Below are 57671 nucleotides of genomic sequence, written 5' to 3'. Positions count from 1 at the left end.
TGAGCCTGTGCTGGTGGTGTCTGCGGATGCGGGATCTCGTGGTGGAAAAGTCATCCCTTATAAACCGTTGCTGGATGAAGCTATCGAACTGGCGAACCACAAACCCCACCATGTACTGATGGTTAACCGCGGGATGGCTGACATGGTTTGGCTACCGGAAAGAGATGTTGATTTCGCAACATTGCGGCAAGAGTGTCTTGATGCTGACGTTCCTGTGACCTGGCTTGAATCAAATGAAACCTCCTGCGTGCTCTATACCTCCGGCACGACGGGCACCCCAAAAGGCGTTCAGCGTGATGTTGGGGGGTATGCTGTTGCACTGGCAACATCCATGGATATCATTTTTGGCGGTAAAGCGGGTGAAGTGTTTTTTTGTACGTCAGATATTGGTTGGGTCTTGGGGCATTCTTATATTGCTTATGCCCCTTTGATCGCAGGAATGGCGACAATTATGTATGAAGGGCTGCCGATACAGCCGGATGCTGGCATTTGGTGGCAGATAGTGGAAAAATATCAGGTAACACGCATGTTTTCAGCGCCTACAGCGATTCGTGTACTGAAAAAATACCCGGTTGAATCTATTGCACAATACGATATTTCATCACTGAAATCGTTGTATTTGGCGGGAGAACCGCTTGATGAGCACACTGCCCGCTGGATTGCAGAGGCGATCAACACCCCTGTTATTGATAACTACTGGCAGACTGAGACAGGCTGGCCGATTATGGCTATCGCCCGCGCTCTGGATGACAGGCCGAATCGGTTTGGTAGCACTGGCTTCCCGATGTATGGTTTTCATGTCAAGCTGATTAATGAACTGACCGGTGAGGAGTGCGGCGATAACGAAAAAGGCCTGCTCGTTATTGAAGGGCCTTTGCCTCCAGGTTGCATTCAAACTATCTATGGTGACGATACACGTTTCATCAATACCTATTGGTGTCATTTTGACCAGCCTGTTTATTCCACATTCGATTGGGGGATCCGTGACAGTGATGGCTATTATTTTATTTTGGGACGTTCGGATGATGTGATTAATGTTGCGGGACACCGATTGGGAACGCGGGAGATAGAAGAGTGTATTGCAGGCCATGAAGACGTTGCTGAAGTGGCTGTTATTGGTATCAAGGATGCCATCAAGGGGCAAGCCGCAGTTGCCTTTGCCGTTCTCAAGGATGGAAGGGAAATCCAGAATGCTGAACATTTTTCCTCTCTGGAAAAGGCCCTGATGGGCTTGGTGAACAAACAAATTGGCAGCGTGGGCCGCCCAGCACGGGTGTATTTCGTCTCCCAGCTTCCCAAGACGCGTTCAGGAAAAATGTTGCGCCGAACTATGCAGGCAATATGTGAAGGGCGTGAGCCGGGTGATATTTCTCTGATTGAAAACCCTGCTTCACTGGAGGTTATTCGAGAAGCTGTTTTCCGGTGAATAGTTTTCCATGATATTGGGACGCTTTTATTTTTTCCTTGTTGATTTCTTGGAATAAAGAAATTGTTGTGGTCCACTCTATTTTCCGATTAATGAGTGAAATATTTGCATTTGATAATATAAATGGGTTGAAATATCTAGATTGTGAAGTTTATCCGGATGTGATAATAATGATTTTATATGTTAGATAATTAAGGGCTAAAATGTTACCTGATGTAATTGTCACTGTGCTGGTTTTATTTGTTTGTGTGTTTTTAATTAGTAAATTAAGTAAGATGAGGCAGCGTAATAAATCAATTATAATTGCTAGTATAATAATTTTCACAGGAAGTACGAGTGAGATCGTTTATAATATTAGGTCTCGTTGTTCTATTGGGTTAGATTGTAACTGGCTTGATTTTGTTGTTTTTGGCTCAATAATGTTAACAGCGGTAGCAGCTTTATTTATATCATTTTTCAGGCAGAGTAATTAACACGTCAAAGATAGGTTTTTGCACCCTAAAAGGTTGTAAAAGTACGTTAACCATTTGTGTGCCTGTCCCATAGCAATTGGCTGGTAGAGCATACTTATACTCTTTATAGAAAGTTGTTGACATCAATGAAAATTATGAGATTGCTTCGCACATTTGAATGGCGTGTTCTTCCCATTCTGGCGAAGGGCTTGATCGGAAGTGGTTTTCTCGCTTTGTTGTGTAGACAACGGGAAGATCGTTGGCTGGAGCGATGGCTTCCACTTATTCAAGCCCGAGCCATGGGTTTAGCAGTGCTGGAAATTGGTTGTGGAGATGGGCGCGACACTGCCATTATTCATCGTGCTGGGTTAAAAGTGAAGGCGATCGATATATCTTCTGCAATGGTTAAGCGGGCGAGTGTTCGTGTGCCTTCGGCTGTTTTTTTTGTTCAAGATTTACGAGCTCCTTTTCCAATAGATAGGACCGGCGTGGTGATTTCCAGTTTGTCACTGCATTACTTTTCTTGGGACGAGACTCTGGATATTATTCGGCGAATCAGAGCAGTTTTGTGGCCTGGGGGCATATTATTATGTCGACTGAATTCTACAAAAGACGTCAACTTCGGTGCGAAAGGACACGCTAAAATTGATAATGATTTCTACTTGGTCCATGGAACACCAAAACACTTCTTTGATCGTTCCTTAATATTTAAAGCTTTCTCTGGATGGAAAGTGTTGCATATAGAAGAAAAGGAGACACATCGTTTTATTCTACCAAAAACTATCTGGGAGGTGATTTTGGAAGTGGAGACAAAGTAAAGGGATTCCACTGCCATCTTTGATGTTTTTATGGCAGGAGAAGACATTATCTCTGCCTCGTCAGTGGGTAGACGGCTAGCATCAAAACTAAGCATATCAATTCCTTGATATGCTTAACTCGGTTAGTGAAATGGTTATTGCACCAGGTAAAGTGAATGTTTTGTTGGATAGGAATCGTATTCAGCTAACGGTACCATCTTAATGGATGATTTATTATCTCTGATTATTTTTGGTCCACTTACTGACCATTTAGCAGACTCAAGAAGAAACGCTGCTGGTTGTCCAGTGGTGCCAATAACAGGAGCACCGACTTTTAATGAAGCTCCATATGGAATGGCGTGGAAAATCTCAGGTGTGACTTCAATGAAGTTCTTAGTTAAGAACTTCATTGGCCGAATTGAATCAACTTGAAAACGTGTTCCAGATACAACAAATGTTAACGGTAAACCAGCTGCTTTAATTCCATAGCCTTCGTAGATGTTTGCAATCTGACTGGGGAGCATACTTTCACAGTTCATTCCAGCACTGACATCAATACCAATATGTGCCAAGTTTGTAGGCGACATGCGAGGGAAATTACGCGCAGTCGCATTGATAACATCGATTGGTAGTGTACTGCACTGCCCAGTACTTGAGGCAACTGAGTGCTTATCAGGTCTTGATACAATACCAGGGCCTTCTACAGTAGAGGTACTTAATTGGACATCGTTGTAGATTTTCGTAGAGAAGTCTGGAGGATAAAAGCTTAAAGATAGCCTGGAACCATCATTGTGAGCCACGATCCATGCATTGAGTGCATCTGAGAACTGCATATCGACGCTTACCCAGTAGTTTTGACGGTATTCGGTGTGATCCTCTTCCGTTTTTGTGACGAATCCATTGGGGGCAAGTTCTTCAACTTCACTTTGAAAGGTTGGATCGGGAGATCTTAAGACATATTGTCCACCGCCGCCGTAAATTTTATCTAGGGAATTTGCTCCAGTCGTATCGGTATTGTTGGAAATATGAGCATTATGACAGGCTGAAATTTTAGTCGAATTAATGAAAGCAATTGCGCTGGCTTTAGAAAAATATCAAATTTTGTCGTCAAAGCGACATTCCTGCATAAAGTGTTTTAACATTTGACTGTTAAATACGTACAATCCCCTCCCTGAATGTGTTCTCTACAGAATAGGCTTGGTTTGTCACTGATCCAGATTTACACATCGCGGAGCCGCTTGTCAGCCTGGCTTGGTATATTAGCGATATTGATGTTGTTCATTGCACCCGTGATCTCCCGGTCACTGGAACATGCGCGCATTGGTGAGTCTCATTCTGACATTGCTTCTGCATCACAGGGCACTAACCATCATGATGGTATGCAGATGGGTATGCATGCGGGTGGTGGCATGTCGATGCTGGATGATATTGCCTGTGGATACTGCGTCTTTCTTATCCATGTACCGATGCTGGATTTGGCGAATACACCGTTATTCTGGTCAACTTCGCTGACTTCACGGTCACCACCGGTTCAACCTGTAACTCTCTTCCTTGCGCATTTCATCTTTTCGGATTCGCTGCCTCGCGCTCCGCCTGAACAGATCTAATCTCATCGGTTTAAACATAATAAAACGCTTTGTCCTGCTAACTTTTTAGCCAGGAAAAGTTTGCTTATACCAAAAACTGTTTGGTTGGATTCTATAACGTATTCCGCTTTTGATAGCAATATCGCTTCGGAGCGCGGATGCACATTAAGGAAAGATGATGTTTGAAAAAAATGCTTCTTATAAAAAAAATACGCTAGCCCGTTGTATTAGCTCGGCAATGCCGATTTTTCTGCTGGCAGCTTTTAATGGATATGCGGTTGAAATCTCACCAGATTCGCATGATCATGCGAATGACCCAAAAACCAATGACGGCGATGTGATTACCGTCACTGCGCCTTTGTATTCGCCTTTATCAATTGTCACGTCACTAAAAACGCCTCGTCAGCCAGTTCCGGCAAGTGATGGCTCTGACTATCTGAAAACCATACCCGGTTTTTCACAAATCCGTAATGGGGGCACCAATGGTGATCCAGTATTTCGGGGAATGTTTGGTTCAAGGCTTAAGATCCTGACTGATGGCGCAGAAATGCAAGGGGCCTGTCCTGGCAGGATGGATGCGCCTTCATCTTATATTTCACCGGAAAGTTATGATTTGCTGACACTGATTAAAGGGCCTCAAACCGTATTGTGGGGCCCAGGTGCTTCCGCTGGGACCATCAGGTTTGAGCGTGAACATCCTAAATTTAATGAGCCGGGGGTGAAGGTCAATGCCAGTGGGTTGACCGGTTCAAATGGTCGTTGGGATGGCAATGTTGATGCCAGTGTCGGCAATGAATTGGGATATTTACGTTTAATGGGGAATACCTCCCGTTCACATGATTATAAAGATGGTAGTGGGTATCGTGTCCCTTCACGCTGGGATAAGTGGAATAGCGATCTGGCGCTGGGGTGGACGCCGGATAAAGATACACTGCTCGAATTGACCGCCGGGAAAGGTGATGGAGAGGCCCGCTATGCGGGGCGTAATATGGATGGTTCACAATTTAAACGTGAAAGCCTCGGCGTGCGTTTTGAGAAATCTAACATCAGTGAGGTTCTTGATAAGGTTGAAGCCCAAGTTTATTACAACTATACCAACCATATCATGGACAATATAACCTTGCGTTCTCCGAACAGCCCTATGTCTATGGGATCGATGGGGAAGATGGGCATGCCTTCTACGACTTGTAAGCATATGTGTGGTATGCATATGAATATGAACAGTGGTATGTCCATGCAACTGGATCGTCGGATTGTGGGAGGACGGGCGATGGGCACCTGGCTATGGCAAGATTTCAAGCTGGAAAGTGGTGCGGATACTCAAACTAATACCCATCGTAATAAATCAGGCAGCGTGTGGCAAAAGGATGCCCAATTCCGTAATTATGGCTTGTTTGGTGAGTTGACCTGGTATGCCACAGAGCAGAGCGAGTTGATAACCGGTGCCCGTCTTGATCGCAGTCTGGTGAAAAAATTTGCCGGCAATAGCGAGAAAGAACGAAATGATACTTTGCCAAGTGGTTTTATGCGTTTAGAGCATACTCTCACTGATGTTCCGCTGATGTTTTATGCCGGTATTGGTTATACCGAGCGCTTCCCGGACTACTGGGAGCTATTCTCGCCTAAACTCGGTCCGGCAGGCAGTGCCAGCGCTTTTGATGGCGTGAAAAGTGAAAAAACTACCCAGCTTGATATTGGGGCGCAATATACGGGAGAACGCTTTAATAGCTGGGTGTCAGCCTATGTAGGGCGGGTGAATGATTTTATTTTGTTTAGATATAGCCCAACCAATGCTCGCCTCAGCCAGGCTGATAATGTTAATGCCAATGTTATGGGCGGAGAGATGGGCTTTGGCTATCAACTGACAGATCATTGGAAAACGGATGCCAGCCTGGCTTATTCATGGGGTGAAAATACCACAGATAACAAGCCACTGCCTCAGATCCCACCTCTGGAAGCCCGTTTCGGATTGACTTATGAACGTGGTGACTGGAGCAGTACCGGTTTGTGGCGATTGGTTAGCAGCCAGCATCGGATTGCTATCGATCAGGGAAATGTTGTCGGCAAAGATTTTAAAGACAGTCCGGGTTTCGGCGTGCTTTCTGCAAACGTCGCCTATAAGATCAACAAAAATGTCAAAGTTAGCACAGGTATCGACAACATTCTGAATAAAGAATACAGCGAACACCTCAACCTTGCAGGTAATAGTACCTTTGGTTATTCAGCAAACACCTCAGTAAATGAACCCGGCCGAACAATATGGGCTAAAGTTAATGTAACATTCTAATGATAAAATGGCGTCCAGTGATTGGACGCCAATATTTTTCTTACTTGTTTAATATTCAAGGAGAATGATTATCACTGGCTAACCGTATTTATTTTTCCTACGGTCCTAATTTATTGCAGCGAATAATACAGTGTGGATTATTATTTCTGATTACCGACATACGGATAAACTTTCACATAATCAACGTCGAATGTGGCGGTTGTTTTATTTATCGGGCCGTAACCCTGAGCTGGATAACTGCGCGGTACTTCAGAGCTTAAAATAATGTATTGGTTTGCGATTGAAATAGGGACTTGTTCCAGACCAGACAAATATTGAGGAACATCATCAACATAAAATGTGTAGCCATTTGGTGTCCATGCCACCGCAAATTTATGGAATTTACCATCAGCAAGTTTACTCATAGACAATTTCTTTGACCATTGTTTATGAGCGTTGCCATAACCATTCCAGTGAATCGCATGATCATATTGATCTTGTTTAGCCTCAGCTAAGTGTTCAAATACATCAATTTCGACGCCTGATTTTTCTGGATTGGTTAGATCCTTACCCATGGTTGGTGACTGTACCCAGAATGCGACCTGATTACCTTCGGCGCGATTAAATCTGACAGCAGCTTCCCAATAGCCATATGTCTGTAGGAAACTTTTTTGTGTTGAAATCATGCCGCAATAATTTTGTAGCTTGCCGGAAGAACTATCAGAATAGGTTTTTATGGTTAAATATCCATTCCGTACAATAACGGCTGATTGAGTATTAATACAATTATTTCTGACACCTAAACCACGGTAATCCCATTTTTGGCTATTGAGTGTTGTGCCATTAAAATTATCCTCAAATGATGGCGTGGAGCTGAATTCACTTGGGATTTTTGCCGAAGCATACCCACAGAACAATGAGCTTAATAACAACGTATAGGCTAGCTGAACTTTCATCTGTTTTCCTTGTATTTTTTGACGTGAATAGTCGCCATTTGGACGTTATTACACGTTTTCGTAGGGATAGGGGGAGGCCACTTTATCGAATATTAGCGACAGGGTGACCGATTTAATTTGTTATCCCCTGCTTGTTGTTTTAGTAGGTAAAAATAAGGAAATAAAAGTCAGCGACGTTGATTAAGGGAAAATAATTAAAATAGAGACAGTAAAAGAAGCGGTTATAGCAGATAAATAGAACCCCGTTCACCAGAACGGGGTGTATGGCAGTTCTAAATTATTTCGATGCATCCAGAGCTTGGGCAAGATCGGTAATAATATCATCAATATGTTCAATGCCGATTGACAGGCGGATCATATCGTGTGGTACACCTGCTTTAATTAACTCCTCGTCATTTAATTGGCTATGAGTGGTTGAAGCTGGATGGCAGGCGAGTGATTTTGCATCACCAATATTAACCAGGCGCACAATCAGTTTTAACGCGTCAATAAAGCGGGCACCGGATTCCTGCCCGCCTTTAATACCAAAGGAGAGAAGGGCTGATGGTTTCCCATTCATATACTGCTGTGCCAGTTCATGTTCCGGGTGGTCTGGCAATCCTGCATATTTCACCCAACTAACTTGAGGATGATTTTGCAGGTAATGGGCCACTTTCAGGGCATTTTCAGTGTGACGCTCCATTCTTAATGCCAGCGTTTCCAACCCTTGCAAAATAAGGAAAGCATTAAAAGGCGATAGCGCGGCACCCATGTTACGTAACGGTACGACACGGCAATGCCCGATAAACGCGGCTTTACCGAACTGTTCGGTATAGATGACGTTGTGATAAGAGGGATCCGGGTTATTCAGAATGGCGAATCTTTGCTTATGTTTTTCCCAAGGGAAGTTACCGGAATCAACAATGATGCCGCCAATAGTAGAACCGTGTCCTCCCATGTATTTGGTCAGAGAGTGAATAATAATATCGGCGCCGTGCTCAAAGGGCCGGCAAAGCGCAGGCGTGGCGACGGTATTGTCAACGATTAAAGGAACGCCATGACGGTGAGCCACTTCTGCGAACTTTTTCAGATCAACAACATTACCTGCCGGGTTACCAATGGATTCACAGAATACCGCTTTGGTCCGGTCATCAATCAGTGATTCCAATGCTGCAATATCATCATGGTCAGCAAAGCGTGTTTCAATACCGAACCGGGGCAATGTGTGAGTCAGCAGGTTATGGGTGCCGCCATATAACTTGGCAACAGATATAATGTTATCCCCGGCTCCGGCAATGGATTGAATAGCGCAGGTGATAGCAGCCATACCGGATGCGACCGACAATGCGGCTATCCCACCTTCAAGTAAAGCAACCCGCTTTTCCAGTACATCATTAGTCGGGTTCATAATGCGGGAATAGATATTTCCCTCGACCTTTAAATTAAACAGATCGGCACCGTGTTGGGTACTATCAAATGCATAGGATGTTGTTTGATAAATAGGGACAGCAACGGCTTTGGTGGTTGGATCGGGAGAATATCCGCCGTGGATCGCAAGAGTTTCTGGTTTCATTTTCGGTCTCTTCTCTATATCGGTAAGATTACATGTATCTTTGATGAATAGATGTAAGCGGCTTTTATCAAAACTACAGCGCCACTTACTGCCGTTCACAAGGAATTTAACGTGTACATTTGTTTGATTGATGAACCGTCGGAGTAGGTATCTATCAGCTTAAGGGAATTTCCGGTGATAGAAAATGTGATTTTTTCGTCATTTTCATCAATTCTCCAACGACCAATGTTATCGACGTTATTGGAAGCCCATTCGACACGATCGCCCTTTAAACGACATTTAATTTTCCATAGGGAATTATCACTGGGTCGAATGTAGTGCATATACGTCACATCATCGTTATTTTGACAAAATAGGATAGATGCGGTTGCCTGACAAATTTGACTAAGATGAGGATGAATTTGTACAGTCGTTTTGACAGGTTGAGAAGTCGTTTTATCGGTTGAAATTGTGTAAAGCCCCGTCGCCAGTATCGCTAAAACAATAAAGATTTTATTATTAGACATTATATTTCCGCTAATTCTTTATTAATCAAATAAATAATTTAAAAATGTTACTAATTCAGTGATATATCGGGTGTCGCTATTTTTTAATTATGTGGACATTATCACAAAAAGCAGAAGCTATTTAAGTCGAGTAACATTAACTATTAAAATGGAAAATGAGAACAAAAGACTTAAATAAATATCTAATCTTCTAGAAAGATCACAGAATTTCTTGTGAAGTAGTTCGTTTTCGTTAGGTTGCCTGATTTATTTCCTTCTATTTCCTGAACAAAAATAGAGGATATACCCATAATTTTAAATTTTTAAAAATTTTTCCGCATGATTTTAGTGATAATTTATTGTTAGTATGATCAACATTGGAGCTAATCAATAAATTAACGGTATTTTTATGGCTAAATTTTCAAACTGGCAGGAATTAAGACAATTGTTCTTACTTTCTTTTCCCATCATTATTGCGCAGATAGCACGTACCGCAATGGGGGTTGTTGATATAGTGATGTCTGGTCACTATGCTACTGCTGATTTAGCGGCAGTAACGTTAGGAAGTAGTATTTGGTTCCCTATATTTGTGTTGGGATACGGGACTATTATCATGCTTGCGGCAGATGTCGCAAAGCACAAAGCGCAAGGTAATGAAGAAGGGGTCAAAGAGAGCCTTAGGAATTATTTGTTTCTATCGATGATACTTTCGATACCAATAATTTTATTGTTAATGTTAATTAGCAAACTTTTTTCATTTATAGGCTTAGATGATAATATCTTAGATATTACACGGGGCTATGTTATTGCTATGGCATTTAGTGTTCCCGGGGTGATGATATTTAATGTTTTTCGTTCATTTCTGCAAGGCTTAGAAGACACGAAAGTTGCTATGTACCTATCTTCTGGTGCCTTATTACTGAATATACCGTTAAATTACATGCTTATTTACGGGAAATTTGGTTTACCGGAAATGGGCGGCGTTGGTGCGGGTATTACAACGGCAATTATTAATAATCTCAGTGCTGTATGTTTAGTTGTTTATTTTTTGTTGAAAAATGAGTATCGGCGATATCGATTTCGTTTAAAATTCCCAAAATATCAAGATTTACTGAGGACTTTTTATATTAGCATTCCTAGTGGATTGGCTTTTTTTGTTGAAATGGTTTTTCTCGATGTGGTTGCTGTATCCGTTGCGCCTTTAGGCACTCAGACTGTTGCCGCACATAATATTATGCTTAATATCGTCACTATCATTTATACCGTCATTACAGGATTTGCGACTGCGACGACGGTAAGAGTGGGCTCCTATATTGGGCAGAGAGATAGAGCATCATTAATGGGTGTTATAAGAGTTTCGATTTCTTTGGTATTATCTATCTCCGTAATTTTTGGTTTTCTAATATATTTCTTCGCGGGGCCATTGATTTCACTCTATACTAACGATGACTCAGTGATAATAATCGCACTTAGCCTGGCTTTTTTATTCTGTTTCTTCCAGTTCTTCGACTCCTTTCAGGGAACTTTAGCGGGTATTTTGCGTGGTTTTCATGATACCCGATCGGTATTTTACGCGCCTTTATTTGGTTATTGGTTAGTTGGTTTACCACTAGGGTTTATTTTGGCTTTGACAGACTGGGTAACCGATAGCATGGGAATTGTAGGGTTTTGGTATGGTTTGGTTTTAGGTCTTTTTGTGAACTCTGTTTTATTGTCTATCATATTGAAGATTAGGGTGAGAATGGTCGTTTCTCAATTAACTTCTTAATTTAGTGACAAAGTATCACATCCACATCAATTCCCTGCCAAAAGGTAGGGAATTGATGAACTTATGTAAATAACTTATTCAATTCTTTCATATAAGATAAAAGTAGTATCAATATTTTTATTTGAAAATTTACTTCATAAAAAATTTTCATTGTGAATGAAAGTTTACTTTTTAAATGTGTGGTTATTAAATCCATTTAAGAGGGAGATAATGTTGTAATTGTATTTTAATTCGTTTTGGTAATATGTCTATTTTAGTGTTTTTAGTAAATAATATATTAGTGAAAGTTTTCTGAATAATTATATATAAATTCTTTATAATAATTTATCCCTGCTTAAATAAGATAAATTATAGGCTCATCTTTATTGATTTTAGTTTTAAATTGTCAAATATTTTTTGATTAATTTAGAATCAATAATTATCATCTTATTAGTTACCATGAAAATAGTAACATATAAATTAATTACATTATTAAATAATAACTTGGCAATATATTCATGTGTATTGATTTTTTTACACTTATTGTTAGCTTTATCCACCCAAGATTATTTCCATAATTTTACTATGGTTATGGTAAATATTGATTTAATAATTAAATAGTTAGGTGTATTTATTGTCATTTTATACAAGTTCACATAATCATTTCATGATAATGATTATCATTTCATTTTTTATTAAAAGTACGTTAATATGCGCGTCAGTCTTCGGACAGTACTAAAACTATGTAATAAGCAATCTCTAACATTTAATTAGTTAACATAAGGAATATGCTATGAACAAAGTTAAAGTGTTAATTGCAGTATTAGGTACATGTGGATTAGTAACACAAGCAATAGCTACCCCTGGTTTTGGGCAAACTCAAAATTTTGATCAGAATAAACCCAGCATTAGGGTAAATGTGACTGAAAAGGGGGGGACTGGTCATGCAAGCTCTGGGGGAGAACCGGGGATTGGGGTGCAGTCTATAGCCGGAGGTAAAATTGTCAGCTTCTCGGGCCTTACCCGTTATGCCGCAGCGGATGCCAATGGTATTCATAAAATTTCTATGCCTGGATCAGGTAGCCATGGTGGTATGGGGGTCTTTAACTTTAGTAAAGTCGCTAATGCTGATGTCTACTTTGGTGAATGGTCACAAACCGGTCAGATAAACGATAAGACTCATACTGCCTATTATTCCGGTAAAGACATAACGACTAATTTACCTACTGGTGGCATAGCAACCTATACGGTTAAAGGAATTAACCAATATAGTGGCAGCAATGCTCTGCAAGGGACATTCACTGCTGATTTCGGCCAGAAAAGGCTTTCTGGTTCAATAGCAAATAGTGCATTGACTGTTGGTATTGATTCTAGAATTAGAGCAGATGGCTCGTTTGTTGGGACGGCGACAGCAGGAAATGTTGTCGGTACAAACAACGGCCACTTCTTTGGTGATAATGCGTCGAGTTTAGCTGGTGTGGCTAAATTTAATTCGGATCACAGTAAAGATACCGCCTTTGGTGGGACTAAAAATCCATAATATGAATTTGTGTTAACTGAATAAGGCAAAGTTCATATGGGCTTTGTCTTATTTTGTTTATTTATTGGTCCGACTATTAAGCAGTGATATTCCGATGTTAAATGCCCCCATTATCCGTTTTACCATACTGCTCAACTGTTTGTTTTTTTACCCTTCTTTGGCTCTGGCAGATGAAGATACCGGCAGAAGATTGTGGAATAACGTACAGCGAAATTTGCAGGAACAAGAAAAAGAGATCATCACTGATGAAACTGTGAATGAGAATACTGATCATTTATCGATAGTCCTTAATGGTCAGACTTTCAGTGTTGAGAATAATGTGAATGAGGTTGGTCAGGCGCTGTATTTATCTATTAATCATCAACAAGTTAAGGACGTAGAGCGCTTTTTATTGATGTATCAGAAGTTACCTGGGCATGATATGCAATTGGTACATTTTGCTCAGGCGAATCTTGCACGTTCGCAGGGTAATTTAGTGGCGGCAGAACAGCATTATCAGGCTATTTTGCACCAGCAACCTGATTTTACCCGGGCTAAATTGGAGTTAGCCAGGGTCTATTATGAGAACCAGAAAAATAAAGAGGCAGGTTTACTGTTTAATGAGATTTCTGCGGCGAATCACGATAACGAAAATAAATTACCACCAGCAGTCATTAAGAATATAACCAGCTATCAGGATGCGATTGAATTGCGTAATGCCTGGCGTGGGTCTTTTGCCGTAGGATATATTTTTAACGACAATACTAATATGTCACCAAATAAGCCTCCTGTTTGCCAGAAATATGCTGAAAATGGCAGTTGTATAGCTGAACGTGAGTTGCCTTTGGCAAAGAAGGCAAATGGTATCAGTTATGATGCTACGTTACGTAAGATATACCAGCTAAGTGGTCACCACGGTATATCCTTGCGTTCAATGACTTATGGTGAAAGTTATCGTCATCATAGTGAGGAAAATGAAAATACCACTTCCGCTTATTTGGGATATAATTATAAGGCACAGAAAAATGATTTTCTGATAGGTCCAATTATTGAGTTTAATCATGTTGGTAACCATTCCCGTTATCGCACCACAGGAGTGAAAACTGAATGGATGAATATTCTATCAAAAAATCTGGCATTGAATCTTGAAGGTGAATATAAACAGTTTCGTTATCATAAACTTTATAATCATAATGACGGTAATATGACTTCTGTTTATGCCACCTTATCTTATTATTTAACTGATCAGACAATTACCTTTACTGGTGGTGATTGGGTTAATAAAACCAGTGTTGAGAAAGCGGATGATTATCAACAGAAAGGCATACGAGCGGGTATTTCTACCCAGTTGTATCCGGGAATTAATGCGGTGGTATTTACCGCATTACGACAGAGGCAGTTTGGAGATTACAGTATGCCATTAAGTGCACGCCGTAAAGACAATGAACAACTCTATTCGGCAATTCTCAGTATGCCTAAATTTGATGTTTTTGGCTTAACGCCGGTCATCACTTATCGGTATAGAAAAAACAATAGTAATGTCGATTGGCTATACTCATATAGCAAAAACGAAGTGTTAATTAAGTTTGAAAAATATTTTTGATATTGATTGAAGTAATAGGTTATTTAAATCCGTACTATGGCAGATAATCACTATGCATAAATTAAATAATAAATACAGTAAAATAACATTGGTGGTGGTATTAACTTACAACCTGATACCTTACCGTGTTGATGCAGATACACCAATACCCCCTGTTCAATCAGTGAAACAGCCTGCTGGAGATAAGGCCGACTTAGGCAAAATTAACGTTTCAGCAACCAGTGAAAAAGATCAGGCAGGCTATGACGCGGTGTATGATAAAGATATTACCAATATTTACCTGGGTAAGGATTTGGTAGAACGCTATAAGGGTGCTTCACCTGCGGATGTTTTAAAAAGTGCAGTTGGCGTATTCAGTGGTGATTCCAGAAATAGTGGCGCATTAGATCCTAATATCCGCGGCATTCAGGGACAGGGGCGGGTTCCTGTTACCATTGATGGTACTGAACAGGCCATTACGACCTGGCGTGGTTATAACGGTGCTAATAACCGTAATTATATTGATCCTAATCTGATCAGCAGCATTGAAATAGAAAAAGGTCCGTCACTAACTCGGGGGGTAAAAGGTTCCATCGGTGGGGCCGTAATGATTAAAACCTTGGGCATAGATGATGTGGTACCGGCAGATGAGAGTTTCGGAATTAATCTGAAATTGGAGACCAGCAGCAATGCGGTGAAGGAACGTGTACCGAGTCTGCAATGGGGGCAAGATTATCGTGATATTCCTGGTTTTACTAAGGGATTTAACTATGTTGATCCTGCGTTAGAAATTACCCCAAAAAATTCAAAAGATAATAAATTATTTGGTCTGAAAGATAATGCAATACGTCTGGCGATAGGTACTCGGCAGGAATACTTTGATCTCATGGCAGCCTATAGCTATCGTAGTAAGGGAAATTATTTTGCTGGTAAGGGGGGAGCCCATCGCTATGACGCTCCGATCAGTGATAAGGATAAAGTTATACTTGATGGTGGTACCCGGCCGTATGATCCTTATTTACCTTTCGCTGCACGTATATATCGCCCCGGCAATGAAGTGCCGAATACTTCCAGTGAAATGGAATCTTGGTTACTTAAAAATACTTGGCATCTGGCTAATCAACAGACTATCGAGTTTGGTATCCGCGATACCAAGACGACTTACGGTGAAATTATGCCTTCGCGCATTAGTTGGGTTCGAGCTGAGGAGAATATTGTATCGCAATGGCCTTTGGCTAATGTACATCAGCAGGCATTTAATGTGGACTATAAATGGAAGCCTGATGGGAACAAGTGGGTTGATTTTGATATGAAGTTCTGGGTTACCCGTACTATTAGTAATACTAATACAGCTGGGGGGTATCCTCGTGAGCCGCGGGAAAGGGATGAGGTCTGGGATGTGAATGGTAAGGAAAGAGATCCGAATAAAGATGGTAGCTTGGTAGAGACTGCTTCCACTAATGCGCATAATAACCGCTGGGGTGTTGATCTTTCTAATGCTTTCGCGCTGACTGCGAATTTGGATTTAACATTGTCGGCTAATCTGCAACGGGAACGTTTGGGCTCGCATGATGATTATGAAGCAAAGAGTTTCTCCAATTTTCGTGCATTACCAAGAAAAGGGCGTCGTCAGGAAAATAATATTGCCTTTAATTTCGACTGGCGCCCTACTTCATGGCTGGCATTAAGCGCTGGGGCTAAACGGGTGAGCTATTGGTCTAAGGATGATTTTTTAAATGAGCGTTTAGCGGCGCGTGATCATCGTTATAGTAAGGACAAAAAACTGGTTGGTCGGGGGCTGCAATATAAGAGAACACTTACTGAACGTGAAGCTGAATTATTTAAAAAATTTAATGATTGCTCATGGTGTTTGACTGATGATGAATTTGATAAATATTTTGAAAAGAATTTCTCGGAATCAGAAGAGCGAGATTCAATTCTTCGCCCTATGGTACCGGTAGATGTGCTTTGGCAATATCGTGACGATGGTAAGTTATATAAACAAGATAACCCCTATTTCAATGGCGAGCTTGATATGAATGAGCGTGTTATTGATCCTGTCACTAACAAAGAAGTATATAAATATGAATACAGTGATACCCAAGATAATAGCCGTTATAGTGATAGTTCAGGAGAAATATTGAGTAATAGTGATGGAGGTTTAGTTTATAAAGAAAAAAGTGAACAGGAGCGTTGGGCTAAACAACCTAAACGTAAAGATTATGCTTGGGCACCGGTATTTTCCGCAACAGCTTATGTGAGTGATAATGCACGTGTCTATGCACGTTATGCCGAAGCGGTACGTATGCCGAGTATTTTTGAAGATACCGTCGGCTTTTCCTCTGGTTTGACTGATAAACCGGCCCGCTCTTTTAAACCTGAACGTAGCAAAACAGTTGAAGTGGGTTATGTTCATGATTTAAGTCAGTTGTTGGGGGCGGAGCATAATGCGGATATTAAATTCGCTTATTACAATACGGTCATAGAGAATGTTTTTGACCGTGATAGTAACTTTAAATTTACTCAATTAGATAAACAGAAATTATCGGGTTTAGAAGTACAAGGGCGTTATGACAACGGGGGATTCTTTACCCAGTTTGGCTTGTCTTACAATCTTAAAAATAAAGTTTGTGATAAAACCTCCGCAGGTATACTAGATCCGACTAATCGATTTGGTGTTCCAGAATGTATTGATGGCGGTTTTCCCGGTGGTTTTTTAAGAACGACTATTCCTCCCCGTTATTCTCTTAATCTGAATATTGGTGGCCGGTTATTAGATGAAGATTTAGAAATAGGGAGCCGGGTGTTGTATCACAGCAGTGTGGAGAATAAGGATGAAAAATGGTTGATGAAAAAAATGCCGGGCACTTATAAAGGGATAAATAATAACCCGATGCGCTGGAATCCGGTAATGACCGTAGATGCTTATATTAATTATAAGGTTACGCCAAATGTTGTTGTTGAATTATCCGGCACTAACTTAACCGATCGCTATTATCTGGACCCGTTAACCCGCTCCATGATGCCGGCGCCCGGACGGACGTTTAAGCTGAGTGTCACCAGTCAGTTCTGACTCTTGACGGGAGATTAACCTGCCTGTAAGAAGGTTAATCTCCGCAGATAACGAGCGGAAAGGTGGCTTGAATTATGATGAAAAATCGTCTTTATATTGGCTTGTTTGCTTCTTTGCTGCTACATGCAAGTGTCATTGTGATTATGGCATCTCATTTATTACGTGATGACAGCGCAAATAATCAATCAGTGAATTCGCCAATAATCAGTATCTCAATAGAAATGGTTGCTTCAGCGGCACCTGCTGGGCAGGAGCAGCCTACGAAGCAGGAACCTCTCCCGCCTCCGTTACCCCCCGAAGTGGTGGTAGCGGAATCACCGCTTGAGGCGAAAATAGCGCTCAATAAGCCAGCGGACAGGCCACGGAAACGAGAGCCGCGGAAACCGCCGGAAGAACATGCCGATGCCAAACCGAGGAACAAACCACAGAAAGAGTCAGTAGAAGATCCCCGGCCAAAACTGGCAGAGCGTGGGCGTAAACCGGAAACGGAGCAAGCAGCGGACAGTTCCCAGGTGGCAGGGAGAGATGTTGTGGATTCACAGGCCGGCGCACGTCAGGCGATGACCAGTCAACCGATGACGGGTTTGGGTTCCGATGATTTACAAGGTTATCAGTCTGCTTTACGTCGTGAAATTGAAAAACACAAACGCTATCCACGTCGGGCGAAAAAGATGAAACAACAGGGTATTGTACAGGTAAGCTTTAGTTTACTGGACAGTGGTGAGCTGACAAATCCTCAATTAGTACGGAGTTCTGGCGCTGATGAATTGGATCGGGCTGCACTTGCGGCTATCCAACAAGCCCGGTCCGTGGGGGTAAAACCGGCTGGTTTGCCGAGGGATCATACCTTAGCGATAGAGTTTAATTTGCATTGAGGAGGTGACTCCTCATGCTTGTTTTCTCATGTGTAATAACGGAAAAGGATTACCCTGGCCGTCAACTTCTGAACGGTTGAAAACGTTAAATCCCTGATGCAGATAGAAATCAACTGCTTGAATATTTTGTTCATTCACATCCAGTTCATTAATACCTAATTCGGTAATACCAAAATTCAGGAGTGTTTTGCCGATACCTTTACCACGGGAATCAGGGGAGATAAACAGCATCTCAATCCGATGCTGAGCAACACCCATAAAACCCTCAATTTCGTTTTTGTCATCTGTTGCTTTATAAACAGTAAGCATTGGCAGATAGGTATGCAGAATCAGTGGGCGCAATTCATTAATATTTTCGTCAGATAAAAAATCATGGGTTGCCCGTATAGAGGCTTCCCAAATTTCGATCAGATTATTGAAATCTGCTTTTATTGCTCGTTGGATTCTCATATTTATTCTGTTTAATTTCTTATTTTAACCAGTCTCTTAAATTGATGATGAATTGACTCTATCACATTTTTTGTGATGGATCGCTTCAGATGCTCATCAAACTCAGTCGTTATCCTAACCAGAATCTTTGATTGTTAAAATTGTTGCTATTTTGTGATCTATTTCATGAGTCGGAGGAGAGAGTTGAGTCTATTTGGTCTAATATTATTTTTTATAGTTAATTGAATTTTAAACGAATTGGTTAGTTGAACTGCCTGGCGACACTAAATTAAAAATGTAAAAAACAATGCAGTATATCTTCGCTTACTAACTATAATGAGGTATTGGTTAATCAGGGCAAGAATAGCGTCATATTTCATCAACGCAGGTTCTGTTTGGATTGATCATTTCAATTGAACGGATAGTTCAATGATAAATATAAAATTATTTCTTGAGGATAGTTAATGAAAAGATCATTTATATTTGCACCAGGTATATTAGCACTTGCGATAAGTGCAATTTCGAACGCACATGCTTATGACAACCTATATGTTTTTGGCGATAGCTTAAGCGATGGCGGAAATAATGGTCGATTCACGACGGACGGTGAGACAAGTAAATTGTATAACGATTTTATCGCTAAACAATTAGGGATTGAGCTGACCAACTCTAAGAACGGAGGCAACAATTATGCTGCCGGTGGCGCGACTGCTGTTGCCAGTTTAAATAATAAAGACAACACACAGGATCAGGTAACTCGTTATCTGGCAAGTCACGGTGGACATGCTGACCCTAATGGTATGTATGTTCATTGGATTGGTGGCAATGATGTTGACGCTGCATTACGAAATCCAGCTAAAGCGGAAGAAATTATTACTAAGAGTGCGGTGGCGGCTTCATCACAGGTACATGCTCTTCTCAATGCAGGAGCTGGGTTGGTGATAGTGCCTACGGTTCCTGATGTGGGTATGACTCCGAAGATTATGGAGTTTGTTCTCTCTAAGGTGGGAGCTACTCCTGAAGATCTGGCTAAAATTCATGTAGCAGTCAACGGGTATCCCACAATTGATAAAGACACCCGTCTTCAAGTTATCCATGGTGTTTTCAAACAGATTGGAGCCAATGTTTCAGGAGGTGACGCCCAAAAAGCTGAGGAGACCACTAAGCAATTGATTGATGGTTATAAAGAATTAAGTAGTAACGCTTCAAAATTGGTTGATAACTATAATCAATTAGAAGATATGGCTCTTAGCCAAGAAAATGGCAATATTGTTCGCGTTGATGTTAATGTCCTCTTGCATGAAGTTATCGCTAATCCTCTACGCTATGGTTTTCTCAACACCATCGGTTACGCTTGCGCCCAGGGTGTTAAGGCGGATTCCTGTAGTTCTAAAGATGTCGGTTTTGATGCCAGCAAGCCCTTTTTATTCGCTGATGATTTTCATCCAACGCCAGCCGCACAGCATATGGTTGGTGAATACACTGTTTCAGTCCTCAATGCTCCGTATCGGGTTATGCTACTGACGAACGCCAACAATGTGCCTGTGAAAGGGGCACTTGCTTCCCTCGACGGCCGTTTACAGCAATTGCGTAATGTGGGTAACGAGCAGGGTAAACTAGGTGTATTCGGTGGTTATAGTGGTAATCACAACCACACGCTGACATTGGGTAGTGACTATCAGCTCACGGATAATATTCTGTTGGGTGGCATGATTTCGCGTTATCAGGATAATCCTTCTCCAGCCGATAATTTCCGCTATGATGGCCGCGGCAATGTGCTCACCGCTTACGGCTTGTGGCGTTACTACGATAAAGGTTGGATTAGCGGTGATCTTCACTATTTGGATATGAAATATGAGGACATTACTCGTGGTATCGTGCTCAATGAGTGGTTACGCAAAGAAAATGCCTCGACTTCCGGCCATCAATGGGGCGGACGTATTACCGCTGGTTGGGATATTCCGCTGGCATCTGCCGTCACAACCAGCCCGATCATTCAATACGCTTGGGATAAGAGTTATGTCAAAGGGTATCGTGAATCGGGTAATAACAGCACTGCCATGCATTTTGGTGAACAGCGCTATGACTCTCAGGTTGGCACGCTAGGCTGGCGTCTTGACACGAATTTTGGCTATTTTAACCCTTATGCCGAAGTTCGGTTCAACCACCAGTTTGGTGATAAGCGTTATCAGATCCGTAGTGCTATCAACTCAACCCAGACCTCTTTCGTTAGCGAAAGCCAAAAGCAGGATACCCATTGGCGTGAATACACGATTGGTATGAATGCTGTTATTACAAAGGATTGGGGCGCTTTTGCGTCAGTATCACGCAATGACGGTGATGTTCAGAATCATACCTACTCTTTCAGTTTGGGTGTCAACGCCAGCTTTTAATTGTGCGTTGGTCGAAAAATTAATGATAATGCCCGATTAGTAATCGGGCATTTCCTGAACACTTTTCATTATCAATAAATTAATATTAAAACCTTACATTTTGGCGCACTTGTAAATATCTGGTCTATTTTTATCTATGCCAATGATATATTCATATTTCTCCTAACTATGTAATTTTTCATCCTGGATCCCTTTGAGATTAAATAATGTTAATTGGTTTTTATGTCTCTGTGCTTAAATTATTTGTCGAGACTCTTGTAATGAATAAATAATAAATTGAATAATATAAATATAGCAAAAATAATCAGATAGATTATCCAGATGAAAATATGTTTACTATCGTTTGTGTCGGAATCAGTTGGAATATGGTGTATACAAAGTTTCTATTTGAAAGAAATATATAGGGTTGTATATTGTTTTTGTAAATTTAGAATAATGATAGGCCCTACTGCACAGAGTAGGTACCTATTTTTTCAGATTTTTTTGAAAGATAAGTCGTTAGATGGATTTAATTTTATCTTCTGATATATACCATCGAAGAGAATTCTTAACGGGAGACGAAGTTACCATTACTAATCCTTTGTCAGCTAGTTTCAATAGTAGATAACGAGCTTTGTAGATAGTGAAATCACATTGCTCTGCTACATCACGTGTGCTGGGCCATGATTCTGGTGGTGGAGCCATTTGCATTTCCCGAACGGTGCATAATTTGGATATGACATGAAGTACTTGATCCGTCTGGGAAGGCTGAGTCGAATCTTTCCGGTTTTCCATATTAACTCCAGGTTTTATCGAACCCTGTTAGATACCTTGAGTTACTTGGCGTAATCCAACGGTTAATTTCAACATATACGAACTATCTAAATGTCCGTTCATAAAGAATTGCCGGGTATATCCTGTTTTGTCAAGGTTGGTTTTTGTACGATGTAGATTAATTATATCGAAAAATTAAAATCTTAGATCTTTTGATTTGATCAATAAACACAATAAAGAATTTTATTCTTATATATGTATAACTTGCGATATTATAGGTCGCAAGTTATAGTGTTGAAATGTTATGTAAGTGTTTTGTTGTGAAATTATTTGAATTTGTATTTTTTGTTTTTATTTGTTGAATTATTCTGTAATAATTTTAACGTCAATAAGAATATTGCTTATGTATAAATGTTTATGGATGAACTGTGTTTTCATTAACTTGTTTCTAATCATGATAAATCCAGTGGTTAGCCATCAATGACATCGTTTTTACTTTTCTGTGCTTAATGGATTTTTATATGTCGTGAATTGTTCGCGTTTTTCTAACAATCATATCTATGTCAATGTATTTTGGCATCTCAACTATTTTAGTTAATGGATTCCATTCATAAAAAGCAAAAAATACTAATAATCACAAAATCATTCACTTAGAGAGTTACTCTGAAATTAAAGTTGATTTGTATTCTGTGATTTTGTTGCGTGTTATTAGATGCTTTTGTGTTTTATTTTTATCAATATATTGAGGATTAGAAATGAAACTGAATAAGATTATGATGGCAACCACATTAATATTTGTCATTACTATTGTCAGCGGCATCATGATTGATGTATCGTATTCCATCAATTCGAACAATTTAGATCACACTGTAAATCTTAGGAAAACTTCCAAATTAGCGTTGAAAGGTGAGAGGAGCCAAATCCCAAAAAATACCGAAATTTGCTTGGAAAATTGCAGTTTGGAACCGATAGTTCAGCGATTATTATCTCGGGTAACTTTAAAAGTGTTGCTGGTTCTACCCCGGATTATCAATAGGCCAGATAAGCCGCCAAAGTCATAATAGCGGGAGAAACTTCCTATGTTCAGATAATGGTAAGTTTTATTTTTTAGTCGTTATCTTTTGATCAGGGACTCTGATCATGAGATAGAGAAAATTAGTAATTTTTAAGAATAATCTGGTGCTTAAGTTATCCTTCCTATAGATTCTTCATGCTCTATTTTTAGTCATTGTCATATCAGTCTTATAAAACTTTCAGATTAATATAAGGCCAATGAAAATATCGTATTTTCCTTTTTAAGATAGATTCTTGGTTTTTCATTATCAGATTATTTGTAAATAAAATTAAACATTAATAACGTGACTTTATTGTTAAATAATGTTATTAAATGTAAAACTAAGGTTTATATTTTAATATTAATTTTTTCTTATCTGATTGTTATCCAATGGGCTAGGCAGCAAGAATGAATAATAGATTTAACCGTTTAATAACGTTACAAATATCGGCTTACCTTCAGTATTGATTGCTAGTTGCTCTGTTAAGATATTGATTTGTCTTTTCTAACGAAAAAGTATGAAAAACAATAAGAATGTGAAAGAACATGGCAAAACATCGTTTTTCGAACAATATTTTTCTAAGCTGTATATGGGTCATGTGGAGCACTGCTCTGGGGCTCTATCTGGCGGGTAATCTGTTTAGCTGTACAGTGACAGCGATTCTATCTTTTCTGGCTTTAATATTTTGCTTTATTAACATGAGATCGAGATCAAAAACTATGTTTGGAAAAAAAACAGAGGCAATGGCTGTAGAACCAATGTCTCAGGTTGGTGATGATAAAAAGAATGCCACAGAAGCCCGCCGTTGCACCATTGTTGCTAAAAGCTCAGTCTTTAAGGGCGATATTGATGTAGAAGGTGATATACAGATCTGGGGTAAAGTGATTGGGAATATCCGGGTGAAAGAGGGGGCAATTCGCATTATGCATGCCGGGCGGGTTGAAGGTGAACTTAATGCTCCAGAAATCATAATTGACGGTGATGTTGAAGGGACTTGTTGTGCAGCAACACTGGATATTCTTGAACATGGTGAACTGCGAGGTATCAGTCGCTGTGGCAGTATGTCTATCAAGCGTGGTGGTTTATTCTTTGGGCAATCAGAACAGGTTGAAAATAAAGCAAAATTAACATCTGAACGTGTTGTACCAATAAAAGATACCAATAATGACAAATCCAAAGATAAGGCCACGGTAAAAACAAGTGCCTGATAAACCAGGCCCGTGTGATGTGTGATTCTGGTGGTTTCCGGCACGGGCCACTTTTTTGACTTTTAAATTACGTTGTTTTACTCTTCTTTAGTTTTATTCACTATAGCAATTTATTTGTTTAATTATTTTAATTCTCTTGGTTGAAGTATGTGCTTTTGATATAGTTAATATTAAGGAAAATATGATGGTGACACTGGAAACAGAGAGATTAATAATGCGCGCCTGGAAAGAGGAAGATAGGGGGCCGTTCTTTCATTTGAATAGTAACATGGAAGTTATGGAATACTTTCCTGCCACGTTGACGGTTGAACAAAGCAATACAATGGTGGATAGAATTATCCAGAAATCCGAACAGCAGGATGGCTGGGGATTATGGGCTGTGGAGCTGAAAGAGACGGGGGATTTTATTGGTTTTGTCGGTTTGAATATTCCTGTAGCAGAATTGCCATTCTCGCCTTGTACTGAAATTGCATGGCGTCTTGATAAACCATTTTGGGGTAAAGGTTATGCCAGTGAAGCTGCATGTAAGGCATTGGATTTTGCTTTCACTGAATTAAAACTTGAGGAAGTTGTTGCATTTACTACTGTTTCCAATTTTCGATCTCAAAAAGTTATGGAGAAGCTTGGAATGGTAAAAGATGAAAAGACTTTCTTGCACCCTTTATTACCGAATGGGCACCCGCTTCATGAGCATGTGCTTTACAGAGTTCGCCAGTAATAACTCTATATTCTCTTTTCTGGTTTTAGTGACCTTGATGTTTTATACTACTGTTGCATATAGGTACTTTGGGAATTCAAATGAAATATGAATTAGCTGTTATGGCGGCTCTGACTAAATTAAATCATCCCAACACGCGTTCAATTGTGGAAGCAACAGGGATATCTGAGCGTAAGGTACAACAGGTTTTGCAAATACTACAACAAGACTTAGAGGTAAAGATTAACTGTATTAGAAACGGCAAGGCCAGCTATTTTGAAGTTATTTCTTGGGGAATATTTGAAAGTGGTCAGGCGATTAACTGTAAATTGAGCGAAGTGGATCTGGTCAAGTTTAAATATTCCCACCAGCATGAGAAAGACATCAGAAACCAAAGGAATAAAAGAACAATAATGACAACTTATCATGAAAAGAAACATTATTTTGACCGTGTAAAACTAAAGAACTATAGAGACAGTATGCGCCTTGAAGGAATAACTGTTGTTATGAACAGTTTGCCTGAAACCCAAAAAGAGCAAGAAAATCTGAGAGATCAGTTAATTAGAAAATACAGTGTATAGTGAGGTGGTTATGGTGGATAAATATGGCGCAGGGCAAGATCCCTACACATATCCAGATACAGACACTCTTATTAATAAATTGGGTATTCGTGATTCAGTTGTTCTTGAACAGGCAGAAAGAGAACTTACTGAGCTTGCTATACTGAATATTTCATTCCAGGAACCACCTTATAATTTAGCTTTTTGGTGCCACCTCCATAAACAGATATTTTCTGATTTGTATGATTGGGCTGGTCAATTGAGAACAATTGATATATCAAAAGGTAATACTCGCTTTTGTCATGCCAAACGTATTGAAACAGAAGGAAGTAAAATATTTAATATGTTAGGCCGTGAAAATTTTCTCATAGGATTAAATCATCATAAACTCATTAAAAAGCTTGCTGAATATTATGCAGAATTAAATGCGATTCATCCTTTTAGAGAAGGTAATGGAAGAACGCAGCGTTTATTATTTGAGTATATTGTTATAAACTGTGGATATAATATCTCCTTTGAGTCTGTGGATGCTAAACAATGGATTGAGGCTAATATTTCTGCTTATCAATGTAATTATCAGTCATTAATGAAAATTTTCGGAAATTGTGTCTCTTGAATTATATAGGATGGAGATAATATAATAGTTAATAATTTTCCGATATTCTTTTATTTAAGGTTTCAGCTATTATTTTGCTCACTTAAGTTAATGTTATTTAGAGTGAGAAGCTAGTGAAACTAACTAGATCTCACAGATTATAAATCCCTCTGTATTTTTTCTGGCATTCTTTGATAAAATTTTCTGTTGTTTCTGATCAGATTGACATGTATCTTGTCGTGTTACAGTAAAGTGACAAGAAAAAAATTATCCTTGTCACTTTGTTTATTAAATATCTTATTATTAATTAAATTAAAGACAAATTGTTGCCAAAAAAGGACTAAGAAGAATTACCGGCGCACATGATTTAGCACATTTACCCAGAGAATGTTCGGCTTGAAAACATATATTTGCAGACGCAAAGTTAGGTGTGAAAGCAGTAATACTCAATACTAAAAGACAGGCTGATAACTTTTTCATGGTTTGTACCTCATCAGGTGTTGATTGGAGTTATATAATTTATCTGAGTTACTAATTATCGTTCAATAATTAGTGTTGAGTTAATTTTACGCTATTATTTTTGCTGTCTTGTTGAAAATCTGTTGAAGTTACCAAACTTTAAATTTATTTTTTAATTAAATCAAATATATATTTTTGAGCCAGAGATATCTCTATTAATTCAAATTATTTGGGTGAGTGAAAGGATAATTCACATAAGAAATCAATCTGACATTTTTATTCATTTATAGGAATGGTTGTTAATAATTAAGAGTAAGGAATAAGTGCAGATTGGCTACTGTAATATTATATTTAATAACGTCATGTTTTATATGGTTTTGATTGTATAATGATATATTGATCTTCACTTATAACTACTAAAATAGTAATAAAAATTTTTCATTTACATCATTACATTCATAAAAAATATATCACTCTAATGAACTTAAGATAGGAGATAAAAATGAAAAAAAGCTTACCCTATATTGCCTTAATGGCTGGATTGATCGCCACGTCAGTTATAGCAAAGAAGCTTCCTGAGAAAGGTGAGATTGCTGCATTACGGTCTAACTCATGTGCTCAAGGTTACATTGCCCAAATCTATGTAACAGGTGTAACAGGAAGTTGGGGTATTCAAGTGACTCCAGAAACTTATCCAAGTAAGACGACACATTTTGTATCTGATGATTTAGTCACTATAGATAAAGACGCAGGAAAAGCTTTGTTTTCTCTTGCATTAACCGCATTTGAAACACAAAAACGGGTTAATATTATTAACTTCAATGATATGATTAAAGACTGCACTCTACCGAATTCAGAATTCAATCATATTGTTGTATTTAGGTAAAACCGAATGATTCTTTTAAGGCGATTGGGTTATGACGGTAATCTAATAGGAATATATTGAATTGCGATTGGTTAATAAAAACAATGGAATAAGTCGTGAATAAGCCGGAATCAACACCGGTTTAATTATTAACGTTTAATCCTGTTAGTTAAATATTGAAATTTATCAGTGACGTAGAAATAGTAAGGTAAATATAAAAACGGTAAATAGAATCTCTATATCAACAAAAGTTTCTGACATTTGTTAGGTGGTATTTCTTGTATGGAATTATTTTTATATGCAAATATCATTGGTTGGAATTGTTGGGAAAATGAGTGTCATGACTTTATTTATATAAAAAATGAGATTGCTATCAAAGTGGATTAAAAATATAAGTGTTATTGATCATTCTCCAATTAACTAAGGAGAATATTTATGTGTAATTGTTCTGGGTGCGGTGACTCACTGAAAAGAGCTAAATGGGTAAATGGCTATAAATCATGTCCTAATTGTTCAAAAAATAGAGGGTATCATGTTTTTTATGAGGTTGATGATTTCGGAACGAGAAACATGGGGGGCAATCGGGGGATTGAATACCAATCACATTGTAAGGGCTGCCGAGGAGGAGGACGCATTTATCATCCTGTATCTACCTGTAACGCTGACACTGACAGTGATACTGACTAGTACTATAGCCGTACTTACGAAAAGACACTCATAGAAAAGCTTAATTCATGCGGTTTCTCAGCGTTGTGAGCATCAAGGAAAATGCAACTTTCTAGTATCTACGGCTGTAGTACTAGTGGTACTTACTTGATAACAGGGGCAGAACACTATCTTACTTCCTGGCTTGATGGTGGTCAGTGGCATACATCATTTAATGGTACTCTAGTACTACAGCCGTAAAATTTATAAAATCAATGTGTTACTTAATAAGAAATAAACTGAAGATTTGCATAATTTCACTTTCTTATATGGAGCAGATGCCTCATTAGAATGAGCACTACGGCTGTAGTACTAGATAGTGTCGTCATAAATAAATTCATGTCATAATAACCCCATATTATATGAATGGATTACTTAACCATGAGCACACCAGCACACCGCCGTCACGATATTTCTGATCATGTTTGGTGTTTACTTGAGCCTCACCTGCCAGGACGTAAAGGCGCCTGGGGACGCATCGCTTATGATAATCGGTTATTTATTAATGCCGTGTTCTGGATTTTACGGACAGGTGCACCCTGGCGAGATTTACCGCCCGATTATGGTGACTGGAAAAATACGCATCGCCGTTTTTGTCGGTGGCGTGACAAAGGAATATGGGAAGGATTGCTTGAGCAGCTCATCTCTGAACCGGATTTCGAATGGTTGATGATTGATGCCAGTCACATTAAGGTTCATCCCCATGCCACAGGCGTAGAAGGTGGCAATCAGGATATGGGGCGGACAAAAGGGGGCTCAATACCCAGATACATTTGGCCGTGGATGCGCATGGTATGCCGGTCAGAGCGCTTATTACAAGCGGTACCACAGCGGATGGCTCACAAGCTGAGGTCTTGATTGAAGGAATAGATGCGGAACACTTATTAGCGGATCGGGGCTATGACAGCAATACAGTGATTGAACAAGCAGAACACCAGGGCATGGCAGCGCAAATTCCCAGCCGTAAAAATCGCAAGGTCAAACGAGAATATGATCGGGCTCTTTATCGACTCAGGCATTTAGTTGAAAATGCGTTTCTCCCTCTTAAACGCTGGCGTGGGATAGCAACCCGTTATGCTAAAAATAGTGCCTCATTTCTTGCCGCTGTTCAGATCCGCTGTCTTGCTCTTTGGTTAAGTATCTTATGACGATACTATCTAGTAAAAACAGAAGATAAAAATAATGTTGAATTCGACAACAATCCCAACAGACCTAAATAATGAGGTGAATACCCTTGATTTTGTTATGAGGCAATTTCTTAGTCAGCATGTTTTTATCACTTTGGGTCTTATCATTAAATCGAATAGGAAAACCGTAGATGTAAAGCCGATGGTGCATAATATGACGGGGGATGGAGAGAAAATTGAAAACGGAGTCATTTATAATGTTCCAATATTTCGCCTCCAGCGTGGTAACAGTGCTGTCATTATGAATCCAGTGGTTGGTGACATTGGTTTAATTGCTATCTGTGATCGTGATATCAGTAGCGTCAGAGCAACAAAAGCACCGGCATTGCCAGGTTCAAAAAGAACACACAATTATTCAGACGCAATTTATCTGGGGGGCATTTTAAACTCAGAGCCACAACAATATATTGAATTTTCAGATAATCAGATAAATATTGTTTCACCGAATAAAATTAACGTAGTCGCACCGACAACGGAAATTACTTCATCAAATTCAATCACAATGAACTCACCATCTATTATATTAAATGGTGCGGTTATTCAAGGTGGTGGTGGTAACGGTGGAAATGCAACATTCGGTGGAACCGTAACAGCGAAGGGTGAAATTACAGGAAATAGGGTTAAACTTTCATCGCACGTTCATGGCGGTGTAGAATCTGGAGGTTCAAAAACCAGCAAGCCGGAGTGAAGGTGGTGAAAAAAAAATTATTAATCGCAGTTTACACAGCATTGTTTTTATCTGGATTTATTATTATAAATTTTACCAAACTGAGACGTGAACCGCGCGTGATACAAGAAAAAAAGAAGAGAATGAGAAGTGGAGTAAGATAGTTAAAGCTGTAAATAAGGATGATAAATATGTAGAAATGAAGAAATCTTTGTGATACCTAGGTAGATTCTTATTTTTCTCGGTCATTGCTTTAACAGGTCACAATATTATGCTGAACTGTGAAATTGGAAACGGTTATGGTATGTGCGACTCGGAAAAGAGCTTCTTTTGACTGATAAAGAGATAGAAGCAGTTGTTCTGTACTATAAAATTAATCACATTGAAGCCAACATTATTTATTCTAGCTGAAGTTTAGAGAATAAAATAAGGTAAATTGCTTCTTGGTACTAACTCAGAGAGTCCAGACTTAATCACATACCATAGATTAATAGAGAACAGTAAATTATAAACCTTAGTCATACTGGTGGATATAGCTATTCTTGGCTTAGGGTTAATTGTTAACTCACTTGTCATTGTTAAATAGTGCACATTTTAATGACAAGAAGAGTTAAATAGCATATGAAATAATCACAAAAAGCTGTAAGATACATCAACCAATTAAAAATGAGAGATATAAAGAATGTTTAATCTTGAGCAGATCGGGTATGTGGTAAGAAATAGCATGCAGATTATTGTTGATGAGCTTAAGCTTAACTTTGCTGTAGGGGATATCTCTGATGATGATTATAGAATCCTTTCTCGCGGATACGGCGAACTAAATTGGGATGAATGTTTGTCTAGGATAGGAAACAGAGAAGATAAATTTGAATTTTGCTTAAAGCTGGTAGAATGTGGGAATGTGCAAGGGCCTCCTTCTGGGCTAGCTTTATGTACGTATTCCATTGATGAGGAAAGTTTTGAGATTCATATGATAGAGAACTTCTATCGTGATGACGCAGAACACCCTTTAAATGGGAAAATGTTTCAACTTACCCTGATGGCTGCTTACATGTTTTGTAAATCTACACAGGGTAAATATATCCGGATCATTGAGCCTGTTGAAGAAGTAATCTCCTATTACGTTTCCTATGGATTTAACATGATTAAGTGTGGTTACATTATGGAGGCTGATATTGATACGTTTGAAACAATATTCAGGACAATCAAAGATTGATGAAAAAAAGACTAGACACTAGAGCTTATAGTGATAGCATACGGAAACCAACAAGTATTAGTTTGTTTTTTGTGCAAGAGAAAACTTTGTTAATGTGAATACCCCTTATGGGCTCGGAGCTATTGGAGAGAAAATCTCTTAGGAGTCATTATGTCAAAGCAGAAAGCAGCCATTAAAGATATCAAAAAATTTGATACGCAGCAGGTGTATACTGCTGTGGGTGGAGCTATTGACTTGTTGATAAAAGCTGCCCCAAAAATGTTTGAGCATAAGCCAAAAGTTGAGCTTCAAGGAAAGCGTAAGAATCATCGCCAAGCCGCCTAAAATTTTTTGAGTAGTAATCAATAAACCCGCCTACAGTGCGGGTTTTTTCATATCTACACCGCTTAGTTGCGGTTTTTTTATTTCTATAAGGATCGAAAATGCAAACTCGCTCATTTCTTCTTGATATCAAATCATGGGATTTAACGTTAGATGATTCTGGAAATATCGCTATTACTGATAACCCTTATGCTGTGGCTCAGGATGTCGCTTGTGCCTGTAGTACATATCTGGAAGAGTGTTGGTACGACACAACATTAGGTATTCCTTATTATCAGCGCATTCTTGGTCATTGGCCGGGAACTCAGCTAATCAATAGCAAAATGCAACAAGAAGCAATGAAGTTACCTTATGTTCAGTCTGCCACTTGTAAAGTCATAAATGGGAAGGAGAGAACTACTGCGGGCATGATGACAATAACGGACTCGAACAATCAATCAACGGTGGTAAATTTTTGATGACTAATTCTGTAGTGCTGACAACAAGTGTTCCAGGTGTAACCTTTACAAAGACGGGTCTAACTGTGCCCGACGAGGTTGATATTTTAAATGGGCGGCTAAATGATTTGGCTACAGCAATGGGTGGTGCAATGAGTACGAGCTTAACAACACCGCAAGGTCAAATAGCCATGAGTGATGCGGCTATCATTGCTGACAAGAACGATCAGTTACTTGCTATCGTCAATCAAATTAATCCGGATTATGCAACAGGACGTTTTCAAGATGCTATCGGACGAATTTATTTTTTAGATCGAATTCCAGCATCGGGAACAACGGTAACAGCAACATGCACTGGGTTAGTTAATACAGTTATTCCAATTGGTAGTATTGCCCAAGATAAAAAAGGGTATCTTTATCATTCAATAACAGAGGTTAAGATCCCGGACAGCGGCTCTGTTGATGTTGTTTTCCAAAACTCAACATCAGGGCCGTTAGTATGCCAAATTGATGACTTGAACACGATTTATAGCTCGGTGCCCGGCTGGTCTGGTATCAGTAATGCGAGTGCTGGCGTACCTGGCACAGATGAGGAAACCCGCGCTAATTTTGAGTATCGTCGTAAACAATCTGTTGCTAAAAATGCGACAAATTCATTACATGCCATTTATGCAGCAATATTAGAAGTAAATGGGGCAGCAGATTCATACGTTATTTCAAATGATACTTCGGTAGTAAAAACAGTTGGGATATCAAAATACAGAATAGCGCCGAACTCTCTTTATATTGCTGTGTATGGAGGAAAGACTGAGGATGTCGCTAGAGCAATCTGGAAGAAAAAGCCTCCAGGTATTCCTACGAACGGGAATACAACTCACATAATTGTGGATGATGAAAACTATGTTCAGCCTTACCCCAAATATGAAATTAAATATGTGATACCAGCGCCCATTCGTGTTTATGTTGACGTCTCACTTGCTAATAGTGATTACCTTCCTGCTGATATTGAAACACAGGTTAAGTCAGCTATAGCGCAAGCATTTAACGGAGAAGACGGTGGAATGCGAGCAAGAATAGCATCTACATTATTTGCTGGTAGATATTATTCAGGTGTTTATAACATAGATACATCGAGTGTTGATATTTACAGCATTACACTTAGCCGTGACGGTACTGCTTATTCAACATCAATTAGTTTTGGTATTGATGAAATCCCAACGCTTGACACTGATAATATATCCGTAAAATTAGTAGGTTCATAAATGGAAAATGTGGAAGCAACTATTCTTGCTCAGTATGCCGCTAGCCCAAAACTCAACTCACTTATTCGAAGTTTCAATGCCGCTGTTTCCTCTGCTGAATTTATTAATACATTTTACGACCTGATTTGGAATATTGACACAGCAAACACGTATGGGCTGGATGTGTGGGGAAAAATAGTGAATGTTAGCAGATGGTTGACTGTTAATGAAAATGCAAAATATCTGGGATTTGGTGAAGCTTTTCTGAGTATTTCGACAACAACAGATCCAGACCCATTTGGCCAAGCGCCATTTTACGCCGGGGAATCAAAAACAAAAACTATTGAACTATCAGATCAGATGTATCGAAAGCTGATTATGATGAAAGCCATGTCAAATATATCTGATTGCACTATACCAAACATCAACAGAATGCTTGTTTATATGTTTAGCGATAGCGGACGTGCATATATCACTGATGATGGAAATATGACGATGAGTTATGTATTTGAATTTCAGCTATCAACAGCAGAATTAGCAATTGTTCAAACATCAGGAATACTACCATATCCAGCCGGTGTCAGCGTCTCTATTGTTGAAAGAATACCGAAAAATGAAATTAACTGAAAAACCTACTCTTATTACTGTTCCGTTCGCAAAAGATGGAAACTATAACGAAATTGCAACAAAGTCTACTGAAAATAGTTTGGCGAAAGGTATAGCTACGTATCAGAGCGGTTTTCCTCTGTTAACGATGACAGCAATATCTGCTGGTGGAATTCCTCCATCTGGCAAGGATATGAACGGGATATTGAATGATATTACTACCGCAATACGTTACTCAATGTTTGGTGGCCTGTATTCGTATGATGCTGATTTTAGTGCTGCCATTGATGGTTATCCTAAAGGGGCTATTGTTGCCAGTGATGATGGAAGTAAAATTTGGTGGAATGGGGTAGAAGATAACAATACAGATCCGGATAGTACATTAGCTTCCGGTTGGAAAAATCTGTTAGCAGATCCTAACGGGTTATTTCTACAGAAAGCCAATAACTTATCTGATATTAATAACAAAGCGACAGCGCGTAATAATTTAGGACTGGGAGAGCTTGCAACTCAAGATTTTATTCCCGATGCCACATTAGCCCAAAAAGGAATTATTCAGCTTACTGACAAGACAGGCAACAGTAATATACTTGCAGCAACTCAGAAACTTGCTTCCAATGTAAATGATAATGCAAATAGTAAACTCGCTAAAAATCAAAATGGCGCTGACATCTTCAATAAAACTGAATTTGTAAAAAATATCGGTTTATCGGAAACGGTAGAATTGGCGAAAAGTGCCGTGCCGAGTAGTCGGAAAATTAACGGGAAGCCGTTGGCTGGGGATATTAGTTTGAATGCTGAAGATGTGGGAAGTTATGCTAAATCTGAGAGCGATAATACTTTCTTGCGTATTTCTAGCAATAAAACCGCAACTGTTGGCAGTTTACTGATTGACAGTAAAACTCCTTTTCCTAAATTGCGTTTCAAATCGAAAGATGGGTATGTATTGGGAATTAACGGTACTGAAGGGAAATTGTTGCATATCTATTCTAACGATCCCAGGAATCAGCGACGTTACAATATATTAACACCTGAGAGAAGTGGTACTCTTGCATTACAAAATGCAGCCATAAAATCTGAAAATGGTTGGTGGCAATGTGGGGATACGGGGATAATTATTCAATGGGTTAAAGTTCCATCAGGTCAACAATCATGGATAAAAGTAAATTATCCAATTTCTTTTAAAAATAAGCTTTTTGGCTATATTGCAAGCATGTCGAGTATCAATACATCAACTGGTCACACATTAGTACGTAATGTAGCACTATCGACATTTGAATATCAAGCAGGTACTCCCAGCAATGATGAGAATCCAAGCAGAGTTGTACATATATTATTTGGGGGGGTATAAATGGTCTATTTTTCCATAAAAGAATGTGCTTTTTATAATGAAGTTCATGAAGAGTGTGTTGAAATAACAGTAGAAAAACACAATGAATTACTTGACGGTCAATCACGCGGTTTTGCTATCGTCAGTGATAAAGACGGTTATCCAATTCTTAAAAAACAAGCGCCATCTGTTTATCACAAATGGGATAGTGAAAAGTGGATAATATCAGAAAGTGATAAAATAAAGCTTAGACGGGAACAGCAACAACAAGCAGAACATAAGAAACAGCAACTTATGTTCACTGTAAGTAAACAGATCGCTCCGTTACAAGATGCTGTAGATTTGGGGATGTCGAGTGATGAGGAAAAATCGCTGTTAGCAGAGTTAAAAAAATATAGAGTATTATTGAACCGCATTGATGTTAATTCAGCGTCAGATATTAACTGGCCCGAAAAACCCTTAGAATAATGGAATCAGGGCCAATTGAACGTTTAGATAAGTCTAATCAAATATGGCTTTTTTGCACTACTCTGACTGAATCGTCCTCAAAATGTTGGATAACCATCCAACATTTAAAGGTGTAGTCCATTTATGTTTTAGTCTATTAGGTAATCATCAACCCACCAGGATAATACTTAATCCAATCAATAGCAGCATTGGGGTTAAATGGCTCAATACTCAGTCCTTCCAGGCATTGCCAGAGTTCTTGGGTGTTTTGGGCGGTAATAACAATGCAGTCCGGCATCACCCGGATCTTTAGTGGCATTCCGAAGGTAAATCCGGCCTCCTGTAACCATTTTCCTTGTAAAGAAATGCTGTTTTTAGCTACCTTGCCAAAACGTTCAGCTTGGGAAATTCGGCGAATTGTTTTATTATCGCATTTAGCCATAATTAACTACCTCATATAGTTAGTTGTGGTAAGCAGGGTTATCGGGTGCCCGCCCGGTAGCTCTGCGTCAGTGAAAATAGTCTCTCAATGTTGAATTATGAACTATAGGTCACCTTTCTGCAATAAAAATGTGACCTATAGTTTACCTAGACTTTTCGTTTTCAGGTAGTCCATTGAGGGCATCATTCCAGTGTTGATCCCGTTCTATATTATTCACTATTTTGCTGATCCATGTTTCTGATTTGCCCCACCGTATAGCCAGTTCGCGGCGCGTCCAGCCTTTTCGTTTTATTTCAGACTTAAACAATTCTGGCGGTATACGTTTCAAAATTACTCCACAAATATAAACTGTTTATCGGTACATCATAGTATAGCTATTTCGCCGGTAGGGTGACATTGGTAAATAAAATGACCGCTTAAGTGAGACAAACAAGACTCCATGAACATTAGGATATGTCACACCAGAAATACCGATCACTAAGGCGATTGTTATATGAAGTTGAGTTACATGTGTGCATCAAAAGCTGGTGGTATCAGGTGCTGGATTTATAAATAATGCCCTATGAGGCAGAGATCTGATGAGGCATTTTATTTTGCACTACGCATTATGATAGAGGTTAATGAGTATAGTATTAATACCTGACTGTGAGGAATTGGTTGCTGTGCTACGGGTATAAAAAAACCAACCTAATTATGGTTGGTTTTTCCAAAAGCTCGGCGGCTCCTTTGCGTATCCTTTTGTGTCCCTTCATTGTCCGGTCAGTGTCCAATCAACTTTGCTAACTCACTGTTTTTAAAGCTGTTGTCCTGTCACTGTCCTTGCTAAATTGGTGGAGCTGGCGGGAGTTGAACCCGCGTCCGAAATTCCTACAGTTTCCTAGATATATATATAAAACATATAATTATGTTATTTTTCAATGCATTATCGTGCAATAAGGAACAATATAGAACACTGGTTTTTAAACTGAGTGGACACAATATGGATCTTATTGGTTCTCTAACTTCAACTGTGTGAGAGGGTTCTTTGTTATTGCGTCTTCTAAATGATCAGGGGAGAAGTGTGCATAGATCATAGTCATCTTGATGTCTGTATGGCCTAGAATTCGTTGTAATACTAATATGTTGCCTCCATTCATCATAAAATGGCTGGCGAATGTGTGCCGTAGAACGTGAGTACATTGGCCTTCTGGCAAGTCAATTCCAGCACGTTTTACCGCCCGTTCAAAAGATTTACGGCATGGGGTAAATAATTTACCTCGTTTCTTGGGAATCCGATTATATAGTGATTCGGAAATAGGTACGGTTCTGTTACGTTTGCCTTTAGTTTTGATAAATGTAATTCGATGCGGGGTTACTTGATTACCTTCTAATTCTTCCGCTTCGCTCCAACGTGCACCTGTAGCTAAACAGATTTTGGTAATTAAAACTAAGTCTTTGCTTTTGGATTCCTTGCAGGCATCCAGTAACTGAATAATTTCATCAGGATATAAAAAGGCCAGTTCATTTTCTTGAATCTTGAATGCTGGCAAACCTGATAATGGGTTAGGATAGTTAATATGACCAAGTTTTTTTAAAGTACCAAAGACAGACGATAAATTACGGTGTTCAAGGTTTACTGTGATTGGTTTTACTGCCATGATTCTACCTTTTGAATCAGGTAAGAAACCCATTAACCGCTGTTCTCTGTATTTACTAAAGTCAGCGGCAGTAAGCTGATTAGCAGTAGGATCACCTAGCCCATTACAGATGGCCGTCAGTTTTGACAGTAATCTGGCGGGGTCTGCTAATGTTCGGCCATAGAGTGAATGCCAGAGTGAAATTAGCTCAGATAGTTTTCTGTTATCTTCTTTCTCCGCTATCCAAGGTTTATCTTCCATTTCACCCAAGATATAACGCTCATAAGCAACAGCTTCGCCTTTAGTTGCAAATTTCTTACGAATACGTTTGCCCTTCACGCCATTGGGCCGTAGATCACAGAGCCATTCACCAGAATCAATTTTTTTGACAGACATTATAAGACCGTATAAATAGAAATAACTTTTCCTAATACATTGATTTCGTTTATATCACAATCAATTGGATATTTACCACCATCCATACGAATCCTATTACTAGGAAGAAGAAGCAAATCTTTGAATGAATGCTTTCCTGAAAATTCAACTAACCACTTACCGTCATCAATATTTTTGTTGCTTTTATCGACAAAATAAATGTTTTTGCCATCTCTGATAGCGTCAAGGTCATTGTAGTTTTCGGGAAGAATAATTTTGTCAAAAATGAGAGAATTGGAGCGGGCTAGTTTTTCATCAATCAATTTAAATGTTGCTAATTTTACGGTCTCAGTTTGAATTGCACTGTAAACATTTCCCGTACCGAATGAGAGCCATTCGATAGATGCTCCTGTTTCTAACGCGCACCGTAATACCAGGTCAGAGGGGAAATTATCGCGTAACATTCTGTTACCTAGGGAACCTTTGCTTATACCTAAGTAATTTGCTAGCTGACTCTTTGTTGTAAAGCCGTACGCTTCACAAATCCTATCTATGGCAGGTCTTGCACCAGTTTCTAAATTCATTTTTCACCAAAAGCGAACTTTAATATTGACGTTCTTATTTGGCGGCCATATCATGCTTATGGTTAGACATATAAGAACATTAAGGGACAGTGTTATACAATCACGAACAGTTGATAACATAGATCACGAAAAGAGAATTTTGCACTATGCAGATTATTAATTCAATACAAGCTTAGCCTCGCTGGGTTACGTATCAACAATTTTGTGGTTTATCAGGTATTTGCTTGAGAACCGCTAAGTATTACGTTGCTACTGGTAAGGTGAAAATTAGACCTAAGAAAAAACCAAATGAACGAGTTTTCATTGATTGGTGGGATTGGTCCAAAGGTTGATCAATCAATCGTTAGCTCTTGATTTTTGTGTTTACATTATGGGAATTGAAAGGTAAATAAAAATGTTTGATTACCAAGTTTCCAAACAAGCACACTTTAATCGTGCTTGCCGGGCATTCGCCAACGCTCGTAGGGGCAACTTAGCTCAAATTGCGGGAGTTATCGGAATGAATCCGCAAATGCTGTGCAACAAGTTGAACCCTGAACAGTCCCATATGCTGACTTGTGTTGACTTGATGAAGTTAACCGATGCAACGCAAGACGCATCTATTTTGGATGGATTACTGGAGCAATTGCAGTGTCAACCATCGGTGCCGGTGAATGAGATTTGTGATTCCAACATGTCGAGTTATTTGTTAGGTGCAACGGCAGAAGTGGGAAAACTGGCAAGTGCTGTTGTTTCGGGTGGTCATTTCAACCATACCCGTGTGGTTGAGTTTAAGAGATCGGCTAATAATGCGATCAGATTATTAACTTTAGCGGATATCACCATTTCATCAAGATGGCATACTAATCCTGCATCCAGTTCGGCTGTTGATGTTGTTGCAGGTATTGGGAGCATTGTTAGTGTGAGGTCAGCATGAATGCATTAGAGCAGCAAGAACATCAATATAAATTGACTGGTGAGTCATTTAAACCCAAAAAAGATAGATTTATCTATCCCATCGTTCTATGTGCTTTTGCTTATTTTATTCTGTTCCTGATTCGATGAGGTTTATATGAACACGGAATATCAATTTGAATCAAGTGAACAACGCGCATTCTCAATATCTTTTGAAGCGCGGGTTAATGGATTTTCTATATAGCACGGATACCAACTGATAGGCATGAACTGGCATTGAATGAATTAACCGGTGAAGAAATGACTAATTTGATAAGAGCAATCAATCTTATTAAGGCAACGAGTGCATTATTACCGAATAATCTATCACTGCCTAATTAAATAAAAATAACTACCGGTTTAATTTTAATGGCGCTAACACGTCAGGGGTTTTTATTACCTAAAAAAAGGAAATTAATAAATGCAAGCTACAGGTATTGATCAGTTAATAAAAAAGGTGCGGGAGGATGAGCGTAAACATTATGCAGATTTATTTTCATCCCGTTTAGCAAAGTTGTCCGCTCATGTTCTGAAAAATAAAATGGATCACGCGGCCAGTGCAGCGCTTTTGCAACGTGAATCTGAGAGCGTCGAGCGTCAGGCCCAGGAGTGGCACTATGTCTGATGTTATTGACCGTGCTTGTCAACATGTAGATGAAACATTAGAGCGCAGAATATTAAAGCATATAAACCGCCCTGTTGGTGTTTCTGCATTTGAATGTGAGGACTGCGGGGAAGTAATCCCCGTAGAACGTCGGATGAAAATTACAGGAGGAGTATGTGAGATGACTAGATATCATGATCTAACAACTAAAAATTTTGATTGCATTGTGTCAAATCATCAGCTTTGTATTGATATATCGGTATTTATGCCCGTGATTGAGGAAAACGATATTGTTATTTTGCGTGAATATAAAGGTGTTAGGGTTAAAACCTTTATCGTTAATTCTGTGATAAGGGATGATGTTAGCTGTGATTATTCATATGGAAATATCAGATATGAACTTACATTGCTATCACCGAATTTTTTCTTTCGTGAGGGTGAATAATCATGAAAGTGAAAAACAAAACTCATCATTAAAAATAATTTTTGTTATAGCCATTGATAACGGAAAGAAAAAATCAAAATTTAGAGTAAATGATCGAGAATATAAAACAGGTGATTTTCTTGCATTGAATAAAATTGATGATAATGGAAATTTCATAGGAAGATTGATTTCAGGAAAAATAACCCATGTAACGGTAATTAATAAAGATTTGTATCCGCAGATAGCGGAAGAGTTTGTTTTGCTTTTATTTTAATTAATTCCCGTTAATTGTTTGTAACATGAATATTGAAAGAAAAGAAGAAAATAACGGCGATGCGCTGCGTTCAATGTATCGCCAGAGTATAGAATTTCAGCCTGGGTTGCCGAATGATGCAACTCTGGCTGAACGTATTATGTGGGAGGCGAACCCTAACGATTATGCATGGCGGCATCAATATCTTGAGGATGTGCCGCCTTCACTGGCGATCTACCTTGCAACACGTTACGCCAACATTTTCAATCAATCTGGTCGCCGCCGGGCTAATGCGTTTTTACGTCAGTTCTGCGAGAACGTATTACCACGGTTAAAATTGGTCAATGAACAATACCAGTTCCAGCATATTGTATCTGGTGTTATGCCGTTCCCGTTTATTGAATCGCTGGAACAATTGCCAACATTAGGACGTAAAGAAATAAAACAGCTTGCGCATGAGGTTGCGCGGTTTATGGCTGAGAGTTACGACCAATATGTTGAACAGGCCCTACAGAATGAGCAGGACGCTTGCCGTAGATTAATTCATGTCTATACCCGTTTGGCTAAATTGACACAGCAAGCGGGAACGATAGCCCCATATTGGCAGCAATTTGTAAAAGGTCGAATTAAACCGACAGAAGATCAATTATGTGCCGGATTGCTGCGCATGATGTCAGATCAATGGTGGTACATCCGTTTAAAGCGGATACGTGATATGCGTGCCGAACATATTGCAATTGCTGTCGGACAGGTGCAGAAAGCTGTTTCATCCTATGTTTCACGTCAGACTTTGAGCGAATGGGCAGAGCAGAAGCGGCTAAATTGGGAGTTTCTGCAATCGTTCGATTTAGAAAACGAAGATGGAGAGCGAATTTCGTTAAGCGATAAGGTCTTGGGCAGCATTGCGAACCCTGCCGTCCGTCGTTGTGAACTTATGATCCGTCAGCGTGGTTTTGAGGACTTGGCTAACGAAATGGGCTGTGTAGGAGATTTTTATACTATTACAGCACCTTCTAAATATCACTCTGTACATAGTGGTGGCGGTTTTGTGAAAAACTGGAACGGTGCGACCCCAAGGGATACACAGCGGTATTTGTGTAAGGTTTGGGCGAAAATTCGCGCTGCTTATTCTCGTGCGGGGATTAGTGTTTTTGGTTTCCGTGTTGTTGAACCGCATCATGACGGTACACCGCATTGGCATCTGTTGTTATTTATGCTGCCTGAGCACGTCGAAGGAATGCGGGAAATTGTGCAGAAGTACGCAACCCAAGAAGATGCACACGAGTTGAAAAGCGAAGAAGCACAGAACGCTCGATTTTTTGTTAAGCGGATAGATCCAGAAAAGGGCAGTGCAACGGGCTATATCGCCAAATATATTTCAAAAAACATCGACGGGTACGCACTTGACGGTGAAATTGACAGTGAGACAGGGCACAACCTCAAGGATATGTCCCGCTCTGTTTCTGCATGGGCGAGCCGTTGGCGCATCCGTCAGTTTCAGCAGATTGGCGGTGCTCCGGTTTCTGTCTGGCGCGAACTGCGTCGTCTGCGTGGTGATGAGCAAATTTTGCCTGATCAGGATATGGATAACGTGCGCTTTGCCGCAGATGTTGGCAACTGGTCAGCCTATACCGAGTTTCAGGGCGGTGCGCTGGTTGCACGGAAGGATTTAACCGTGCGTCTCTCGTATGAGATCACAGAACAAGGTAATGCCTACGGTGAGGGCGTGCAACGCATTTCAGGTATTTACTCGCCCCGTTTGGGCGAGTCCTCTTCTTTTGTTACCCGTACTGTTAAATGGAACATTGTTCCTAAATTCAGCGCTGTACCTACGGGCGAGGGTTTGGTTTTTTCTTCCTCTTGGAGTTCTGTCAATAACTGTACGGAGGCACGAAGTATGGTCAGAAAAGGGAATGATCTGTGTTTAGAAGAGGTTCATCATAGTTGGTATCAGATGAGTGATGACGAAAAAATACGGCGGGTCTATGAATCAGCTAGCTTGCACGGTTTAGAGATGAGCCATGCTCTGGCTCGTTCATTACTGAGGGGGAGTAGCATAGTCGTAGATGGACAACGTTATTGTTTATCTATGTTCGGTCATCTACATAAAGTTAAAAAAACGCATACTGAAATAACAAAAATGATAATGAGTAGGTTAAGTGAAAATTTGGGTATCAAGATTGATACTAATGAAATAGTTCGTGACCCCAAAGGCCATTATCTGAACATGTTGAAGAAAATGGAATCAGAAACGATAGAAATCACATAACACGCTATTTCATAACAGAATTACTTCACTTGTTAATTATATTTATATATGCTGTATAAAAAAACAGTATTTTGGAGCTAAGAGGATAGTATGGTAGATTTTTTTGCTGGGTCAATTTCACTGGAACGAGTTGATTTGCTGTTACGCTTGGCTACTAATAGAGGTTGCAGTAATGATGAGCGTTATCAAGCTCTTATTTGGTGTTCAGAATTGACTACTCAATTAATTAAGCAATTTGATGAAAATGAAAAAGCCACTAAATAGTGGCTTGGCTCAAAGCTTGAATTAGGCAGTTCTAGTTTGCAATAAATCCAATGCCATTTGACGCTGTTGCGGGTTGAGGTTGTTAATCACAGTCTGCAACAGTTTATCACCCGTTTTTGCGCTGGGACTCAGCGTGTGTGAAAACGTCAAATTCATCACAAATGTATAACCACATTCAACATTGGAACACGCGCAATACAGATCAGCAATTTCACGGTGTTTTCGATTCGTTTTGCGAATAACCGCTTTAGCGCCACATTCAGGGCAGATTATTTTTAATACGCGCATGTTCCTCATTCCCAACGTATCCATTTTCGGTAATTTTACCTATTTTTTGCACATTTTGCACACGAACTTACGCGATCTTGTTTAAAACGGATATGTAATATTTCAGGTATATCATGCGTGTTTATCGCATTCATGAACATATTTTGGACGGGGATAACTTCATCCTGGCGATAGACCTCACGGGCTTTTTCAGGATCACCCAACCCGCCGACATTGGTCGGGATAATGCCAGCCAGTCCCGCCGGGAATCGGTGAGCGGTCAGCACATCTTGCGAGCTGATATTTTTGACGTTGGCAAATTCATCGTTGGCTGAAATATCACCCACCGGAATAAATTTAATGCCGTCAGGGTCGCCGTTGGGAATGTTTACGAACAGGGTTTCAAAGTTGCCAATGCCTTTGCTTTGGTGTAGTTTGCGTATGATCTCCTCTTCGGTCTCATCAGAGATATTCGGGTCGTTGGTGTAAATAATACCGCCAGTGTGGGCGCCATTGTGGTAATAACGACGACGGAAAATGGTGGCTTCAGCGTTGAGCAGGGCGGCATGAATACCGCCAATATAATCCGGCAATCCGTAAACTTGCTGTTGCGGGTCATACTGCTTGATGAAAATCACTTCTTCCGGTGAGTAAACCAAGGGTTCACCCGCCTGTAATACCACAAAATCCCCATCCTTGCGGCGGCGCAGGTATAGCGAGGGCAAGACCTCCAGTGCGACCACATCACCCCAGAAGTTACGGACTTTCAGGATCGCTACGTCACCGAAAATTAGGAAGTTAATTACAGCGGACTTGAATTGCTCATGGCTTACTCCGCCTCGAACGCCGAAATAGTCCGAGGCAATCATATTGTGACGAGCATAGAGTACACCGCCGTGTTGACCGTTCATGTTGGTCAGTTGTGCCAGGGCCAACCGGTCAATCGGTAGTGTGTAATGGTCATAGTCATTGTCATACCCGATATTTTGATAATCCGTCCTGGTGGTGAGTATCGGTTCAGGTTTGCCTAACGTGATTAAGCTCATTTGCCGTTGACGGTGGTTTGTGCGTGGGGAATGTGCACGGGTTTTCCTTAATTTTTTCTTCATTATGCAGCCTTGGCAAATGTGTATTTAGAGGTGCGTTTCTTGTCGTAATTTAACGGCTCATTTATCAGGGCATGAGCGATTGCCCAGAACACGTCAGCGTGTCCGGTTTCCCGCGAACGGTCAGCGACAAAGGTCATGCTGCCGCCTTTTTTCGTCGTGGTGTGTCGAATAGCCAGAAATGAGGCCAGAATTTCTTTTTGTTCTACATCCCATTCGATACGCTCCTCACTGACCACATCAATCATTTTCATGACCAGTTGGTTTTTGCTTTGCGGGTTGTAGTGGATAGCGTGGGTTTGTCGGGGGGCGAAGTCCTGCACCATTTCATAGATACCGTGACCAATCCCCGTGGTATCAATACCGATATGAGTAAATTTGTAGCGCTTGCAGAGATCTTCAATCAGTTTCGCTTGGTGTTTCCAGTTCATGCCTTGCCAGTAGAACGTTGCCAATACCCGAAAAACTTCGGGCGCCATCATGGGCGGGGCAACAATGACAAAGGTTGAAGTATCGCCAGAACGGGCCGGGTCGAAGCCGCCCCAGACTTCGCGATCCCCGAAGGGACGCCGTGCGTTGGGATCGTGGTCTTCCCAGAGATGGATATCAGCGCCGCATTTTTCCAGTTGGTGATATTTGAAAACAGCGGCGCCGCTATCAACAAACACACACATATACAGCATGTTAAAGGTGTCTGGGTTATAGCGGTTCCGCAGTTTTTCAATGGATGCCAGGTTGAATCCGCCCTTAATGGCATCTTCCAGGGTAATGACGTAGCGCCATTGACCATCCGGGCAATCACGACCCCCGTCACGGAGTTCATTAAAAGAGGGAAATTCAATGTTCTTACGTTTGGGATCATTGCCGCGCCATTCGTCACCCATCCAAAATGGATAGGCGGGATGCGTTTTGGCGCTGGGGGTTGAAAAATAGGTGGTACGCCATTTGTCATGGGTTGCCATTGCGGAGGCAACTTCATTGAGGCGTTTAAAATCAGGCACCCAAAAATATTCGTCACAATACAAATGACCGGAATAGGATTGTGCCGTGTTTTTATTGGTTGATAAAAAACGCAGTTCGGCGCCGTTGCTGAGCCGAATAGGATTGCCTGTCAGCGTTACACCGAAGAAGCATTCAGCGATATTGACGATATACGAACGGAAAACTTCTGCCTGTGGTTTTGAGGCGGATAAGAATATTTGAGGATCGCCAGTTAACACGGCATTCTCGAATGCCTCAAAGGCGAAATACCAGGTCGCGCCAATTTGCCGACTTTTGAGAATATTTCTAATCTGTTTTGCCAGATTATTGCGCAAATGTTTTTGATAGCTGAAAAGCGTCTCATCGACAAATTTCTGGAAATCTTCTTTAGTCAGTGTCGAAATATCATTTTTACGATAGCGTTTCTTTTTCTTGGGTTCACCCTCACTGGATGGGATATAATCACCGCCTGATTTTTCTTGCGCCTTAATTTCGGCCAGCTTTTCTTTATGCTTATTTTCCTGTGCCATCAATTTCACATGATGGGCTATTAGTCGATCAAGTTCGTCCAATTCCAACGTGGTTTTATTATTGCGTTCACTGAGCACGGCAATCCGACGGTTAATGGCTTCGACAACACTTTCATGGCTGAGCATATCCGCCCAATGCCATTTTTCCGCCCAATAATAAATGATCCGCCGATTCGGCAGATTTAATTCATGGGCAATTTCTGCCGGAGTATATCGCCGCAGGTATAAAGAACGGGCGACACTTATGAGTTCATCAGAGTATTTAGCCATAGTAATCATATTATGCAGGGCTAGATTTATCCTGACGCTCATTCAATTTCTACCTGAATCGGTTATGGCGTTATATCCGAATTCATCAGAATTAAACCATTCGCAGCATTTTATTGAATCCGCAATACTGTATTTGATTCAAATGGAAGGAATTAAATATGTCTCAGTTAATGACTAACTGGATATGTATTGCCACGGAGGGCGACACGGTCGATGGCCGAGTGATGGAACCTCAATGGATTTTAGATGCGGCCGAACTCTATAACCCGGCGTTGTACACCGCCCGCATTTGGCCGGAACATGAGCGTGGGTTCGGGGCAATGGGCGAAGTGTTAGCCGTTAAAGCCGAACGAGATGATGATGGGGTTTTACGCTTATATGCGCAACTGCGACCCAATCATCATTTGTTACAGGCCAATCGAGAGGGACAATTACTGTTTACCTCTGTTGAACTTACGCCTGATGGTGATTTTCGCGGAACCGGCAAAACCTATCTGGAAGGACTGGCAGTGACTGACTCACCCGCCTGCGTGGGCACAACGCGTCTGCAATTTAAAAAAAGGAACCAACATCGTCGATTCGGTGCGTATAAGCCGCTGGTTATTGATGAGGTTAAACACATAAAGGATAACGACATGGCAAAGGCCAAAAAAGGATGGAAAAGCTTTTTTAATATTGAAGAACCAGAAGAAACTGAGCCAGCACCATCAAGTGATGATGCGTTGCAGGCGCTGGCCCAGGCGGTAGCCGATTTGGAAGCGCGAATTACCGCGCTTGAAGATAAACAGGAGTCCACCGAGCAAGAAGTCGCTGACGTTCAGGAAGATGTCGAGGCAATGAAAGCGGTTGTCGATACCGAAGAATTTGCGCGTTTACGTGACAGTTTGCCCGATATTCTAAAAAGGTTTAACAAATTGGACGGTATTGCTACCCGCTTACCCTCGCGTAACCCAAAAGGCGACAAAAACGAGCCTTTTAAATTTCTGTAATTCCATGATGGAAAAAGGCAAAGGGAAGAGCTATGCAACTGAATCATCGGGCACGGTCATTTTTACAGAAATATACGGCGGGATTAGCCCAAGACTATGGAGTAGAAGATATATCGCGTTACTTTGCGCTGGCTGACCCGAAGGAAATTGCCTTGCGCAGTGCGTTGTTGGAATCTGTGGAATTCCTCAGCATGATCACCTGTGCGGATGTGGATCACCTTTCCGGCCAGGTAGTGTCAGTCGGCAATCCTGGATTATTCACCGGGCGTAAAAAAGATGGCCGTTTTATGCGTAAAACCGGTGTTGACGGCAATAAATACAACTTGGTTGAAACCGATTCCGGCGCGGCGCTGAGATGGGACTTACTGTCCATTTGGGCGAACTCTGGCAATGAAAACGAATTCTTCCAACGAATGCAGGAATTTACTAATCAGTCATTTGCTCTGGATATGATCCGTATTGGATTTAATGGAAAAAGAGTGGCTGAGGACACTGACCCAGAAGCCAATCCGAATGGTGAAGATGTCAATAGGGGTTGGCATCAAATCGCCAAAGAGTGGAACGATGGCAAGCAGGTGATTATGACGCCTGTGAAACTGGACGAACATGGCGATTTTCGGTCATTGGATGCGATGGCATCAGACCTAATTAATACGTGTATTCCGCAACAATTTCGTCATGACCCACGTTTAATTGTATTAGTTGGGGCGGATTTGGTGGCAGCGGAACAGCATAGGTTGTATCAGGCGGCAGATAAACCGACCGAAAAGATTGCGGCACAGATGTTGAGTAGTTCCATCGCTGGCCGTCCGGCCATGATCCCGCCATTTATACCGGGTAAACGTATGACAGTCACTATGTTGCCGAATCTGCAAATTCTGACACAGCGTAATACTCGCCAGCGTAAGGCGGCGTTTGAGGATGACCGCAAGCAGTTCGAAAATAAATACTTACGCAATGAAGGCTATGCATTGGAAGAGCCGGAATTGTACGCGGCCTATGATGAAGATGCCGTAATTATCGGTACTGTGGCTGAACCTGCTGAAAAACTGGATACAGAATAATGCTGTCACCTGCTCAACGACACCGGGCAGCGGTTGAACTTCGCCAGAAACTGGCGAGGCAACAAGCGGTTACCATTGCAGAGGGGGCGAGTATGCACTTGCAAGCCCGCGCCATTGAGCAGGATATTAAGCGGTTACGTCAGTTGGCGTTAACGGCGGAACGGGTAGAGATGAAAAAGCGGGAATTGTTGCCTAATTATCTACCCACGGCGGAACGCTACATAGCCGAGGGGGAAATTTACCGAAACCCGATTTTTGCTTACTGTGTGATTTGGTTATTTGATATTGGGGATTTTGCCAAAGGATTGGATTGGGCGGATATTGCCATTGAGCAAGGGCAGCTCACCCCCGACAATTTTCGCAGTAGCTTTCCGGCCTTTGTGGCCGACACTGTTTTACTCTGGGCACAGGTGGAAGCCGACGCCGGGAATAGTGTTGAACCCTATTTTTCAAGGACATTCAACAATGTGACTGAAAAATGGCAAGTACACGAGAAAATCAAGGCGAAATACTACAAATTTGCTGCCTTAAACCGGCTAAAAGGGGATAACGCCGACATTAAGGCGAGTTCGGTTGATAGGTTGGATGTGCTGGAGCAGGCGGATATCTGGTTATCAAAAGCGCATCAGTGCAATCCAAAATCAGGGGTAAAAACTTATCGGCAACGGATTGCCGCCCGTCTACGGGCATTGACAACCCAATCGCTATACCAAGATAAACAATGACTACCGCAAGCCGGAGCGGGCGCGGTGGAGGCATGGCAGGGATTGCTTATGGTCGTGGAAACCGGACTGCCCGCTTTTTTATGGATGGGAGAGGCGAGATGTTTAGTGGCAACACCCTCGATTATCGGGATGAACCGTTGACCAATGACGGTTTTTGGCCGGATTTGAACTTACGGGAATTTCAGGTTAATCGCAATATTCCGGCTGACTTAGATAATGACCTGTTAGCCCAGGCATTGCTGGCAAGTGCCGCTGAAATCAATCTTGACTTACAGCGTCTGAAAGTCCGATTGCAGGCAAAAGGCTATCAGAAAGCCGCAGATGTGCCAGGCATGGCTATCAATGGCGTTAATGCGTTAGTCGGTCAGTATAAAAAGGCTGTTTATGCCAGGGCAAAAGCGGATCTGTTGGGGGAATACACGGCTATTGTCAGTCGTGCCCCTCATCCGTCACAAGAAAGTCCTGAACTGCGTCCCCGTTTATTAGCGGAAGCGGCTTTTGTTATCCGCAATATGAAGGGATACGGGCGTACAACGGTACGCATGATATGAGCAAATTACATCATTTAACGGCATTTTTGCGGGAAAACCTGCCAGAACGTCTCTGTAAGATAGAATTTACCAGTGAAATGGATGAAATTCGTTTTATTCCTGCGCAACGGGATTTAGGTCTGGGGCAATACCAGATGTTTATCCAGCAGTATGAGGCGGTGATTGCTTGGGGGCGTTTCCCATACCGAGAGTTTGATCCGCGATATGTCCCATTGTTAATAGAGGTGTGGCTGACTGGGCAGGGCAATGATTTAGGGGATGCCAATTTGGAGCCGGAACGGCCAGCGATGACCGTTGACGTGGATGAAGAAACCGCTGTGGTTGTGGTGTCGTTGTCACTGTCAGAGCCTGTTGTCATGCGTGAAGATAAAAACGGCATCATCCCCTTTGAGGGTAAGCGCTGGAGGCTGGCTGATACTGAAATCTGGTTTGCTGAAAATGGGGTTGTGCATGGTGTGAATGAGTCAGGCGCACCCGTTGGACAAAGACAATAATGATAAATGGTCAGTTAAACCGAAATCAGCTTAAGGCACTGCAAAACGCACTGAGTGACCTTGAGCTACTCCCGAAAAAGCGCCAACGGCTGTTATGGCGGATGGCGAAATACGGGGTGATTCAGGCGGCAAAACGCCATGTGCGTCATCAGCAATCCCCGGATGGCGGGCAATGGACTGCCAGAAAAAGTCCGTGGCGCAAGAAGATGCTCAGGAATATGCCGAAGTTGCTGCATATCCGGGAAATGCCGGAAAGGGATGCTGTACGCATTTACCTGCAAGGCGGACATTACCGGAACGGAAAACAGCAGGTTCCTGCGGGTGTGGTGGGGTATGCACAGCAAAACGGGATGCGTGTTCAGGTCAGTCGGCGGCAGGTGCAAAAGCGAGTTGACCGTGAGCGTATGGCGACTATCAAACAGGCGAAAAAATTGCGGGATTTGGGTTATCAGGTCAGAAAGGGTCAACGCTGGCGTAAGCCCCCGATAAAGGAAATTACCGCCAAGATGACATTTATTCAGGCAGGGACATTGATCCGTGAACTGAACGGCGAGGCGGTAAAAAATTCATGGTCGTTTGACGTTCCCGCGCGGGAATTCTTAGGCATGAATGATGAAGCGTTTAGCCGGGCGCTGGCTCGCCAGTTACAAGGTATTGGATACGGCGCAGGTTAGTGCATTAATAAGGGATTAAATTATGTGGCCACATGTTCAGGTTAACCAGGTTAACCAACTGCAAGGCGAAACCAGGGAAATTGAGCGAGTCTTGCTTTTCGTTGGGACGGGAAAAACCAACGTAGGTAAAACTATTGCGGTTAATACCCAGACGGACTTTGATGCTGTACTGGGAGCGGCACAAACCGTCCTCAAACGTCACGTACTGGCAGCGATGGCAAATGCGGGGCAAAACTGGTCTGGGTATGTCCATGTATTGCCGGAATCGGCGGATGAATTGGCGTTTGTTGAGGCGGTGACGTCGGCGCAGCGTATAGCCAGTGTTGAGGGCTATACGCTGACGGTCGGCGCAACCAAAGCCATGATTAAGGCAGCGCAAACTTTGCGAGCCAACACGATGGCTAAATTTGGCCGCTGGCAGTGGGCCATTCTGGCGGTTGATGGCGCACAGGCGAAAGAGACTTGGGTGGATTATGTCACCCGTTTGGCCGAGCTACAAAAGGGCGAAGCTGTGGCATCGGTGCAACTGGTGCCGTGCCTATGGGGCAATGAGGCGGGAGTATTGGCCGGGCGTTTATGTAACCGCGCCGTCACCGTGGCGGACAGTCCCGCACGGGTACAAACCGGGGCATTGGTGGATTTGGGTTCAACCGATTTCCCGAAAGATGGCACAGGCCAGCCGATGGATCTGGCAACCTTGCAAGCCTTGGAAAAACTGCGTTTCAGTGTGCCGATGTGGTATCCCGATTATGACGGCATGTATTGGTCAGATGGTCGCACATTGGACGTAGAAGGCGGAGACTGCCAGAGTATCGAAAACTTGCGGGTTGTTGATAAAGTCGCGCGTCGAGTACGTTTGCAGGCTATCGCTAAAATTGCCGACCGTAGCTTAAACAGTACGCCGGGCAGTATCGCAACGCATCAGGCATACTTCGCCCGTACCTTGCGTGAAATGTCGCGCAGTACTGAAATTAACGGGGTCACTTTCCCCGGCGAGGTGAAATCCCCGAAAGATGGCGATGTGGTGATTACATGGCGCAATAAAAACACGGTGGAAATTTATATCACTATCCGCACTTACGAATGTCCGAAAGGGATCTCTGTCAGTCTGTTGCTAGATAGCAGTCTGGAGAAAATCGCATGAGCAAAAGGATTTCAGGCCAGTCGGTTGATTTTAATATGGATGGGGATCTGGTTCATGCGGAAAAGGTCAGTTTGTCTATTACTGATAACACCGCCGCCGCCCAAACGCAGGGTGTGCCGGATGGTTACCTCTCCGGTGATGTAGCGGCAGAGGGTGAAATTGAACTCAGCACCAAATATCTGGATATCGTCACTGCTAAAGCGCGCGCGGCGGGTTCATGGCGAGGCATTAAGCTCGTTGATTTGATGTGGTATGCCAAAGCAGGCAATGAAGAAATAAAGGTTGAAGCCTACGGCTGCAAACTCATCATTAGCGACATTCTGGACGTTGATCCTAAAGGCGGTAGTGTGATGACCCACAAAGTGAAATTCGTGGTGACCAGCCCCGATTTTGTGCGCATTAATGGTATTCCCTATCTGGAAGCAGAACTGACGCAAAGCCTAATTGGATAAGAGGCGCTCATGGAAGAGCACGAAAAGACATTTGTTACGTTGGTATTGTTGGGGGCACTTATCGCAATAGGAAAAATGCTCACAAGCAACGAACCGATCACCTTACGACTGTTTCTTGGTCGGATTATCTTAGGGTCGGCGGTGTCGGTGATAGCGGGGGTATTGTTGATTTGGTGGCCGGGTATCAGTCCGATAGCGGTTACAGGGATAGGCAGCGCATTAGGGATTGCTGGATATCAGTTAATTGAAGTCTGGTTACGTAAGCGCGGTAGCGTGTTGTTAACAGGGAAGTTAAAGAAATGACATTGAGTGAAAAACAACAGCTTTTTACCGTCTTGATCGCTCAACTGATTTTATGGGCAGATGAGCGCGGGTATCGCCTCACTTTGGGCGAGGCTTACCGTACACCAGAACAAGCCAAGTTGAACGCTCAGACAGGGAAAGGCATTGCTAATAGTCTGCATATTCAGCGACTGGCGATAGATCTGAATTTATTTATTCGGGGGGAGTATCAGACAAACAGTCATGCTTATTTACCGTTAGGAGAATATTGGGAATCCCTTGGCGGTACGTGGGGTGGACGATTTTCCCGACCGGACGGCAATCATTTCTCACTGGCGCATAATGGGGTGAAATGATGTTCAATGCCCGGACGCTGTATTTGACTTTCCTTGCCCTGGCGTTTTGTGCAGGTTGGCAGGTAAACCGCTATTACCGTGACAGTGTTGAACTGAAAATTATTCATGCCGTGGATGTCGCAGGGGAGAAAATCCAGCAGGAAATACAACAGATTTCCAGTGAATCCGCAAGGCAACTGGAATCTAAATTGGAGGGGATCGCTAATGCTGCCTCACGAGAAATTCGTACTGAGGTGGTCAAGCCTGTTTTTACTCATGTGTGCGTTAGCCCTGAGTTTGTCAGGATGTACAACGATACAGCCGCAAATATCGAGCGTACTCTATCAGGAAAACCAACTGAAAAAGTGCCAGGAAACGTTACCGCGACTGATGGGGATGACCGGAAATAATTTAGCCAATATCGTGATGGAGTATTCCACCTTATATGGCAATTGCGCCGCGCGGCATAATCAATTAGTGGATGAAATTAATAAAAGAAAGGAATTAACTCATGATCAAAGAAAATAAAATGATTACCTTAATGATTGGCGAAAATGAAATGACATTCGAGCCGAACATTATTGCCTATAACAGCATGATTAACGATATGACAATGGATAATAAGGTCGTGCCCATTGTTACCTATTTGCGTCGTATTGTTCAACCTGCGTTTAAATCCGCGTTGGATGAGTTATTACAAATCCCTGGTGCAGCGATGCAAATTGTTGAGAAGGTTAATTCGGAATATGCACCCAAACTGGAAATTGAAATAAAAAACTAAATACGCGGGTTAAATCCATTGATAACAGCCTGTTTGAACAAGCGCTAATATTGCGCCGTCATTATTTACCGAATGAGAACGATAATAAGGACAATTTAGCCCGTGCAATTTGGCTGGATAATCGTTATTGGGAAAATATGCGAATCGCCACCGCGAATGGTATTGCATTGGCATTAAAGGGTGAACCATGAGGCAATTAGATTTTACATTGAGCCTAATTGATAAACTGACACAACCGCTTGCCAGTGCGAAAGCGGCTGTTTCTGGGTTTGCCAAAGTATCACAAACAGCGTTTGAAAAAATTGCCGTCGGCGGCGCAGGGTTAGCGGGGACGTTCTGGTCAATTAAGGGAGTGCTTGATCCGGCTATTCAATGGGATGATGCGATGACAGAAGCATCACTTCAAGGGGTTGATAGTGGTGCGATGGCGAAAGTGGCTGCGGATGCCATGAAATTCAGTTCACTGTATGGCAAATCCTCTATTGAATTTGTGCAATCAACGGTGGAAATCAGTAAGAAGATGAGCGAACTGTCACAAAATGACTTACCGCAGATGACTCACATTGCCAATATCACCGCTGCCGCCCTGAAATCCAGCGCAACAGAGACGGCCAAATATATGGGGCAGATGTTTTCGAATTTCTCCAGCCATGCCAAAGCCGTGGGAAATATTCAATTTGCTGAGGCACTGGCGGGAAAAGCTATCATCATGTCGAAAACATTTGGCGCCAGTCTGGATGAAATCGCGGATTTGATGGAGGGGGCACGTGCAGCCGGAACGCATTTCGGGGTAGGCATTGATGAACAATTGGCGGTATTGGGAGAATTGCACCGTGCATTGGGTACAGAGTCCAGTAGTGTTTATGAATCGTTTTTGACCGATGCCGTTGAGGGCGCGAAGAAACTCAGTATCAGCTTTGTTAATGCGTCCGGTCATATGTTAACCCTGCCGGAAATGCTGGAAAAGCTACAGGCCAAATATGGCAAGAACATTGAGGGCAATCTCAAGGCACAAAAGGAAATTGAGGAAGCGTTTGGCGATTCTGCCATTGTCGTAAAACAATTGTATGGCAATGTGGATAGACTGCGTAAGACTATTTCGGCATTAGGGGCCAATGATGGCCTGAAACGTGCTCGCGAAATGGCCGAGCGGATGGCGAACCCGTGGGAACGGTTACACGCTATTTGGCAGAATATCCGTATCGCCGTCGGTTTAACATTGCTCCCGGTGATCTCTTCACTGGTCAATAGGCTTGCCAATGCCAGTCAATTACTGGGGCGCTGGCTGAAATTGTTTCCGAATATCGCCCGTTGGGTCGGTTATATCACCATCGGTATTCTGAGTTTTGCCGCTGCGGGGGCTGCCGCCAATGTCGTGATGGGCGTGTCTAAATTTATTTGGATTGGCCTTAAGGGGATTTGGGCAGCCTGTACTTTGAGCTTGAAATTGGGCGCGGCGGCAGTATGGCTCTATAACGCTGCCATTACCGTATGGAACGTTACGCTAAGAGTTTTGCGGGGTGTTCTGTTGGCAGTCAGGATTGCGGCAATGTCGGCGGGTGTCTCTTTCACCTTGATGAGCTGGCCGATATTGCTGATTATTGCCGTTATCGCTTTGCTCGCTTACGGCATTTATAAGCTGATCCAGCATTGGGACGAAATTAAAGCCACCATGATGAACACCACGGCATTTAAGATTGTGGCGGCTTATGTGAAATGGGTCGGCGGGATATTTAGTGCGGTCTGGGATGGGATCGCGGAGGGTTGGAATAATCTGTGTAACGGGTTTAGCCGTTTTTCACTGGCAGATACCTTTTCGGGCATTGTGGATAGCATTGGCAATATTTTTGGCGGCTTATGGGATTGGCTGATGGAGTCGTTTAGCGATACCTATAATTGGATTGTCGATAAATTAAATGGTATTCCCGGTATCAATATTGAAACCCAGGCCATTGAAAAAACCGTTGCTGAACCAATGGGAAAAGCGGCGATTCCTGAGAGGGGTATTGATGGGAATAGCCAGAAAATCATTTTTCAGCCCAGTGAGGTATTACGGGGACAATCTCAAATGGTTCAGCCTGGTAAGGTTGTTAAACTGTCTAAAACGCAGAGTGTATTAACGGGCGGGAAAAAGCAGGGCATTAATAAAAATGGTCTGCTCAAAGAAGTGACAACCCACTCACAGACTATCAATGATAACAGCCGCCGCATTGAAAATGTGACGTTGAATATTTCCAACGGCATGACACCTGAGCAATTAACGGAATGGGAGCACGTGGCATATGGATGAGCCGAAATACATTGATTTGTTCATTAACGAGCGCAATTTCACACTCAATTCAGGGAATGAACCACGTTTCTGTCATAACCGTGTTTCCATCGGTCAGGATTGTGTGCACGCCATTATTGAAAGTGGTCTGGCAACGAAACTTATTGCCGAACGCAGTCCAACACTACGGGCAGACATTCGCACACAGATAGAAATTCTGGTCGAAGACGACGAGCGAATTATTCCAGGGACGATCATCATTAATGAAGAATCACCGACTAAATTATGGATATTCGCCGAAACTTACGAGTTTGGCCGTATCAACGTGAGTGTGGGCAATGGAAACTAAACCGACGATTGATTACGAAAAGGTGTTACATGATGGCGGGATGCCGACCACCGAGGCCGAAATCAGTGCCGCCTTTGTTAAAGTTGTGGATGAGGCAGGGCTTGTCACTAACACGTCGAAAATGTCTCCGTTTTGGCGGCTGATTAACACCCTAGTGACGCGCCCTGTGTTATGGCTGAAAGCGGCGTTAATCAATGTCACCTTAAAAAATATGTATTTGGCGACCGCATCCGGCACATGGCTGGATATGTTTGCGTGGGGCGTCAACCTGAAACGTAAACCCGCATCCGCTGCGCAGGGTGCGCTCCGCTTCTATAAAACCGCAGGGGCATCGATGGTGACCGTGCCCGCCGGAACGGTGATCCAGACTGAACGTATTAATGGCGAAATCTATCGCGTCAGCACCACGGAAAGCGTGGTCATTGCGGAGGGGGTCACCAGTGTCTTACTGCCTGTAACCGCAGAGACCGCAGGGGGAGCATTCAACCTTGCGCCCGGCTATTTTCGTCTCTTGCCCGTGTCCGTATCCGGTATTGAAAGCGTGCAAAATGAGGAAGGTTGGTTATTAACACCCGGCGCAGATGCGGAATCTGACGATGATTTGCGTGATCGTTGCCGGAATCAATATAACCTTGTGGGTAACTATCACACGGACGCAGTTTACCGCGGCATGATTGCCAGTGTTGTAGGCTTAAGTATCGACCGCATTTTTTTCCTGCATGATGCGCCTCGTGGCGCCGGAACGGCAAACGCCTATTTGTTACTGGATTCGGGCGTCATCAGCCAGCCCTTTATTGACGTAGTGAACGATTACATCACCCATCGGGGACATCATGGGCATGGTGATGATATGCAGTGTTTACCGCTGCCGGAAACACATCACGCGCTGACGGTGACGCTATTTGTCGAGAACGTGGCGAACTACAGCCAGGAACAAATCGTCGCTTTGAAAATGGATGTAGGAAACCTTATCCGCTGTGCTTTTCGGGAAAATACCGAATATCACGTGAAAAAAACATGGCCGTATGCCTAATGCTTGTCAGTTAAGATAATTAACCTGAGATTTGCTTAAGAAGGGAACTAAGTGCCTGAGGCACGATCAAAGTTTTTGTCAAAGAAAACAAAATCGTGGAGCTCCTCAGGCATGTCTAATTTAG

The 57671-nt window shown here is 41.6% G+C and carries 60 protein-coding genes (1 of these 60 running past the window's edge); 47 read left to right on the top strand and 13 right to left on the bottom strand.

The window, feature by feature from the left end:
• On the top strand, positions 1-1426 hold the 3' portion of the coding sequence (locus tag C5470_RS09890) for a propionate--CoA ligase (RefSeq protein WP_166288338.1). The gene continues 461 nt to the left of window position 1, outside the view; only the last 1426 of its 1887 coding nucleotides appear in the window; its start codon lies off the left edge, out of view; the stop codon is at positions 1424-1426.
• A 598-nt stretch (positions 1427-2024) separates the two neighbouring features.
• Positions 2025-2696 (top strand): class I SAM-dependent methyltransferase, encoded by a 672-nt coding sequence (locus C5470_RS09885; protein ID WP_207626942.1) that lies wholly within the window; start codon positions 2025-2027, stop codon positions 2694-2696.
• A gap of 134 nt (positions 2697-2830) precedes the next feature.
• Here the strand turns inward: C5470_RS09885 and C5470_RS09880 are convergent, their stop codons facing one another.
• The gene (locus C5470_RS09880; RefSeq protein ID WP_166288335.1) at positions 2831-3508 is read right to left on the bottom strand and encodes a hypothetical protein; all 678 of its coding nucleotides are present in this window, start codon (positions 3506-3508) and stop codon (positions 2831-2833) included.
• 405 nt (positions 3509-3913) lie between these two features.
• On the opposite strand from C5470_RS09880, the gene C5470_RS09875 reads away from it, so the two are divergent.
• Positions 3914-4282: a DUF2946 domain-containing protein gene (locus C5470_RS09875; protein WP_242687893.1), complete on the top strand. Its 369-nt coding sequence runs from the start codon at positions 3914-3916 to the stop codon at positions 4280-4282.
• A 154-nt stretch (positions 4283-4436) separates the two neighbouring features.
• Positions 4437-6548 carry a TonB-dependent copper receptor gene (locus C5470_RS09870; RefSeq protein WP_207626941.1) on the top strand — a complete coding sequence of 704 codons (2112 nt, stop codon included), beginning with the start codon at positions 4437-4439 and terminating at the stop codon, positions 6546-6548.
• Positions 6549-6688: 140 nt separating this feature from the next.
• On the opposite strand, the gene C5470_RS09865 is transcribed toward C5470_RS09870, so the two are convergent.
• The 3 genes from C5470_RS09865 to C5470_RS09855 all read right to left on the bottom strand — a co-directional run bounded on the left by C5470_RS09865 (position 6689) and on the right by C5470_RS09855 (position 9541).
• Positions 6689-7483: a glycoside hydrolase family 16 protein gene (locus tag C5470_RS09865; protein ID WP_036842943.1), complete on the bottom strand. Its 795-nt coding sequence runs from the start codon at positions 7481-7483 to the stop codon at positions 6689-6691.
• A gap of 277 nt (positions 7484-7760) precedes the next feature.
• Positions 7761-9035 (bottom strand): bifunctional O-acetylhomoserine aminocarboxypropyltransferase/cysteine synthase, encoded by a 1275-nt coding sequence (locus tag C5470_RS09860; RefSeq protein ID WP_036842945.1) that lies wholly within the window; start codon positions 9033-9035, stop codon positions 7761-7763.
• Positions 9036-9130: 95 nt separating this feature from the next.
• Complete coding sequence (locus C5470_RS09855) at positions 9131-9541, bottom strand: hypothetical protein (protein WP_036842948.1); 411 nt, start codon at positions 9539-9541, stop codon at positions 9131-9133.
• A gap of 388 nt (positions 9542-9929) precedes the next feature.
• Between C5470_RS09855 and C5470_RS09850 the strand changes: the two genes are divergently transcribed.
• The 5 genes from C5470_RS09850 (at position 9930) to C5470_RS09830 (ending at position 18316) form a co-directional block, all read left to right on the top strand.
• Positions 9930-11288, top strand: a complete 1359-nt coding sequence (locus C5470_RS09850) for an MATE family efflux transporter (protein WP_166288329.1) — start codon at positions 9930-9932, stop codon at positions 11286-11288.
• A gap of 772 nt (positions 11289-12060) precedes the next feature.
• Entirely contained in the window at positions 12061-12807 is a 747-nt protein-coding gene (locus tag C5470_RS09845; protein ID WP_036842953.1) for a Slam-dependent surface lipoprotein, read from the top strand.
• A gap of 94 nt (positions 12808-12901) precedes the next feature.
• Complete coding sequence (locus C5470_RS09840) at positions 12902-14389, top strand: surface lipoprotein assembly modifier (protein WP_036842956.1); 1488 nt, start codon at positions 12902-12904, stop codon at positions 14387-14389.
• Positions 14390-14441: 52 nt separating this feature from the next.
• A complete protein-coding gene (locus tag C5470_RS09835; RefSeq protein WP_166288326.1) occupies positions 14442-17441 on the top strand; it encodes a TonB-dependent receptor domain-containing protein in 3000 nt (999 codons plus the stop codon).
• A 74-nt stretch (positions 17442-17515) separates the two neighbouring features.
• Entirely contained in the window at positions 17516-18316 is an 801-nt protein-coding gene (locus tag C5470_RS09830) for an energy transducer TonB (protein ID WP_166288323.1), read from the top strand.
• 12 nt (positions 18317-18328) lie between these two features.
• Here the strand turns inward: C5470_RS09830 and C5470_RS09825 are convergent, their stop codons facing one another.
• A complete protein-coding gene (locus C5470_RS09825; RefSeq protein ID WP_036842964.1) occupies positions 18329-18766 on the bottom strand; it encodes a GNAT family N-acetyltransferase in 438 nt (145 codons plus the stop codon).
• 443 nt (positions 18767-19209) lie between these two features.
• On the opposite strand from C5470_RS09825, the gene C5470_RS09820 reads away from it, so the two are divergent.
• Entirely contained in the window at positions 19210-21138 is a 1929-nt protein-coding gene (locus C5470_RS09820) for an autotransporter outer membrane beta-barrel domain-containing protein (RefSeq protein WP_166288320.1), read from the top strand.
• A gap of 498 nt (positions 21139-21636) precedes the next feature.
• Here C5470_RS09820 and C5470_RS09815 read toward each other — a convergent pair whose 3' ends face one another.
• Positions 21637-21822, bottom strand: a complete 186-nt coding sequence (locus C5470_RS09815) for a FaeA/PapI family transcriptional regulator (RefSeq protein ID WP_242687906.1) — start codon at positions 21820-21822, stop codon at positions 21637-21639.
• Positions 21823-23665: 1843 nt separating this feature from the next.
• Here C5470_RS09815 and C5470_RS09810 point away from each other — a divergent pair.
• The 14 genes from C5470_RS09810 (at position 23666) to C5470_RS09745 (ending at position 35508) form a co-directional block, all read left to right on the top strand.
• A complete protein-coding gene (locus C5470_RS09810; RefSeq protein WP_242687891.1) occupies positions 23666-24154 on the top strand; it encodes a bactofilin family protein in 489 nt (162 codons plus the stop codon).
• Between the two features lie 184 nt (positions 24155-24338).
• Positions 24339-24872, top strand: a complete 534-nt coding sequence (locus C5470_RS09805) for a GNAT family N-acetyltransferase (protein WP_166288561.1) — start codon at positions 24339-24341, stop codon at positions 24870-24872.
• Positions 24873-24952: 80 nt separating this feature from the next.
• Positions 24953-25432: a YhfG family protein gene (locus tag C5470_RS09800; RefSeq protein WP_166288311.1), complete on the top strand. Its 480-nt coding sequence runs from the start codon at positions 24953-24955 to the stop codon at positions 25430-25432.
• 10 nt (positions 25433-25442) lie between these two features.
• Positions 25443-26027, top strand: coding sequence for a putative adenosine monophosphate-protein transferase Fic (locus C5470_RS09795; protein ID WP_166288308.1), 585 nt, complete (start codon positions 25443-25445; stop codon positions 26025-26027).
• A gap of 940 nt (positions 26028-26967) precedes the next feature.
• Positions 26968-27351: a hypothetical protein gene (locus tag C5470_RS09790; protein ID WP_166288305.1), complete on the top strand. Its 384-nt coding sequence runs from the start codon at positions 26968-26970 to the stop codon at positions 27349-27351.
• A gap of 1065 nt (positions 27352-28416) precedes the next feature.
• Positions 28417-29183 (top strand): IS5 family transposase gene (locus C5470_RS09785; protein ID WP_166288302.1). Its coding sequence is split into 2 segments (ribosomal slippage): positions 28417-28792 and positions 28792-29183, totalling 768 coding nucleotides; the frame shifts between segments, so codons are not numbered across the junction.
• Positions 29184-29217: 34 nt separating this feature from the next.
• Positions 29218-29910 carry a Gp138 family membrane-puncturing spike protein gene (locus C5470_RS09780; RefSeq protein WP_242687889.1) on the top strand — a complete coding sequence of 231 codons (693 nt, stop codon included), beginning with the start codon at positions 29218-29220 and terminating at the stop codon, positions 29908-29910.
• 661 nt (positions 29911-30571) lie between these two features.
• Positions 30572-31105, top strand: coding sequence for a hypothetical protein (locus tag C5470_RS09775; protein ID WP_166288299.1), 534 nt, complete (start codon positions 30572-30574; stop codon positions 31103-31105).
• A 150-nt stretch (positions 31106-31255) separates the two neighbouring features.
• The gene (locus C5470_RS09770) at positions 31256-31429 is read left to right on the top strand and encodes a hypothetical protein (RefSeq protein ID WP_011147570.1); all 174 of its coding nucleotides are present in this window, start codon (positions 31256-31258) and stop codon (positions 31427-31429) included.
• 98 nt (positions 31430-31527) lie between these two features.
• The gene (locus C5470_RS09765; protein ID WP_166288296.1) at positions 31528-31884 is read left to right on the top strand and encodes a contractile injection system sheath initiator; all 357 of its coding nucleotides are present in this window, start codon (positions 31528-31530) and stop codon (positions 31882-31884) included.
• Positions 31884-33125, top strand: coding sequence for a baseplate J/gp47 family protein (locus C5470_RS09760; RefSeq protein ID WP_166288293.1), 1242 nt, complete (start codon positions 31884-31886; stop codon positions 33123-33125). The genes C5470_RS09765 and C5470_RS09760 overlap by 1 nt, the downstream gene beginning before the upstream one ends.
• A complete protein-coding gene (locus C5470_RS09755; protein WP_166288290.1) occupies positions 33126-33731 on the top strand; it encodes a DUF2612 domain-containing protein in 606 nt (201 codons plus the stop codon).
• Positions 33718-35061: a phage tail protein gene (locus C5470_RS09750; RefSeq protein WP_242687887.1), complete on the top strand. Its 1344-nt coding sequence runs from the start codon at positions 33718-33720 to the stop codon at positions 35059-35061. The genes C5470_RS09755 and C5470_RS09750 overlap by 14 nt, the downstream gene beginning before the upstream one ends.
• A complete protein-coding gene (locus C5470_RS09745; RefSeq protein WP_166288287.1) occupies positions 35062-35508 on the top strand; it encodes a tail fiber assembly protein in 447 nt (148 codons plus the stop codon). It begins immediately after the preceding gene.
• A 136-nt stretch (positions 35509-35644) separates the two neighbouring features.
• Here C5470_RS09745 and C5470_RS09740 read toward each other — a convergent pair whose 3' ends face one another.
• From C5470_RS09740 to C5470_RS09725, 4 genes are all read right to left on the bottom strand, one after another.
• Complete coding sequence (locus C5470_RS09740; RefSeq protein WP_166288284.1) at positions 35645-35929, bottom strand: SymE family type I addiction module toxin; 285 nt, start codon at positions 35927-35929, stop codon at positions 35645-35647.
• Between the two features lie 142 nt (positions 35930-36071).
• Positions 36072-36257 carry an XRE family transcriptional regulator gene (locus C5470_RS09735; protein WP_166288281.1) on the bottom strand — a complete coding sequence of 62 codons (186 nt, stop codon included), beginning with the start codon at positions 36255-36257 and terminating at the stop codon, positions 36072-36074.
• A 658-nt stretch (positions 36258-36915) separates the two neighbouring features.
• Positions 36916-37941 carry a site-specific integrase gene (locus C5470_RS09730; protein ID WP_166288278.1) on the bottom strand — a complete coding sequence of 342 codons (1026 nt, stop codon included), beginning with the start codon at positions 37939-37941 and terminating at the stop codon, positions 36916-36918.
• Positions 37941-38504 (bottom strand): phage repressor protein CI, encoded by a 564-nt coding sequence (locus C5470_RS09725; protein WP_166288275.1) that lies wholly within the window; start codon positions 38502-38504, stop codon positions 37941-37943. The genes C5470_RS09730 and C5470_RS09725 overlap by 1 nt, the downstream gene beginning before the upstream one ends.
• Before the next feature lie 394 nt (positions 38505-38898).
• Between C5470_RS09725 and C5470_RS09720 the strand changes: the two genes are divergently transcribed.
• From C5470_RS09720 to C5470_RS09690, 7 genes are all read left to right on the top strand, one after another.
• Positions 38899-39420 carry a phage regulatory CII family protein gene (locus tag C5470_RS09720; protein ID WP_166288272.1) on the top strand — a complete coding sequence of 174 codons (522 nt, stop codon included), beginning with the start codon at positions 38899-38901 and terminating at the stop codon, positions 39418-39420.
• Positions 39421-39674: 254 nt separating this feature from the next.
• A complete protein-coding gene (locus C5470_RS22770) occupies positions 39675-39779 on the top strand; it encodes a DUF5347 family protein (protein WP_242687886.1) in 105 nt (34 codons plus the stop codon).
• A gap of 79 nt (positions 39780-39858) precedes the next feature.
• The gene (locus tag C5470_RS09710; protein ID WP_166288269.1) at positions 39859-40062 is read left to right on the top strand and encodes a DUF2732 family protein; all 204 of its coding nucleotides are present in this window, start codon (positions 39859-39861) and stop codon (positions 40060-40062) included.
• The gene (locus C5470_RS09705; RefSeq protein ID WP_166288266.1) at positions 40055-40486 is read left to right on the top strand and encodes a TraR/DksA C4-type zinc finger protein; all 432 of its coding nucleotides are present in this window, start codon (positions 40055-40057) and stop codon (positions 40484-40486) included. The genes C5470_RS09710 and C5470_RS09705 overlap by 8 nt, the downstream gene beginning before the upstream one ends.
• Entirely contained in the window at positions 40479-40739 is a 261-nt protein-coding gene (locus C5470_RS09700) for a DUF3850 domain-containing protein (protein WP_166288263.1), read from the top strand. The genes C5470_RS09705 and C5470_RS09700 overlap by 8 nt, the downstream gene beginning before the upstream one ends.
• Before the next feature lie 25 nt (positions 40740-40764).
• A complete protein-coding gene (locus C5470_RS09695; protein ID WP_166288260.1) occupies positions 40765-42987 on the top strand; it encodes a replication endonuclease in 2223 nt (740 codons plus the stop codon).
• Positions 42988-43077: 90 nt separating this feature from the next.
• On the top strand, positions 43078-43251 hold the full coding sequence (locus tag C5470_RS09690; RefSeq protein ID WP_166288257.1) for a hypothetical protein: 174 nt from the start codon (positions 43078-43080) through the stop codon (positions 43249-43251).
• A 21-nt stretch (positions 43252-43272) separates the two neighbouring features.
• Here the strand turns inward: C5470_RS09690 and C5470_RS09685 are convergent, their stop codons facing one another.
• From C5470_RS09685 to C5470_RS09675, 3 genes are read right to left on the bottom strand one after another with little or no spacing between them, the layout of a single operon-like run.
• A complete protein-coding gene (locus tag C5470_RS09685; protein WP_166288254.1) occupies positions 43273-43539 on the bottom strand; it encodes an Ogr/Delta-like zinc finger protein in 267 nt (88 codons plus the stop codon).
• Between the two features lie 35 nt (positions 43540-43574).
• Positions 43575-44627, bottom strand: a complete 1053-nt coding sequence (locus C5470_RS09680) for a phage portal protein (protein WP_166288251.1) — start codon at positions 44625-44627, stop codon at positions 43575-43577.
• On the bottom strand, positions 44627-46405 hold the full coding sequence (locus C5470_RS09675) for a terminase large subunit domain-containing protein (protein ID WP_166288248.1): 1779 nt from the start codon (positions 46403-46405) through the stop codon (positions 44627-44629). The genes C5470_RS09680 and C5470_RS09675 overlap by 1 nt, the downstream gene beginning before the upstream one ends.
• A 158-nt stretch (positions 46406-46563) precedes the next feature.
• On the opposite strand from C5470_RS09675, the gene C5470_RS09670 reads away from it, so the two are divergent.
• From C5470_RS09670 to C5470_RS09595, 16 genes are all read left to right on the top strand, one after another.
• Positions 46564-47394: a GPO family capsid scaffolding protein gene (locus tag C5470_RS09670; RefSeq protein ID WP_166288245.1), complete on the top strand. Its 831-nt coding sequence runs from the start codon at positions 46564-46566 to the stop codon at positions 47392-47394.
• Positions 47395-47426: 32 nt separating this feature from the next.
• Positions 47427-48458, top strand: a complete 1032-nt coding sequence (locus tag C5470_RS09665; protein ID WP_166288242.1) for a phage major capsid protein, P2 family — start codon at positions 47427-47429, stop codon at positions 48456-48458.
• Positions 48458-49183: a phage terminase small subunit gene (gpM, locus tag C5470_RS09660; RefSeq protein WP_166288239.1), complete on the top strand. Its 726-nt coding sequence runs from the start codon at positions 48458-48460 to the stop codon at positions 49181-49183. The genes C5470_RS09665 and gpM overlap by 1 nt, the downstream gene beginning before the upstream one ends.
• Before the next feature lie 98 nt (positions 49184-49281).
• Positions 49282-49734, top strand: a complete 453-nt coding sequence (locus C5470_RS09655; RefSeq protein ID WP_146747930.1) for a head completion/stabilization protein — start codon at positions 49282-49284, stop codon at positions 49732-49734.
• The gene (locus C5470_RS09650; protein WP_166288236.1) at positions 49731-50228 is read left to right on the top strand and encodes a phage tail protein; all 498 of its coding nucleotides are present in this window, start codon (positions 49731-49733) and stop codon (positions 50226-50228) included. The genes C5470_RS09655 and C5470_RS09650 overlap by 4 nt, the downstream gene beginning before the upstream one ends.
• Positions 50225-50902: a hypothetical protein gene (locus C5470_RS09645; protein WP_166288552.1), complete on the top strand. Its 678-nt coding sequence runs from the start codon at positions 50225-50227 to the stop codon at positions 50900-50902. Before C5470_RS09650 ends, C5470_RS09645 begins: the two co-directional genes overlap by 4 nt.
• A 22-nt stretch (positions 50903-50924) precedes the next feature.
• Positions 50925-52046, top strand: a complete 1122-nt coding sequence (locus C5470_RS09640) for a DUF2586 domain-containing protein (RefSeq protein WP_166288233.1) — start codon at positions 50925-50927, stop codon at positions 52044-52046.
• Positions 52043-52498, top strand: coding sequence for a phage protein (locus tag C5470_RS09635; protein WP_166288230.1), 456 nt, complete (start codon positions 52043-52045; stop codon positions 52496-52498). The genes C5470_RS09640 and C5470_RS09635 overlap by 4 nt, the downstream gene beginning before the upstream one ends.
• A 9-nt stretch (positions 52499-52507) precedes the next feature.
• Complete coding sequence (locus C5470_RS09630; RefSeq protein WP_166288227.1) at positions 52508-52801, top strand: phage holin family protein; 294 nt, start codon at positions 52508-52510, stop codon at positions 52799-52801.
• Positions 52798-53136 (top strand): M15 family metallopeptidase, encoded by a 339-nt coding sequence (locus C5470_RS09625; RefSeq protein WP_139654948.1) that lies wholly within the window; start codon positions 52798-52800, stop codon positions 53134-53136. The genes C5470_RS09630 and C5470_RS09625 overlap by 4 nt, the downstream gene beginning before the upstream one ends.
• A complete protein-coding gene (locus tag C5470_RS09620; RefSeq protein ID WP_422631065.1) occupies positions 53133-53525 on the top strand; it encodes a hypothetical protein in 393 nt (130 codons plus the stop codon). Before C5470_RS09625 ends, C5470_RS09620 begins: the two co-directional genes overlap by 4 nt.
• Positions 53526-53626: 101 nt before the next feature.
• Positions 53627-53896 (top strand): putative phage tail assembly chaperone, encoded by a 270-nt coding sequence (locus C5470_RS09615; protein ID WP_166288224.1) that lies wholly within the window; start codon positions 53627-53629, stop codon positions 53894-53896.
• A gap of 50 nt (positions 53897-53946) precedes the next feature.
• Positions 53947-54087 carry a DUF6890 family protein gene (locus tag C5470_RS09610; protein ID WP_157975293.1) on the top strand — a complete coding sequence of 47 codons (141 nt, stop codon included), beginning with the start codon at positions 53947-53949 and terminating at the stop codon, positions 54085-54087.
• Positions 54084-56186 carry a phage tail tape measure protein gene (locus C5470_RS09605; RefSeq protein ID WP_166288221.1) on the top strand — a complete coding sequence of 701 codons (2103 nt, stop codon included), beginning with the start codon at positions 54084-54086 and terminating at the stop codon, positions 56184-56186. The genes C5470_RS09610 and C5470_RS09605 overlap by 4 nt, the downstream gene beginning before the upstream one ends.
• Complete coding sequence (locus tag C5470_RS09600) at positions 56179-56514, top strand: DUF2590 family protein (protein WP_166288218.1); 336 nt, start codon at positions 56179-56181, stop codon at positions 56512-56514. Before C5470_RS09605 ends, C5470_RS09600 begins: the two co-directional genes overlap by 8 nt.
• Positions 56504-57547 (top strand): baseplate J/gp47 family protein, encoded by a 1044-nt coding sequence (locus C5470_RS09595; protein WP_166288215.1) that lies wholly within the window; start codon positions 56504-56506, stop codon positions 57545-57547. Before C5470_RS09600 ends, C5470_RS09595 begins: the two co-directional genes overlap by 11 nt.
• Positions 57548-57671 lie beyond the last annotated feature (124 nt).

Source organism: Photorhabdus stackebrandtii (assembly GCF_011189495.1).
Classification (GTDB): Bacteria; Pseudomonadota; Gammaproteobacteria; order Enterobacterales; family Enterobacteriaceae; genus Photorhabdus; species Photorhabdus khanii.
Note: the sequence above shows the minus strand (reverse complement) of the source record. Positions and strands in the feature narration are given on the sequence as shown.

Coding starts and splice junctions, on each gene's coding strand:
- C5470_RS09650 (WP_166288236.1), top strand. CDS start 49,731: ATGAGCAAATTACATCATTTAACGGCATTTTTGCGGGAAAACCTGCCA.
- C5470_RS09880 (WP_166288335.1), bottom strand. CDS start 3,508: ATGCAGTTCTCAGATGCACTCAATGCATGGATCGTGGCTCACAATGAT.
- C5470_RS09855 (WP_036842948.1), bottom strand. CDS start 9,541: ATGTCTAATAATAAAATCTTTATTGTTTTAGCGATACTGGCGACGGGG.
- C5470_RS09740 (WP_166288284.1), bottom strand. CDS start 35,929: ATGGCTAAATGCGATAATAAAACAATTCGCCGAATTTCCCAAGCTGAA.
- gpM (WP_166288239.1), top strand. CDS start 48,458: ATGCTGTCACCTGCTCAACGACACCGGGCAGCGGTTGAACTTCGCCAG.
- C5470_RS09680 (WP_166288251.1), bottom strand. CDS start 44,627: ATGAAGAAAAAATTAAGGAAAACCCGTGCACATTCCCCACGCACAAAC.
- C5470_RS09615 (WP_166288224.1), top strand. CDS start 53,627: ATGATCAAAGAAAATAAAATGATTACCTTAATGATTGGCGAAAATGAA.
- C5470_RS09805 (WP_166288561.1), top strand. CDS start 24,339: ATGGTGACACTGGAAACAGAGAGATTAATAATGCGCGCCTGGAAAGAG.
- C5470_RS09720 (WP_166288272.1), top strand. CDS start 38,899: ATGTTTGATTACCAAGTTTCCAAACAAGCACACTTTAATCGTGCTTGC.
- C5470_RS09770 (WP_011147570.1), top strand. CDS start 31,256: ATGTCAAAGCAGAAAGCAGCCATTAAAGATATCAAAAAATTTGATACG.
- C5470_RS09765 (WP_166288296.1), top strand. CDS start 31,528: ATGCAAACTCGCTCATTTCTTCTTGATATCAAATCATGGGATTTAACG.
- C5470_RS09675 (WP_166288248.1), bottom strand. CDS start 46,405: ATGGCTAAATACTCTGATGAACTCATAAGTGTCGCCCGTTCTTTATAC.
- C5470_RS09685 (WP_166288254.1), bottom strand. CDS start 43,539: ATGCGCGTATTAAAAATAATCTGCCCTGAATGTGGCGCTAAAGCGGTT.
- C5470_RS09600 (WP_166288218.1), top strand. CDS start 56,179: ATGGATGAGCCGAAATACATTGATTTGTTCATTAACGAGCGCAATTTC.
- C5470_RS09835 (WP_166288326.1), top strand. CDS start 14,442: ATGCATAAATTAAATAATAAATACAGTAAAATAACATTGGTGGTGGTA.
- C5470_RS09760 (WP_166288293.1), top strand. CDS start 31,884: ATGACTAATTCTGTAGTGCTGACAACAAGTGTTCCAGGTGTAACCTTT.
- C5470_RS09690 (WP_166288257.1), top strand. CDS start 43,078: ATGGTAGATTTTTTTGCTGGGTCAATTTCACTGGAACGAGTTGATTTG.
- C5470_RS09705 (WP_166288266.1), top strand. CDS start 40,055: ATGTCTGATGTTATTGACCGTGCTTGTCAACATGTAGATGAAACATTA.
- C5470_RS09825 (WP_036842964.1), bottom strand. CDS start 18,766: ATGAGAATCCAACGAGCAATAAAAGCAGATTTCAATAATCTGATCGAA.
- C5470_RS09885 (WP_207626942.1), top strand. CDS start 2,025: ATGAAAATTATGAGATTGCTTCGCACATTTGAATGGCGTGTTCTTCCC.
- C5470_RS09630 (WP_166288227.1), top strand. CDS start 52,508: ATGGAAGAGCACGAAAAGACATTTGTTACGTTGGTATTGTTGGGGGCA.
- C5470_RS09780 (WP_242687889.1), top strand. CDS start 29,218: ATGTTGAATTCGACAACAATCCCAACAGACCTAAATAATGAGGTGAAT.
- C5470_RS09830 (WP_166288323.1), top strand. CDS start 17,516: ATGATGAAAAATCGTCTTTATATTGGCTTGTTTGCTTCTTTGCTGCTA.
- C5470_RS09865 (WP_036842943.1), bottom strand. CDS start 7,483: ATGAAAGTTCAGCTAGCCTATACGTTGTTATTAAGCTCATTGTTCTGT.
- C5470_RS09755 (WP_166288290.1), top strand. CDS start 33,126: ATGGAAAATGTGGAAGCAACTATTCTTGCTCAGTATGCCGCTAGCCCA.
- C5470_RS09655 (WP_146747930.1), top strand. CDS start 49,282: ATGTTTAGTGGCAACACCCTCGATTATCGGGATGAACCGTTGACCAAT.
- C5470_RS09800 (WP_166288311.1), top strand. CDS start 24,953: ATGAAATATGAATTAGCTGTTATGGCGGCTCTGACTAAATTAAATCAT.
- C5470_RS09820 (WP_166288320.1), top strand. CDS start 19,210: ATGAAAAGATCATTTATATTTGCACCAGGTATATTAGCACTTGCGATA.
- C5470_RS09725 (WP_166288275.1), bottom strand. CDS start 38,504: ATGAATTTAGAAACTGGTGCAAGACCTGCCATAGATAGGATTTGTGAA.
- C5470_RS09850 (WP_166288329.1), top strand. CDS start 9,930: ATGGCTAAATTTTCAAACTGGCAGGAATTAAGACAATTGTTCTTACTT.
- C5470_RS09790 (WP_166288305.1), top strand. CDS start 26,968: ATGAAAAAAAGCTTACCCTATATTGCCTTAATGGCTGGATTGATCGCC.
- C5470_RS09775 (WP_166288299.1), top strand. CDS start 30,572: ATGTTTAATCTTGAGCAGATCGGGTATGTGGTAAGAAATAGCATGCAG.
- C5470_RS09815 (WP_242687906.1), bottom strand. CDS start 21,822: ATGGCTCCACCACCAGAATCATGGCCCAGCACACGTGATGTAGCAGAG.
- C5470_RS09845 (WP_036842953.1), top strand. CDS start 12,061: ATGAACAAAGTTAAAGTGTTAATTGCAGTATTAGGTACATGTGGATTA.
- C5470_RS09620 (WP_422631065.1), top strand. CDS start 53,133: ATGATGTTCAATGCCCGGACGCTGTATTTGACTTTCCTTGCCCTGGCG.
- C5470_RS09605 (WP_166288221.1), top strand. CDS start 54,084: ATGAGGCAATTAGATTTTACATTGAGCCTAATTGATAAACTGACACAA.
- C5470_RS09665 (WP_166288242.1), top strand. CDS start 47,427: ATGCAACTGAATCATCGGGCACGGTCATTTTTACAGAAATATACGGCG.
- C5470_RS09860 (WP_036842945.1), bottom strand. CDS start 9,035: ATGAAACCAGAAACTCTTGCGATCCACGGCGGATATTCTCCCGATCCA.
- C5470_RS09810 (WP_242687891.1), top strand. CDS start 23,666: ATGTTTGGAAAAAAAACAGAGGCAATGGCTGTAGAACCAATGTCTCAG.
- C5470_RS09745 (WP_166288287.1), top strand. CDS start 35,062: ATGGTCTATTTTTCCATAAAAGAATGTGCTTTTTATAATGAAGTTCAT.
- C5470_RS09625 (WP_139654948.1), top strand. CDS start 52,798: ATGACATTGAGTGAAAAACAACAGCTTTTTACCGTCTTGATCGCTCAA.
- C5470_RS09795 (WP_166288308.1), top strand. CDS start 25,443: ATGGTGGATAAATATGGCGCAGGGCAAGATCCCTACACATATCCAGAT.
- C5470_RS09730 (WP_166288278.1), bottom strand. CDS start 37,941: ATGTCTGTCAAAAAAATTGATTCTGGTGAATGGCTCTGTGATCTACGG.
- C5470_RS09695 (WP_166288260.1), top strand. CDS start 40,765: ATGAATATTGAAAGAAAAGAAGAAAATAACGGCGATGCGCTGCGTTCA.
- C5470_RS09640 (WP_166288233.1), top strand. CDS start 50,925: ATGTGGCCACATGTTCAGGTTAACCAGGTTAACCAACTGCAAGGCGAA.
- C5470_RS09670 (WP_166288245.1), top strand. CDS start 46,564: ATGTCTCAGTTAATGACTAACTGGATATGTATTGCCACGGAGGGCGAC.
- C5470_RS09750 (WP_242687887.1), top strand. CDS start 33,718: ATGAAATTAACTGAAAAACCTACTCTTATTACTGTTCCGTTCGCAAAA.
- C5470_RS09710 (WP_166288269.1), top strand. CDS start 39,859: ATGCAAGCTACAGGTATTGATCAGTTAATAAAAAAGGTGCGGGAGGAT.
- C5470_RS09870 (WP_207626941.1), top strand. CDS start 4,437: ATGATGTTTGAAAAAAATGCTTCTTATAAAAAAAATACGCTAGCCCGT.
- C5470_RS09635 (WP_166288230.1), top strand. CDS start 52,043: ATGAGCAAAAGGATTTCAGGCCAGTCGGTTGATTTTAATATGGATGGG.
- C5470_RS09840 (WP_036842956.1), top strand. CDS start 12,902: ATGTTAAATGCCCCCATTATCCGTTTTACCATACTGCTCAACTGTTTG.
- C5470_RS09595 (WP_166288215.1), top strand. CDS start 56,504: ATGGAAACTAAACCGACGATTGATTACGAAAAGGTGTTACATGATGGC.